The sequence below is a fragment of the Streptomyces gobitricini genome, from assembly GCF_039532985.1.
In the GTDB taxonomy this organism is placed as follows: Bacteria; Actinomycetota; Actinomycetes; order Streptomycetales; family Streptomycetaceae; genus Streptomyces; species Streptomyces gobitricini.
This window is the reverse complement of record NZ_BAAASR010000023.1, coordinates 81,906-138,360: the sequence shown is the minus strand read 5'-3', so window position 1 is coordinate 138,360 and position 56,455 is coordinate 81,906. Positions and strand designations below refer to the sequence as shown.

At 73.5% G+C, this 56,455-nt stretch carries 50 protein-coding genes and 2 pseudogenes (1 of these 52 running past the window's edge); 22 read left to right on the top strand and 30 right to left on the bottom strand.

What is annotated here, in order from left to right; all coding sequences use genetic code 11:
* From ABD347_RS21490 to ABD347_RS21465, 6 genes and pseudogenes are all read right to left on the bottom strand, one after another.
* Positions 1-1,322 carry the 5' portion of a helix-turn-helix domain-containing protein gene (locus ABD347_RS21490; protein ID WP_344363756.1) on the bottom strand. 583 nt of this gene lie to the left of the window's left edge, so only the first 1,322 of its 1,905 coding nucleotides appear in the window; it begins with the start codon at positions 1,320-1,322; the stop codon falls past the left edge of the window.
* Positions 1,323-1,384: 62 nt separating this feature from the next.
* A complete protein-coding gene (locus tag ABD347_RS21485) occupies positions 1,385-2,170 on the bottom strand; it encodes a 3-hydroxybutyrate dehydrogenase (RefSeq protein ID WP_344363753.1) in 786 nt (261 codons plus the stop codon).
* Positions 2,171-2,230: 60 nt separating this feature from the next.
* A complete protein-coding gene (locus ABD347_RS21480; RefSeq protein ID WP_344363750.1) occupies positions 2,231-2,707 on the bottom strand; it encodes an NUDIX hydrolase in 477 nt (158 codons plus the stop codon).
* Positions 2,708-2,717: 10 nt separating this feature from the next.
* Positions 2,718-4,316: an apolipoprotein N-acyltransferase gene (gene lnt / locus ABD347_RS21475; RefSeq protein WP_344363748.1), complete on the bottom strand. Its 1,599-nt coding sequence runs from the start codon at positions 4,314-4,316 to the stop codon at positions 2,718-2,720.
* A gap of 337 nt (positions 4,317-4,653) precedes the next feature.
* Positions 4,654-5,181: pseudogene (locus ABD347_RS21470) on the bottom strand (hypothetical protein); the annotation flags it as partial.
* Between the two features lie 263 nt (positions 5,182-5,444).
* Positions 5,445-6,230: a glutamate racemase gene (locus ABD347_RS21465; RefSeq protein ID WP_344363745.1), complete on the bottom strand. Its 786-nt coding sequence runs from the start codon at positions 6,228-6,230 to the stop codon at positions 5,445-5,447.
* A 57-nt stretch (positions 6,231-6,287) separates the two neighbouring features.
* On the opposite strand from ABD347_RS21465, the gene ABD347_RS21460 reads away from it, so the two are divergent.
* From ABD347_RS21460 to ABD347_RS21440, 5 genes are all read left to right on the top strand, one after another.
* Positions 6,288-7,562, top strand: a complete 1,275-nt coding sequence (locus ABD347_RS21460) for a glycosyltransferase (protein ID WP_344363742.1) — start codon at positions 6,288-6,290, stop codon at positions 7,560-7,562.
* Positions 7,563-7,946: 384 nt separating this feature from the next.
* Positions 7,947-8,432 (top strand): DUF6643 family protein, encoded by a 486-nt coding sequence (locus tag ABD347_RS21455; RefSeq protein WP_344363740.1) that lies wholly within the window; start codon positions 7,947-7,949, stop codon positions 8,430-8,432.
* A 106-nt stretch (positions 8,433-8,538) separates the two neighbouring features.
* Positions 8,539-9,363 (top strand): MOSC domain-containing protein, encoded by an 825-nt coding sequence (locus tag ABD347_RS21450; RefSeq protein WP_344363737.1) that lies wholly within the window; start codon positions 8,539-8,541, stop codon positions 9,361-9,363.
* 93 nt (positions 9,364-9,456) lie between these two features.
* Complete coding sequence (locus tag ABD347_RS21445) at positions 9,457-10,062, top strand: Rv1733c family protein (RefSeq protein ID WP_344363735.1); 606 nt, start codon at positions 9,457-9,459, stop codon at positions 10,060-10,062.
* 114 nt (positions 10,063-10,176) lie between these two features.
* Complete coding sequence (locus tag ABD347_RS21440) at positions 10,177-12,621, top strand: right-handed parallel beta-helix repeat-containing protein (protein ID WP_344363732.1); 2,445 nt, start codon at positions 10,177-10,179, stop codon at positions 12,619-12,621.
* Here the strand turns inward: ABD347_RS21440 and ABD347_RS21435 are convergent.
* Positions 12,591-14,957 carry a hypothetical protein gene (locus tag ABD347_RS21435; protein ID WP_425575728.1) on the bottom strand — a complete coding sequence of 789 codons (2,367 nt, stop codon included), beginning with the start codon at positions 14,955-14,957 and terminating at the stop codon, positions 12,591-12,593. The two genes, ABD347_RS21440 and ABD347_RS21435, sit on opposite strands and share 31 nt — an antisense overlap.
* Before the next feature lie 198 nt (positions 14,958-15,155).
* Between ABD347_RS21435 and ABD347_RS21430 the strand changes: the two genes are divergently transcribed.
* Positions 15,156-15,986: a DeoR/GlpR family DNA-binding transcription regulator gene (locus ABD347_RS21430; protein ID WP_344363730.1), complete on the top strand. Its 831-nt coding sequence runs from the start codon at positions 15,156-15,158 to the stop codon at positions 15,984-15,986.
* A gap of 95 nt (positions 15,987-16,081) precedes the next feature.
* Positions 16,082-16,543, top strand: coding sequence for an SRPBCC family protein (locus ABD347_RS21425; RefSeq protein ID WP_344363728.1), 462 nt, complete (start codon positions 16,082-16,084; stop codon positions 16,541-16,543).
* A gap of 220 nt (positions 16,544-16,763) precedes the next feature.
* Here the strand turns inward: ABD347_RS21425 and ABD347_RS21420 are convergent, their stop codons facing one another.
* Positions 16,764-17,933 (bottom strand): PLP-dependent cysteine synthase family protein, encoded by a 1,170-nt coding sequence (locus tag ABD347_RS21420; protein WP_344363795.1) that lies wholly within the window; start codon positions 17,931-17,933, stop codon positions 16,764-16,766.
* 275 nt (positions 17,934-18,208) lie between these two features.
* Between ABD347_RS21420 and ABD347_RS21415 the strand changes: the two genes are divergently transcribed.
* The 3 genes from ABD347_RS21415 (at position 18,209) to ABD347_RS21405 (ending at position 19,899) form a co-directional block, all read left to right on the top strand.
* A complete protein-coding gene (locus ABD347_RS21415; RefSeq protein ID WP_344363726.1) occupies positions 18,209-18,538 on the top strand; it encodes a hypothetical protein in 330 nt (109 codons plus the stop codon).
* Between the two features lie 201 nt (positions 18,539-18,739).
* Complete coding sequence (locus tag ABD347_RS21410) at positions 18,740-19,279, top strand: ATP-binding protein (protein ID WP_344363724.1); 540 nt, start codon at positions 18,740-18,742, stop codon at positions 19,277-19,279.
* Positions 19,280-19,632: 353 nt separating this feature from the next.
* Positions 19,633-19,899, top strand: a complete 267-nt coding sequence (locus ABD347_RS21405; RefSeq protein WP_344363721.1) for a mycoredoxin — start codon at positions 19,633-19,635, stop codon at positions 19,897-19,899.
* Between the two features lie 139 nt (positions 19,900-20,038).
* On the opposite strand, the gene ABD347_RS21400 is transcribed toward ABD347_RS21405, so the two are convergent.
* The gene (locus ABD347_RS21400) at positions 20,039-21,265 is read right to left on the bottom strand and encodes an ROK family protein (protein WP_344363718.1); all 1,227 of its coding nucleotides are present in this window, start codon (positions 21,263-21,265) and stop codon (positions 20,039-20,041) included.
* Between the two features lie 290 nt (positions 21,266-21,555).
* Between ABD347_RS21400 and ABD347_RS21395 the strand changes: the two genes are divergently transcribed.
* Positions 21,556-22,236, top strand: coding sequence for an HhH-GDP family DNA glycosylase (locus ABD347_RS21395; protein WP_344363715.1), 681 nt, complete (start codon positions 21,556-21,558; stop codon positions 22,234-22,236).
* The gene (locus ABD347_RS21390; protein ID WP_344363713.1) at positions 22,233-22,589 is read left to right on the top strand and encodes a DUF8129 domain-containing protein; all 357 of its coding nucleotides are present in this window, start codon (positions 22,233-22,235) and stop codon (positions 22,587-22,589) included. Before ABD347_RS21395 ends, ABD347_RS21390 begins: the two co-directional genes overlap by 4 nt.
* 214 nt (positions 22,590-22,803) lie before the next feature.
* On the opposite strand, the gene ABD347_RS21385 is transcribed toward ABD347_RS21390, so the two are convergent.
* The 5 genes and pseudogenes from ABD347_RS21385 to ABD347_RS21365 form a co-directional block, all read right to left on the bottom strand.
* Positions 22,804-23,421 carry a hypothetical protein gene (locus ABD347_RS21385; RefSeq protein ID WP_344363711.1) on the bottom strand — a complete coding sequence of 206 codons (618 nt, stop codon included), beginning with the start codon at positions 23,419-23,421 and terminating at the stop codon, positions 22,804-22,806.
* On the bottom strand, positions 23,418-24,983 hold the full coding sequence (locus tag ABD347_RS21380; RefSeq protein ID WP_425575727.1) for an ATP-binding protein: 1,566 nt from the start codon (positions 24,981-24,983) through the stop codon (positions 23,418-23,420). The genes ABD347_RS21385 and ABD347_RS21380 overlap by 4 nt, the downstream gene beginning before the upstream one ends.
* Positions 24,980-25,663 (bottom strand): response regulator, encoded by a 684-nt coding sequence (locus ABD347_RS21375; protein ID WP_344363708.1) that lies wholly within the window; start codon positions 25,661-25,663, stop codon positions 24,980-24,982. Before ABD347_RS21375 ends, ABD347_RS21380 begins: the two co-directional genes overlap by 4 nt.
* Before the next feature lie 646 nt (positions 25,664-26,309).
* A pseudogene (gene murJ, locus ABD347_RS21370) lies at positions 26,310-27,635 on the bottom strand (murein biosynthesis integral membrane protein MurJ); the annotation flags it as partial.
* Between the two features lie 302 nt (positions 27,636-27,937).
* Positions 27,938-29,110: a lipid II:glycine glycyltransferase FemX gene (locus ABD347_RS21365; RefSeq protein WP_425575726.1), complete on the bottom strand. Its 1,173-nt coding sequence runs from the start codon at positions 29,108-29,110 to the stop codon at positions 27,938-27,940.
* A 219-nt stretch (positions 29,111-29,329) separates the two neighbouring features.
* On the opposite strand from ABD347_RS21365, the gene ABD347_RS21360 reads away from it, so the two are divergent.
* The gene (locus ABD347_RS21360) at positions 29,330-30,508 is read left to right on the top strand and encodes a L,D-transpeptidase (protein WP_344363788.1); all 1,179 of its coding nucleotides are present in this window, start codon (positions 29,330-29,332) and stop codon (positions 30,506-30,508) included.
* Between the two features lie 107 nt (positions 30,509-30,615).
* Here ABD347_RS21360 and ABD347_RS21355 read toward each other — a convergent pair whose 3' ends face one another.
* On the bottom strand, positions 30,616-31,467 hold the full coding sequence (locus ABD347_RS21355) for an ROK family protein (protein ID WP_344363706.1): 852 nt from the start codon (positions 31,465-31,467) through the stop codon (positions 30,616-30,618).
* A gap of 238 nt (positions 31,468-31,705) precedes the next feature.
* Here ABD347_RS21355 and ABD347_RS21350 point away from each other — a divergent pair, with 238 nt between their 5' ends.
* On the top strand, positions 31,706-32,455 hold the full coding sequence (locus ABD347_RS21350; protein WP_344363703.1) for a maleylpyruvate isomerase family mycothiol-dependent enzyme: 750 nt from the start codon (positions 31,706-31,708) through the stop codon (positions 32,453-32,455).
* 104 nt (positions 32,456-32,559) lie between these two features.
* Here the strand turns inward: ABD347_RS21350 and ABD347_RS21345 are convergent, their stop codons facing one another.
* The gene (locus tag ABD347_RS21345) at positions 32,560-32,958 is read right to left on the bottom strand and encodes a MarR family winged helix-turn-helix transcriptional regulator (RefSeq protein ID WP_344363700.1); all 399 of its coding nucleotides are present in this window, start codon (positions 32,956-32,958) and stop codon (positions 32,560-32,562) included.
* A gap of 87 nt (positions 32,959-33,045) precedes the next feature.
* Between ABD347_RS21345 and ABD347_RS21340 the strand changes: the two genes are divergently transcribed.
* A complete protein-coding gene (locus ABD347_RS21340) occupies positions 33,046-34,569 on the top strand; it encodes an MFS transporter (RefSeq protein ID WP_344363698.1) in 1,524 nt (507 codons plus the stop codon).
* A gap of 73 nt (positions 34,570-34,642) precedes the next feature.
* Positions 34,643-34,921, top strand: a complete 279-nt coding sequence (locus ABD347_RS21335; RefSeq protein WP_344363696.1) for a DUF6332 family protein — start codon at positions 34,643-34,645, stop codon at positions 34,919-34,921.
* Between the two features lie 66 nt (positions 34,922-34,987).
* Here ABD347_RS21335 and ABD347_RS21330 read toward each other — a convergent pair whose 3' ends face one another.
* The gene (locus ABD347_RS21330; protein WP_344363694.1) at positions 34,988-36,205 is read right to left on the bottom strand and encodes a geranylgeranyl reductase family protein; all 1,218 of its coding nucleotides are present in this window, start codon (positions 36,203-36,205) and stop codon (positions 34,988-34,990) included.
* Between the two features lie 186 nt (positions 36,206-36,391).
* Here ABD347_RS21330 and ABD347_RS21325 point away from each other — a divergent pair, with 186 nt between their 5' ends.
* Together ABD347_RS21325 and ABD347_RS21320 are read left to right on the top strand one after the other, a co-directional pair.
* The gene (locus ABD347_RS21325) at positions 36,392-37,786 is read left to right on the top strand and encodes a dipeptidase (RefSeq protein ID WP_344363693.1); all 1,395 of its coding nucleotides are present in this window, start codon (positions 36,392-36,394) and stop codon (positions 37,784-37,786) included.
* 68 nt (positions 37,787-37,854) lie between these two features.
* Positions 37,855-38,574, top strand: a complete 720-nt coding sequence (locus ABD347_RS21320; protein ID WP_425575725.1) for an MBL fold metallo-hydrolase — start codon at positions 37,855-37,857, stop codon at positions 38,572-38,574.
* Between the two features lie 177 nt (positions 38,575-38,751).
* Here ABD347_RS21320 and ABD347_RS21315 read toward each other — a convergent pair whose 3' ends face one another.
* Positions 38,752-39,792, bottom strand: coding sequence for an NUDIX hydrolase (locus tag ABD347_RS21315; protein ID WP_344363691.1), 1,041 nt, complete (start codon positions 39,790-39,792; stop codon positions 38,752-38,754).
* Positions 39,793-40,021: 229 nt separating this feature from the next.
* Between ABD347_RS21315 and ABD347_RS21310 the strand changes: the two genes are divergently transcribed.
* On the top strand, positions 40,022-40,246 hold the full coding sequence (locus tag ABD347_RS21310; protein WP_344363689.1) for a hypothetical protein: 225 nt from the start codon (positions 40,022-40,024) through the stop codon (positions 40,244-40,246).
* Positions 40,247-40,253: 7 nt separating this feature from the next.
* On the opposite strand, the gene ABD347_RS21305 is transcribed toward ABD347_RS21310, so the two are convergent.
* A complete protein-coding gene (locus tag ABD347_RS21305; RefSeq protein ID WP_344363686.1) occupies positions 40,254-41,207 on the bottom strand; it encodes an ROK family protein in 954 nt (317 codons plus the stop codon).
* A gap of 303 nt (positions 41,208-41,510) precedes the next feature.
* Here ABD347_RS21305 and ABD347_RS21300 point away from each other — a divergent pair, with 303 nt between their 5' ends.
* The gene (locus ABD347_RS21300) at positions 41,511-42,488 is read left to right on the top strand and encodes a LacI family DNA-binding transcriptional regulator (RefSeq protein WP_344363784.1); all 978 of its coding nucleotides are present in this window, start codon (positions 41,511-41,513) and stop codon (positions 42,486-42,488) included.
* 441 nt (positions 42,489-42,929) lie between these two features.
* Here ABD347_RS21300 and ABD347_RS21295 read toward each other — a convergent pair whose 3' ends face one another.
* The 6 genes from ABD347_RS21295 to ABD347_RS21270 form a co-directional block, all read right to left on the bottom strand.
* Positions 42,930-44,711, bottom strand: coding sequence for a serine/threonine-protein kinase (locus tag ABD347_RS21295; RefSeq protein WP_344363684.1), 1,782 nt, complete (start codon positions 44,709-44,711; stop codon positions 42,930-42,932).
* Positions 44,712-44,796: 85 nt separating this feature from the next.
* The gene (locus ABD347_RS21290; protein ID WP_344363682.1) at positions 44,797-46,116 is read right to left on the bottom strand and encodes a DUF6986 family protein; all 1,320 of its coding nucleotides are present in this window, start codon (positions 46,114-46,116) and stop codon (positions 44,797-44,799) included.
* 153 nt (positions 46,117-46,269) lie between these two features.
* Positions 46,270-47,244 carry an electron transfer flavoprotein subunit alpha/FixB family protein gene (locus ABD347_RS21285; RefSeq protein ID WP_344363680.1) on the bottom strand — a complete coding sequence of 325 codons (975 nt, stop codon included), beginning with the start codon at positions 47,242-47,244 and terminating at the stop codon, positions 46,270-46,272.
* A gap of 60 nt (positions 47,245-47,304) precedes the next feature.
* Positions 47,305-48,090: an electron transfer flavoprotein subunit beta/FixA family protein gene (locus ABD347_RS21280; RefSeq protein WP_344363677.1), complete on the bottom strand. Its 786-nt coding sequence runs from the start codon at positions 48,088-48,090 to the stop codon at positions 47,305-47,307.
* Between the two features lie 189 nt (positions 48,091-48,279).
* On the bottom strand, positions 48,280-48,795 hold the full coding sequence (locus ABD347_RS21275; protein ID WP_344363781.1) for a flavin reductase family protein: 516 nt from the start codon (positions 48,793-48,795) through the stop codon (positions 48,280-48,282).
* Between the two features lie 199 nt (positions 48,796-48,994).
* Complete coding sequence (locus tag ABD347_RS21270; RefSeq protein WP_344363675.1) at positions 48,995-49,321, bottom strand: TlpA family protein disulfide reductase; 327 nt, start codon at positions 49,319-49,321, stop codon at positions 48,995-48,997.
* Positions 49,322-49,570: 249 nt separating this feature from the next.
* On the opposite strand from ABD347_RS21270, the gene ABD347_RS21265 reads away from it, so the two are divergent.
* A complete protein-coding gene (locus ABD347_RS21265; RefSeq protein ID WP_344363672.1) occupies positions 49,571-50,293 on the top strand; it encodes a lysophospholipid acyltransferase family protein in 723 nt (240 codons plus the stop codon).
* Between the two features lie 280 nt (positions 50,294-50,573).
* Here ABD347_RS21265 and ABD347_RS21260 read toward each other — a convergent pair whose 3' ends face one another.
* The 5 genes from ABD347_RS21260 to ABD347_RS21240 all read right to left on the bottom strand — a co-directional run bounded on the left by ABD347_RS21260 (position 50,574) and on the right by ABD347_RS21240 (position 55,211).
* Entirely contained in the window at positions 50,574-51,266 is a 693-nt protein-coding gene (locus ABD347_RS21260; RefSeq protein WP_344363669.1) for a B3/B4 domain-containing protein, read from the bottom strand.
* Positions 51,267-51,276: 10 nt separating this feature from the next.
* Positions 51,277-51,873 carry a transglutaminase-like domain-containing protein gene (locus tag ABD347_RS21255; RefSeq protein ID WP_344363667.1) on the bottom strand — a complete coding sequence of 199 codons (597 nt, stop codon included), beginning with the start codon at positions 51,871-51,873 and terminating at the stop codon, positions 51,277-51,279.
* A gap of 70 nt (positions 51,874-51,943) precedes the next feature.
* Entirely contained in the window at positions 51,944-53,041 is a 1,098-nt protein-coding gene (locus tag ABD347_RS21250; protein WP_344363665.1) for a threonine aldolase family protein, read from the bottom strand.
* Positions 53,020-53,784 (bottom strand): SDR family NAD(P)-dependent oxidoreductase, encoded by a 765-nt coding sequence (locus tag ABD347_RS21245; RefSeq protein ID WP_344363777.1) that lies wholly within the window; start codon positions 53,782-53,784, stop codon positions 53,020-53,022. The genes ABD347_RS21250 and ABD347_RS21245 overlap by 22 nt, the downstream gene beginning before the upstream one ends.
* Before the next feature lie 26 nt (positions 53,785-53,810).
* Complete coding sequence (locus ABD347_RS21240) at positions 53,811-55,211, bottom strand: DUF6421 family protein (RefSeq protein ID WP_344363662.1); 1,401 nt, start codon at positions 55,209-55,211, stop codon at positions 53,811-53,813.
* Between the two features lie 490 nt (positions 55,212-55,701).
* Between ABD347_RS21240 and ABD347_RS21235 the strand changes: the two genes are divergently transcribed.
* Complete coding sequence (locus tag ABD347_RS21235; protein ID WP_344363660.1) at positions 55,702-56,385, top strand: glycerophosphodiester phosphodiesterase; 684 nt, start codon at positions 55,702-55,704, stop codon at positions 56,383-56,385.
* Positions 56,386-56,455: the final 70 nt, after the last annotated feature.

The following is a 56,455-nucleotide window of genomic DNA, read 5'->3' as shown; positions in this document are numbered from 1 at the left end:
GCCGCCAGGTGCGAGGCGGCCGACCAGAGGCGCTGCCGGTCGGCGCCGTCCCGGTCGCCGGCGGGTGGATCCGGTCGGTCGACGCGGGCCGTGAGCACCACATGGGGGGCGTCGAAGTCGGTGCGGAGGCGGGCGGCGCGTTCCTTGAGCAACCGCAGGTCGCGCTCGGGCGCGTCGAGCAGGTCGTCCAACAGCTCACCTCGCACCCGCTGTTCCGCCTCACCGGCGGAACGGCGCGCCAGGAGCAGCAGGGAGGTGACCATCGCGGCCCGCTCCAGCGTCCGCTGGTCGACCGGGTCCAGTTCCGGCTGGCCGCGCAGCACGAGGGCGCCCAGTGCCTCGCCGCCGGCCGACACGGCCGCGACCCACTCGTCACCGCGCCGGGTCGCGTGGCCGTCGACGCACTCGGCGGGCAGCGGCGCTTCGGTGAACCGCACCGACCCGTCGAGGACCTCGGAGACGGCCGCCGCCACGTCGTGGACGCCGCCGCCGCGCAGCACCAGCTCGGTCAGCCGGTCGTGCACTTCCGAGGCCCGCTCGATGACGCCGCTGTGGGCGCGGATGATGCCGTTGGCCCGCTCCAGCTCGGCCAGCGCCGACCGGGTCTCGGCCAGCAGGTGGGCGGTGTCGATGGCGACGGCGGCGTGCGCGGCCAGCGAGCCGAGCAGCGCGATCTGCTCGCGTCCGAAGACGCGGGCGCGCCGGTCGGCGGCGAAGAGCACGCCGATCACCTGGCTGCCGAGCGTGAGCGGCACGCCCAGGATCGCCACCAGGCCCTCGTCCCGTACGCCGGAGTCGATGGCCCGGGTGTGCCGGAACCGCTCGTCGTCGAAGTAGCTCTCCGTCACGTACGGCCGGGCGGTCTGGGCGACCAGGCCGCCGAGCCCCTCCCCCATCCCCAGACGGAGCTGCTGGAAGCGTGCCGACACCGAGCCCTCGGTGACCCGCATGTAGGTATCTCCGGCGGCCGGGTCGTTGAGGCTGAGGTAGGCGACCTCGGTGCCCAGCAGGGAGCGCGCGCGCTGCACGATGGCGCGCAGCACCGCGTCGAGGTCGCGCAGCCCGGCGAGGTCGTGGGCGGTCTCGAAGAGCGCGGACAGTTCCGCCTCCCGGCGCCGGCGCCCCTCCAGCTCGGCGCGGACGCGCAGCGCGAGCCGCTTGGCGTTCTCCAGTGCGGCGAGCGCGGCGGGTCCGGCGCCGGTCGCCCGGGCGAGCAGCACGGGCCGGTCGTACGCCTCGGCGGCCGCCCCGCGTGCGAGAAGCCCCAGGTAGGCGGCCGGGTCGGCGCTGGGCTCCGGCTCATGGAGCTGTTCTTCGGACATGGTCACAGGGATACCTGCCGTACGGGTGGTCGCACCAGCCCTGTGGACGGCCGGCGGCACGCTCAGTGGGCGGTCCAGCCCCCGTCGAGGACGAGCGAGGTGCCGGTGATGAACGAGGCGGGCGGGGCGCAGAGGTAGGCGACGGCCTCGGCGACCTCGTGGGGTTCGACGAGCCGTTTGAGTGCCGAGTCCTTCAGCAGGACCTCGGTCACGACGCGTTCGGGCGGGATGCCGTGGGCCGCCGCCTGGTCCGCGATCTGCGCCTCCACCAGGGGGGTGCGTACATAGCCGGGGTTGACGCAGTTGGAGGTGACGCCGTGCGGGGCGCCCTCGAGGGCGGCGGTCTTGGAGAGCCCCTCCAGACCGTGTTTGGCGGCCACATAGGCGGACTTGTAGGCGGAGGCGCGCAGCCCATGTACGGAGGAGATGTTGACGATACGGCCCCATCCCCGCGCGTACATGTGCGGCAACGCCCCCCTGATCAGCCGGAAGGGCGCCTCCAGCATCACGGTGAGGACGGTGCGGAAGACGTCCGGGGGGAAGTCCTGGATGGGGCGGACCAGTTGCAGTCCGGCGTTGTTGACGAGGATGTCGGTGCCCGCGGCCAGGTCCTCCGCCGCGTCGAGGTCGGTCAGGTCCAGTACGTGGGGTTCGACCGCCCCGGCCGTGGCGGGCGCCGCTCCGGCCAGGGCTTCCAGGCCCGGTGCGTCCCGGTCGACGGCCCTGACCCTGGCTCCGGCGGCCGCGAGGCGCAGCGCGCAGGCGCGGCCGATGCCGCTCGCCGCGCCGGTGACCAGCGCGGTGCGGCCGCCGAGGTCGAGGGGGGTGACGGTGTGGGGTGCGGTCATGCCTGGCACCCTATGGACCTCGGGCAGCCCGGCCGATGTGGTCCGCGCCCATACTTCGGCCTAGTCGGCCATGGTGGAGAACCATGTGGGGCCGTCGGTGAGGGCCTGCTTGATCCGGAACAGCTCGGGGGCGCGCAGCGGCGGCAGCGCGTCCAGCGGGAACCATCCCACTTCCAGCGACTCGTCGTCGTTGACGCGCGCGTCGCCGCCCACGGCCCGGCAGCGGAAGCAGGTGTCCACGTACTGGCACTGATCGCCGTTGGGGTACGTGACCGGGGGCAGCGTCTCCACGAGGACCACGCGTTCCACGACGCACTCCACGGCGGTCTCCTCGAAGACCTCGCGCACCACGCTCACGGCCGGCTGCTCCCCCGGCTCCGGGATCCCGCCGATCAGCGACCATCTGCCGTTGTCGGCGCGCCTGGCCAGGAGGACCCGTCCCTCGTCGTCGAGGACGACGGCGGTGACACCCGGCAGGAACAGCAGCTGGTGTCCGGCGGTGGCCCGGACGGCCCGGATGAAGTCAGGAGTTGCCATGCGCCCGACCCTAGGCGGTCGCGGACCGCCGGCGGCGTACGGCTCCGGCCGCCGCCCGGCCGAGCCCCGCGGCGGCGAGGGCGACCAGGGCCGCCTCGGGCAGCGTGCCCATACGGGTCGCGGGCGTCATGGAGGAGCGCAGCGGCACCTCGGCCACCAGGGCGTCCGGGGTGAACATCCGCGACTCCCGCACGACCGTGCCGTCCGGCCGGATGATCGCGCTGACCCCGCTGGTGACCGGCACGACCACGGAGCGGCTGTGCTCGACGGCGCGGACCCTGGACATGGCGAGCTGCTGGTAGGTCATCTCGCTGCGCCCGAAGGTGGCGTTGTTGCTGGGTACGGAGATGAGCCGGGCGCCGTGCGTCACGGTGTCCCGTACCGCCCAGTCGAAGGCCGCCTCGTAACAGGTGGCGAGCCCCACCTTGGTGCCGGCGAGGTCGAAGACTCCGACCTCGGTGCCGGGTCCGAAGTCGCGGCTGACCCGGTCGACGTCCTTGTTGAAGATCCGTACCAAGGACCGCATCGGGATGTACTCGCCGAACGGCTGCACATGCCGCTTGTCGTACGTGGCGACCGGCCCGTCCTGCGGGTCCCACTGGATCAGGGTGTTGCGCAGCGGGCCGGACTCGGGCGTGACCACGGCCCCGACGACGGTCGGTACGCCGATGGCGCCGACCGCCTCGTCGATGACGTGGCGGGCGTCGTCGTTGCGGTAGGGGTCGAGGTCGGAGGAGTTCTCCGGCCACAGTACGAAGTCGGGCTCGGGCGTCTTGCCGGCCGCGACGTCGGCGGCGAGCTGTTCGGTGCGCCGGGCGTGGTTGTCGAGCACGGCACGGCGCTGGTCGTTGAAGTCCAGGCCCAGCCGGGGCACGTTGCCCTGGATCGCGGCCACGGTCGCGGTGCCGTCCTCCGCGGCGTCGGACACCAGCGGCTGGGCGGCCGACGCGGCGACGACCGGTACGAAGAGGGAGAGGGCGGCGGCGGCGAGGGGGCCGCGCGGGAGGCCGCCGGTCGTCCCGTACGTACGGACGAGGCGCACCGCCTCGTACAGGCCGAAGCCGCACAGGGCGACCGCGAAGCCGAGGAGGGGGGTGCCGCCCACGGCCGCGAGCGGCAGGAACACCCCGTCCGCCTGTCCGAACGCGATCTTGCCCCAGGGAAATCCGCCGAAGGGCACCCGGGCGCGCGCCGCCTCGCCGACGATCCACGCGGCGGCGGCGGACACCGGCCAGGCGGGAAGCCGCGACACGGCGGCGACGAGGAGGCAGGCGAGCGCGATGAACAGCGACTCGGCGGCGACGAGCGCCAGCCAGGGCCCCGCTCCCACCTCCTCGCCGGTCCACACCAGGAGCGGCAGCAGGAAGCCGAGTCCGGTGAGGTATCCGAGGCCGAAGCCCGCCCTGAGCCGCCTGCCCCGCAGCGTCCACCCGAGGAGGGCGAAACCGGGCACGGCGAGCCACCACAGGGGCCGGGGCGGGAAACTCAGGAACAGCAGGACGCCGGAGAGCACCGCGGCCACAGGCCGCGCCGTCCACCGCGGCAACCGGCCCCGCCGCTCTTCGGGGGCGGGGGCAGGGACGTCAGCGGTGGTCATGGTGGTGCTCACGTTGCGGAGTCTACGGCGAGCACCTGTGCGAGCCCCAGCGCGGGCGGTCCGGCGGGGGCTCCCGCGGGGCGGTCCGGCGGGGGCTCCCGCGTGCCGGTCCGGCGCCGGCGGGCGGGCGCGGCACCGGGGCGCGGGGACGGGCGGACGGCCGCGTGGGAGGCGGGCGGGGCGGCGTGGGAGGCGGGCGGGGCGGTCAGGGGCGGGGGCCGGTGGCACCCGGGCGGCCGGGCAGGGGGGCGTGGCCGGGGCCGGCGTTCCCGGGCCCCGGATACTCGGGTGCCGCCCCCTCCTGCCCCGGATCGGCGTCATCCTCCACGGCGGCGCGCTTCTGGCCGCCCGGGCGCAGGCGGTGGCGGATGACCCGGACGGCGGCCTCGGCGTCGTCCACGGTGAACGTGAAGCTCCGCCCGTCGTGCAGGGTCAGGACCACGCCCTCGCCTCGGCGCACGACGACCGCCGTGCCCTTCTCCGGCAACCAGCGGTAGCCCCAGCCGCCCCACTGGCACGGCGTGACGGACGGGGCGAAATCCGCGCCCACCACGGTGTCGAGCGGGATCCGCCGGCGCGGCACGCCCATGTGGCCGCAGCGCACTTCGAGGGCGTGCGGGTCCACCGTGATCTCGACGTGGACAAAGGCCAGCGTCCCGAAGAGCACCAGCAGCCCCGCCGCGACACAGCCGGTCACCGCCATCAGCAGGGCGGCGGCCCCGGAGGCCCACGACAACTCGACGGCCAGTCCGACGCCGAGCGCCACGCAGGCCGCTCCGACGGCGGCGAGCGCCCACTGAAAACGGTTGGTGGCCCGCCCGGTCCACACGTCCGGCACCGGGTCCGGTGAAGGTCGCTCGCCCTTGGGGTGGTCCATGCGTAGCAGCGTAATCACGTTCCGCGATCACGGCCCCTCGACCGGGGCGCTCGGAATGGCCCCTGGGCAGCCTGGGCGCGCCGCGCCCCCGGAGCCGCCGCCCGCCCGTACCGCCGGTGGCTTTGCTCTCTCGCCGCCGGGCCCCGCCAGGGCCCACCGGGCTCGCCCGAGCGCCGGGGTACGCCCGACCGAACGGCCCGGGCCGTTCCATTTACGCCGCACCGCCCGGCCGCCCCGGGCCGCCGCAGCGAGGTCCGGGTGCCTCAGTGCGTCGGCGCGGCCGCGGCGAGGAGGCGGCCCTCCGCGTACGTCAGGGCCGCGACCGGGAGCTCCGCCTCGCGGCCGCTGAGCAGCACCGTGAGGTCCGAGCTGGGCGTCGCCGTGGGGTCGGCGTGGGCGCCGGTGCGGCGCAGTGCCTGGGCGGCGACGGCGTCGGCGGAGCCGTGCAGCTGCACGGGCGGGAGGCCGGCGGGCTGCACGGCGGCCCGGATGCGTCCGGCGACCAGTTCGTAGTGGGTGCAGCCGAGGACCACGGCCCTCACGTCGGGCGGGGTGAGCGCGGCAGCCGCGGCGATGGCCCGGTCGACGGCGTCCTCGTCGGCGTGCTGGACCGCGTCGGCGAGGCCGGGGCAGGGCACCTCGGTGACGTCGACGGACCCGGCGAAGTCACGGATGAGCCCGCGCTGGTAGGGGCTGCCCGTGGTGGCGGGGGTGGCCCAGATGGCGACGGGGCCGCCGCCGGCCGCGGCCGGCTTGATGGCGGGGACGGTCCCGATGACCGGGACCGACGGCTCCAGCTCCGCGCGGAGAGCGGGCAAGGTGTGGACGGAGGCGGTGTTGCAGGCGACGATCAGCGCGTCCGGCCGGTGCGACGCGGCCACGCGGGCCACGGCGAGTGCGCGTGTGGTGAGGTCGTCGGGCGTCCGGGGTCCCCAGGGCATGCCGTCGGGGTCGGAGGAGAGGACGAGAGCCGCGTCCGGCCTCAGACGACGCACCGCGGCGGCCGCCGCCAGGAGGCCGATTCCGGAGTCCATGAGCGCGATCTTCACCCGGTCACCCTAGCCGACACCCTTGCGCTCCCGCCGTTGTGGGGCAGACTGCGGCGAATGAGCACCATTGCGTGGATCGCCCTGGCATCGGTGGCCGCCTGGGCGTGGCTGCTGCTGGGGCAGGGCTTCTTCTGGCGTACGGATCAGCGTCTGCCGCGCCGGGCGGCGCCGGCCCGGTGGCCGTCGGTCGCCGTGGTGGTGCCGGCCAGGGACGAGGCGGACGTGCTGCCGCTGAGCCTGCCGTCCCTCCTCGCGCAGGACTATCCGGGCCCGATGGAGATCTTCCTGGTCGACGACGGCAGCGAGGACGGTACGGGGGACGTGGCGCGCGCCCTGGCCGTGCGGCACGGAGGGCCGCCGCTGACGGTGGTGTCGCCCGGCGCGCCGGAACCGGGCTGGACCGGGAAGCTGTGGGCGCTGCGGCACGGGATCGGACTGGCACGCGCGCGTGGAGCGGAAGCAGGCACGGGCGCAGGGGCGGGCGCGGGCGCGGGGACAGGAACGGGGGCGGGGACGGGAGGGGGCGCGGCGGGTGCGGGTGCGGGTGCGGGCGGTCCGGAGTACCTGCTGCTGACGGACGCGGACATCGCGCACGAGCCGGACAGCCTGCGGGAGCTGGTGTCCGCGGCCACCAGCAACGGCCTCGACCTGGTGTCGCAGATGGCGCGCCTGCGGACGGCGACCGCCTGGGAGCGGCTCATCGTGCCCGCGTTCGTCTACTTCTTCGCGAAGCTGTACCCGTTCCGCCGCGTGAACCGGGTGGGGGCCCGGACGGCCGCCGCCGCGGGCGGGTGTGTACTGCTGCGGACGGAGACGGCCGTCCGGGCGCGCGTTCCGGAGTCGATCCGTCAGGCCGTCATCGACGACGTGTCGCTGGCCCGTGCGGTCCAGCGGGCGGGCGGGCGGATCTGGCTGGGTCTGGCCGACCGGGTGGACAGCATCCGCCCGTATCCGCGGCTGGCGGACCTGTGGCGGATGGTGGCGCGCAGCGCGTACGCCCAGCTGTGGCACAACCCGTTCCTGCTCGTCGGGACGGTGGCGGGTCTGGCGGTGGTGTACGTGGCGCCGCCCGCCGCGCTGTGCGCGGGCCTCTTCGCGGGGGACGAGGCGGCCGGTCTGCTGGGTGCGGCGGCGTGGGCGGTGATGACGGGGACGTACGTCCCGGTGCTGCGCTACTACCGGCAGTCGCTGTGGCAGGCCCTCCTGCTGCCGTTCACCGCCTGCCTCTATCTGTGCATGACGGTCGATTCGGCCGTACGGCACCACCAGGGCCGCGGGGCATCATGGAAGGGCCGCACCTATCCGCGCCCCCGGGTCGCGCCGGAGAGGTGACGGGTCATCAGCCACGGCGCCGGGAAAGGGGAAGCAGCGCCGCAGCGCACTTTTTCCGGCACGCGGAGTAACGTCGGCGCAATTCGATGTTGATGCGCCGTGAAGTCTCCGCGCGCGCGGCGGCGCATTGATCAATTTTAAGCATGGACATGCAGAAGCCCGTCGCGCCGATCACGCGGGATTTATGTAGGGGCCACCTTACCGACGGTCTTCGACGCCCCCGACCGACCTGCCGGTAACCCCCCATCAGCCTGGCCTTTACACGGACGGTGACCGATTTTCCCAGGTTCGCTCGTATTGGCGATCCGCCGCCCCTCACACCGCGTAAAAGAACCTGCTTATCGGCCTCCCCAACCAGCACATCGTGGGCTTAACTTATGTGTCATGACCTCCCCCCGTTCCTACGGCGGCGCTTACTACAACGCGCCGTCGTTCCCGGACACCCCGATCTACGACTCTCTCGTCGCGGAACGGGGCACGCCTCAGATCGCACCGATCCGAGTGCCCGCCGCGTACGACACCGGCAGCTCCTACCTGCCGGCGCTCCCCGCGGCCCTTCCCGCCCTCCCAGCGGCTCCCTCCCAGCCCCAGCCCATGCCGTCCTACGGCGGCGGCTCGTACGGCTACCCCCAGCAGGCAGCGCCGCAGCCCGCCCCGCTGCAGCACATGCCGGCGCCGTACATCCCGCAGCAGCAGACCGCCGTCCGCGGTGGCTACGGCTACCCGGGTCAGCAGCCCCAGCAGCAGGCACGGCCGGTCCCGACCGGGTACGAGGCGATGCGCCCGGCGGCGCCGCGCCCCGTTCCGACGCCCGCGCCCTCGCCGTACGACGACCCCTACAACCGCCCCTACCAGGGCGGGGGGTACTGAGCCGGCCGAACCAGGTACCGCTCCGGCCCGCGAGGATTCCGGAGCCGGGCCCGGACGGCACCGGTCCGGCCCCGAGGGATGTCATACGAGCTGGCAGGATGAGGTCATGCCAACTCCTGCCCTGCACTCGCTGCACGTCCGCCCGGTCAAGTCACTCGGCGGGCCGTCACCCGTCGAAGCGGCGGTCGAGCCATGGGGGCTCGCCGGGGACCGCCGCTGGATGCTGATCGACGCCACGGCGACGGTGGTCACCCAACGCCAGCGGCCGCGGCTGGCGTTGGCCTTCGCGGAGCCGGCGCCGGACGGCGGGGTGCGGTTGTCGGCACCCGGCATGGACCCGCTGACCGTCCCCGTACCGGAGCCGTCGGCCACCGTCACGGCGGAGATCTTCCGGAAGAAGGTCGAGGCGGTACCTGCCGGGGCGGCCGCCGACGAGTGGTTCAGGACGTACCTGGACGACGACGTACGGCTGGTGCACCTGGACGACCCGGCCCGCCGCCGCCCCATCAGCCCCGCGTACGCGCTGCCCGGAGAGACCGTCAACTTCGCCGACGGCTACCCGGTGCTCGTCACGGCCCTCTCCTCACTGGACGCCCTCAACTCCCTCATCGCCCAGGGCGACCACCCCGACGAGGGCCCCCTGCCCATGGACCGTTTCCGGCCCACCGTGGTCGTCGACGGCACCGCCCCCTGGGACGAGGACGGCTGGACCCGCCTCGCCATCGGCGAGGTCATCTTCCGCGTCGCCAAGCCGTGCGCCCGCTGTGTGGTGACGACCACCGACCAGCGGACCGCGCGCCGCGGCAGGGAACCCTTGCGCACCCTGGCCCGGCACCGCCTCGTCGACCAGAAGATGATCTTCGGCCAGAATCTGGTCCCCGAACGCACCGGCACCCTCCGCGTCGGCGACCGCGTCGAGATCCTCGGCTAGGACCGGCCCCCGGCCCTCCGCATAGGCCGTGACTTCACGGGCACCCGGGAGCACGGCAGACGCGTCGAGGGACACGAAAGGGGGTGCGGGCCTGTGCGTGCGGTCGTCGGACTCCGGCGCTGGCGGCACAATCCCCTGCGCCGGGCCACCGATCTCACCGAGGCATGGGTGGCGCTCGTCGCCCTGCTGCTGATGTGTGTCGCCGCGCCGGCCACCGGCCTGGTCGTCGGCACACTCACCCACACCTCGCTCCAGCAGTCGGCACGGCTGCAACAGGAGCAGCGCCATCCCGTCACCGCCCGGGTGCTCGAGGACGACCAAGTCCAGGAGGCGGCACGCGACACGGAAACCGCCCCCGAGAACGGGCTGCGCAGGCCGGTGCCGGCCCGATGGACGGGGCCCGACGGCGTGCCCCGCACCGGGTCGTTGATCACGGCGTGGCACGACACCGCCCCGGGCGACGCCATCCGCATCTGGACCGACGACCGGGGCCGGCCGGTCGCCCCGCCCCTGACGGAGGAGAACGCCCGCGACCACGCCGTGCTCGCGGGCGTCGGCACCACGCTCCTGGCGGCCGGACTCGTGGAGGTCGTCAGGCGGATCGTCATGTGGCGGATGGTGCGACGGCGGTACGCGCGGCTGGACCGGGCCTGGGCGCAGGCCTGGCCGGACTGGGGCAGGACGGGCGCGGACAGCTGACCGGTCGCCGTCACCACCGTGGCCGACCGGTCAACCCGCCCCCGTCGCGCGCGCTACGGTGGTGCGATCGTCCGGACAGACGCGCGGCGCACGAGGTGGGGGCAGAGCAGCACCATGGCACAGGGCACGGTCCAGGTGACGCATACCGGCACGTCGCGGTGGCGGCGCCGCACGGGCGAGTACGCCTCCCTCGCCGCGGCCCTGGAGGCCGCCGGTGACGGCGATGTCCTGACCCTCTCCCCCGGCACGTACCGGGAGAACCTCGTCCTCCAGCGCGCCGTCACCCTGCGGGGCTCGGAGGGCGCGGTCGGCTCGGTGCGGATCGCCCCCGCCGACGGGGTACCGCTCACCGTGCGCGCCTCGGCGACCATCCAGGACCTGCACGTGGAGGGCCAGGACACCTCGGCGCCCGCGCTGCTGATCGAGGACGGTACGCCGGAACTGCTGGACCTGCGCATCGTGACCCGGTCGGCGGCCGGTGTGGAGGTGCGCGGCGCGGCGCGGCCCACCGTACGGCGCTGCACGGTCGACAATCCGGCGGGCGTCGGGATCGGTGTCCTGGACGGCGCGGGCGGGGTGTTCGAGGAGTGCGAGGTGGTCTCGGCGGGACAGTCGGGTGTCTCGGTACGCGGTGGCGCGCACCCCCGCCTGGAGCGGTGCCGGATCCACCACGCCTCGGGGGCGGGGCTGTCCGTCACGGGCGAGGGCAGCGGCCTGGAGGCGATCGGCTGCGAGGTGTACGAGATCCAGGGCAGCGGTGTCCGGATCACCGCTCGGGCCGCGGCGCACCTCACCGACTCGTCCGTGCACCGGACGACGGCCGACGGGGTCACTCTCGACACGGACGCCGTGCTGACGCTCTCCGACTGCGACATCCACGACGTGCCGGAGAACGCGGTGGACCTGCGGTCGCGGTCCGTGCTGACGCTGACCCGGTCGACGGTACGGCGGTTCGGGCGCAACGGGCTGTCGGTGTGGGACCCGGGCACGCGCGTGGACGCCAACCAGTGCGAGATCCACGACAGTACGGGGGACTACCCGGCGGTCTGGGTCAGCGACGGCGCGACGGCCGTCCTCGACGCGTGCCGCGTCCACGACGTGCCGGACGCGCTGTTCGTCCTGGACCGCGGGTCGCGCGCCGACGTGGTGGACAGCGACCTGTCGCAGGTGCGGAACACGGCCGTGTCGGTCAGCGACGGCGCCACCGCCCAGCTCGACGACTGCCGGATCCGGGAGGCGTCCACCGGCGCCTGGTTCCGTGACCACGGCAGCGGCGGGACGCTGAACGGGTGCACCATCGACTCCGTGCAGACCGGTGTCATCGTCACCAAGGGCGCCGACCCGGTGATCGAGCGGTGCACGGTCACCTCCCCCGCCGAAGCGGGGTTCTATGTGTCGGCGGAGGGCCGCGGCACGTTCCACGGCTGCCGGGTGACGGGCAGCGGCGGATACGGCTTCCATGTGATGGACGGGTGCCGCACGACGCTCAGGCGGTGCCGTACCGAGCGGTGCGCGCGGGGCGGGTACGAGTTCGGTGAGGAGGGGCCCCTCGTCGAGGACTGCTCCGGCGACGAGAGCGGGGTCCTGGCGCCCGGGGCGGCGAGCACGGTTCCCGCCGCCGCCCGGTCGGTCGGCGGGCTGCTCGGCGCGGTGGCCCCGCACGTCCCCGGCGCACCGGCCCCCGCCGCCACCGTCCGGGTGCCGGCCCAGGCGGCGGCCCCGGCGGAGCCATCCGCCGTACCGCCCGTGCGCGGCTCAGAGGACGTCCTGGGTGAACTGGACGCGCTGGTGGGCCTCGACAGCGTCAAACGCGAGGTCCGCACCCTCACCAACATGATCGAGGTGGGCCGACGGCGCCAGGAGGCCGGCCTCAAGGCCGCGTCCGTCCGCCGCCACCTGGTCTTCACCGGGTCCCCCGGCACCGGCAAGACGACCGTGGCCCGGCTCTACGGCGAGATCCTCGCGTCCCTGGGAGTGCTGGAGCGCGGCCACCTCGTCGAGGTGTCGCGCGTGGACCTGGTCGGCGAGCACATCGGCTCCACCGCCATCCGTACCCAGGAGGCCTTCGACCGGGCGCGCGGCGGGGTGCTGTTCATCGACGAGGCGTACGCGCTGTCCCCGGAGGACTCGGGGCGGGACTTCGGGCGCGAGGCGATCGACACCCTGGTCAAGCTGATGGAGGACCACCGTGACGCGGTCGTGGTGATCGTGGCCGGGTACACGGCCGAGATGGAGCGGTTCCTGACCGTCAACCCGGGGGTGGCGTCCCGCTTCTCACGGACGATCACCTTCAACGACTACGTGCCCGATGAGCTGCTGCGGATCGTGGAGCAGCAGGCCGAGGAGCACGAGTACCGGCTCGCCGCGGGGACGGCCGAGGCGCTCCTGAAGTACTTCACGGAGCTGCCCAAGGGCCCCGCGTTCGGCAACGGCCGGACGGCCCGCCGGACGTTCGAGTCGATGGTCGAGCGGCATGCGGGGCGGGTCGCCGGGCTCACCGAGATGAGCACCGACGACCTGACCCTGCTCTACCCGGAGGACCTGCCCGAGCTGCCCTGAGACTCGTCGCTCCGCTGCTCGGGCAGGGGCGCCGGGGCCGGCAGCGGCAGGGCGGGGGGAAGCCGGTCGAGCAGTACGGTGCGTTCCCTGGCGAACACCGGGGCGGCCTGGTAGTCGCTGTGGCCCAGGATCGGTTCGGGCAGCGGGTGCTCATGGGTGCGGCCGTAGACCACCGGGTCGCGCAGCGCCCTGTGGTCGACCTCCGGCTTGCCCCCTTCGGCCGGCAGGTTCACCGGGCCGCCTATCGGATCGGTGCGGCGCCACAGGTTGCGCCAGCAGTGCAGCTCCCGGTGGAGGGCTCCGAGGGGCCCGGGCCCGAAGTAGGCGGGGAACCAGCGCCCGTACAACCGTTCCAGGGGCGAGCCGTACGTGAGCAGCGCGACCCGGCGGCGGGTGCCTGCCGAGAGCTGCCAGACGGCGGCGGCGGCCAGCACGCTGCCCTGCGAGTGGCCGGAGATGACCAGGCGCCCGCCCGTGCGGCCGGTCCAGGACGCCATGCGCCAGGTCAGGTCCGGCACGGCCCGCTCGGCGTAGCAGGGCGGGGCGAACGGGTGGGCGGCGCGCGGCCAGAAGGTGCCGACGTCCCACAGGATGCCGACGGTGCGGCGGGCGGAGGCGTCCCGGTAGGCACGGCGGCCCCAGGTGACGAACAGTATGAAGCCCAGGCCGATCAGCCAGGATCCGAGCGCCTGCGCCGCCTCGGCCGCGCTCTCCACGAACGGGTGGCCGCCCGTGAAGGCCCTGCCCGGCACCGTTTCGCTCACCCACGCCCCGACGAGCGCTCCGGCGCCCAGCAGGAGGGTGGCGCCGGAGACGATGCCGACGATCACGGGTGCCGCGTCGGTGAGAGCGGCACAGGCGCGGGTGCCGGCGATGCGCCGGGTACGGACGGCGTCGGGCTGCTCGCCCTCGTACTCGGCCTCCACGACGGGCGCGAGCCGGCGGGCGGCGAGCGCGGTACGGACGGCGAGGACGGCGGCGGGGACGAGCAGCAGGAGAAGCAGGACCGGGATGGCGGAGGCCTGCCAGCTGAGCAGCACGGGCGGCCCGATGGGGTCATGGCCGGCGCCCGGCGTGGCCGGGCCGTCGAGCCAGTCGGCGACGCGCTGCGCGACGCCCCCGCTCATGACGCCGCCGAGCGCGCAGGCGAGCATCGCGACGGCGGGGCCGCCGAGCCCGTACAGGACGGTTCGGCTGTGGGGGGCGCGCCGGTGCAACCGCGTCGACACGACGGCGAGGGACAGCACGAGGACGCCCTGACCGAGGGTGATCACGCTGAACGTCGGGTCCCCGGGGAGGGTGCCCGTGGAGCGCCAGCCCGGCCGGGGCAGGCCCGCGTAGAGCACCGCCAGGACGAGCAGCGCGAGGGAGGCACCGGGCAGCCAGTTTACGGCGGCGCGGTCGACCCGGTTGTCGAGCCGCCTCTCACTGCGGCCCCGGCGGCACACCACCCAGGTCACGGCCAGCGCTCCGAGGAACAGCGCGCCCTCCAGGGTCCAGCCGAGCACCTCACGGCCCGCACCGGTGGCGTTCCGGTCGTAGCGGGCCGCCGCGCCGCCGACCGCCGCCGCCACGGTGAGGAACCCGGCGGCGGTGTGCGCGGCGCGCAGCCGGGCCACGAGGCGGCGGCCGTACCAGAAGCCGGGCCTGCCGAGCGCGGGCCGCAGCCGCCCGTCGGGCGTGGCGTCGGCGTCCCCGTCGCCCCGGGGCGGGCGCTGGGCCTCGTACGCGCTCCAGGTGCGGTTGGACAGGTACCACAACAGCCCGACCAGGGCGGTGGGCACGAGAGCGGCGAGAGCGAGCCGGCGGCCGGGCTGGGACCACCAGCCGCCCTGGGCGGCGGACATGAAGCCGAGCCAGGAGCGTTCCTCCGCGCAGCGGGCGGACCCGGCGCACTGCCAGGCGGTCAGGTCCAGGGCGACTTCGCAGGCGGCGGCCGTGAGCAGCACGGTCAGGCTCAGGGCGACGAGGCGCACCAGGACGCCGTAGAGCCGGACGGCGGCGGTCTGCCGGTCGGCGGGCGGGCGCATCCAGTGGGCGAGGTTGGCCACCATGAACGGCAGGAGCAGCAGCCATAAGGCACGGGATCCGTTGCCGGAGGTCAGGTTGCACCAGCAGTACGCCTCGGGGACCGGCCGGCCGTCGGCGAACCGCTCCGGTTCGGCCTCGGCGTGCTGGTCGGCGGTGCGCCGGTACATCGCCGCCGTCTCGTCTCCGGTGACCCGTACGGTTCGGGGATCGTCGAGCATCTGCTCCGGGGTGGTGCCGCCGACGCCGTGGACCAGCAGTTCCAGCGCGGCGCCGGGGGGCGAGGGCTCCGGAGGGGCAGGGGGCACGGGGGTCCCTCCCAGGTGGGGGTTCGGATGGTGGAGTGGCGTGTGACCGGACGTGTACGGACGGGACAAGGATCGTCCAGCGGGGCGGCCGGCGGCAGCGTTCTCACGGAATCTCCCCCGGTCCGTCGCCACCTGGCCCATGGCAGGATGATGTGTCTTGGCCAGCGGTGGTGACGACGGGAAGGACCGGCCTCAGCGGTGAGCGACAACCAGAACCTGCTCGCGGAACAGCGACGCGCCTTGATCCTGGACGAGGTGAGGCGACGCGGCGGGGTACGGGTCAATGAGCTCACCCGCAGGCTCAGCGTCTCGGACATGACGGTCCGCCGGGACCTGGACGCGCTGGCGCGGCAGGGCGTCATCGAGAAGGTGCACGGCGGCGCGGTGCCTCTCGCCGAGGCGAGCACCCACGAGCCCGGGTTCGAGGCGAAGTCGTCGCTGGAGCAGGGCGCGAAGGAGGACATCGCGCGGGCGGCGGCGGCGATGGCGGCGCCCGGCAGCGCCATCGCCCTGTCGGGCGGTACGACGACGTACGCGCTGGCCCGGCACCTGCTGGACGTGCCGGATCTGACGGTGGTGACCAACTCGGTGCGGGTCGCCGACGTGTTCCACACGGCGCAGGGCACCGGTACGGGCGGTGCGCCCCGCCCGGGTGCCGCGACCGTGGTGCTGACGGGAGGTGTGCGGACGCCTTCGGACTCGTTGGTGGGGCCGGTGGCGGACCAGGCGATCCGCTCGCTCCACTTCGACGTCCTGTTCCTGGGGGTGCACGGGATCTCGGTCGAGGCGGGCCTGTCCACGCCGAACATCGCGGAGGCGGAGACCAACCGGCGGCTCGTCCGCTCGGCACGGCGTGTGGTGGTCGTGGCGGACCACACCAAGTGGGGAACGGTGGGCTTGAGTTCCTTCGCCCGGCTGGACGAGATCGCGATCCTGGTGACGGACGGCGGCCTGACGGACGAGGTACGGGCCGAGATGACGGAGCACCTGCCGGGGCTGGTCGTGGCGGGCGAGGAGGACGCGGCCTGACGGTCCCGGCGGGAGACGGAGAGGCACGGGAGGACCCGGCCCGACGGTCCCGGTGGGAGACGGCCGCGCGGGGGTGGGGCGCATACGATCGGGGCATGGCCCTGTTCCGGATCGTCCGTGGTGCCCCGCTGTCCGCCGGAGAGGCGTGGCGGCGGCTCACCGACTGGCCGGCGCATGCGGCGCTGGTGCCGCTGACCCGTGCGACGGCGGTGTCCGAGGGTCCGGTGCGGGTGGGGAGCCGGTTCACGATGCGCACCGGGATCGGGCCGGCCGGGTTCGACGATCCGATGGAGGTCGTCCGGTGCGAGCCGCCGGAGCCGGGCGGCGGGGCGGGTGGCGCCCCCGGCGCGGGTGTGTGCCGACTGGAGAAGCGGGGCCGGGTGATCACGGGCTGGGCCGAGATCGAGGTGCGGGAGACCGCGCCCGGGGCGGTCCGGGTGACGTGGACCGAGGAGGCGAGCGTACGCGGCCTGCCCCGGGTGTGCGACGCGCTGGTCGCGCGTGCGGGCCGATGGCTCTTCGGCCGGGCCCTGCGCGGTCTGCTGGCGGACCACTGACGGGGCGCCGGCGCACCGGGCTCCGGGCCCGCCGCCCCACGGGCGCACACCCGCCGGTGGCGCCGGCCCGGCCCGAGCGGACGCGCCGCCTCACTGACGCCGCCTGGCGCACCCTGTCCTTCGCGTCCCGCGAGGTACGGCCCACCGGCTCGCGTCCGGGGACGTGACGCGCCGCCCCGGCCGCAACGGGCGTCGCCCCCCCCGGCGTCGTAACGTTCCCTCAGGCGGCGGTGCCGGTCCTGGGCGGCCGGTCCGGCCAGACGCCGCTGCCGAGGAACTCGTCGATGGCCGCGCTGTACGGGGCGATGTCCAGGCCCTGTTCGGCGAGCCACGCGTCGGAGTAGTACTTGTCGAGGTAGCGGTCGCCGGGGTCGCAGATCAGGGTGACGACGCTGCCGGTGCGGCCCTCCGCCACCATCTCGGCGACGATCTTCAGCGCGCTCCACAGGCCGGTCCCCGTCGAACCGCCCGCCTTGCGCCCGATGGCGGTCTCCAGTGCGCGAACGGCGGCCACGCTCGCCGCGTCGGGCACCTTCATCATCCGGTCGATGGCACCCGGCACGAAGCTGGGCTCCATCCGGGGCCGCCCGATGCCCTCGATGCGGGAGCCGCAATCGCTGGCGGCGTCCGCGTTCCCGGTGGTCCAGCCCTCGAAGAAGCAGGAGTTCTCCGGGTCCGGGACGCAGATCCGGGTGTCGTACATCATGTAGTGGACGTAGCGGGCGATGGTCGCGGACGTGCCGCCCGTGCCGGCCGTGGCGACGATCCAGGCGGGTTCCGGATAGCGCTCCAGGCGCAGCTGCTGGTAGATCGATTCGGCGATGTTGTTGTTCCCCCGCCAGTCGGTGGCGCGTTCCGCGTAGGTGAACTGGTCCATGTAGTGGCCGCCGGTGGCGGCGGCCAGGGCGGCGGACTCCTCGTACATCTTGCGTGAGTCGTCGACGAAGTGGCACTGGCCGCCGTGGAATTCGATGAGCCGGATCTTCTCCGGGCTGGTGGTGCGCGGCATGACGGCGATGAACGGCACACCGATGAGGCTCGCGAAGTACGCCTCGGAGACGGCGGTCGAGCCGCTGGACGCCTCGATGACGGGCTTTCCGGGGCGGATCCAGCCGTTGCACAGCCCGTAGAGGAACAGGGAACGCGCCAGGCGGTGCTTGAGGCTGCCGGTCGGGTGGGTCGACTCGTCCTTGAGGTAGAGGTCGATGCCCCACCGCTCGGGCAGCGGGAAGAGCAGCAGGTGCGTGTCGGCGGACCGGTTGGCGTCGGCCTGGACCTTGCGTACGGCTTCCTTGAGCCACTCCCGGTACGCGGGATCGCTGCGGTCCGCGTCCATGGTCGTGACGGGCCCGGTCGCCCCTGCCAGTCCTGTCAGTCCTGCTCGTTCCATGGTGCTCACGCGCCGCTCCTCGTTCCTCTCCCCCTGCTGCCCTTCCTCGAACATACCCCCCTCACCTGCACAAACGATGGCTTTGGTACCCCATAGGGAACGCTTGCAGGGGCGCCGGGCCGGCCGCGGGGCCGAGTCGCGGCACGGCGCACGGGGCGCACCGTCCAGCGCTGTACGCGATACAGGGGGCGCATCCGTCCACGCGCCCTGGCATTGTGACGGGCACTTGGGCAGACTGACCGGCATAAACCTGCGCGAAGGGGGCTGGGTACGTCATGGCCGAGGCCGATTTCAGCGCCACAGGCGTACGGATCGAACGGTGGCCGCGTTCGCTGACCCGGGCGGGCGAGGTCCTGATCAAGGATGGCCGGCTGGCGCTCCTCACCAGCTACGGACGGGTGATCGACGCTGCTCCGGTACGGGCGGTCAGGGCGAGCAGGCCCTGGTTCGCGGGGCGCGAGGACGCCATGGTGGCGACCCTCAACGGCACGCGGTACCGGCTGACCATGGGACAGCGTGACCGAGGGCCCGGCGGGGCGGCCGAGTCGGCGCTCGTCGGCCGCCTGTTGGAGACGGTCCGCCGCGCGGGCGGCGGCCGGGACTGAAGCAGAAGTGACGGCGGGGACCTCCCGGTAACCGGTTGCCGCGAGTTGCGCGGCGGTCACCCGTGGTCCACGCTGGACTGACATCACTACCCAGGGTGCACCGGCGGTGACGCTGCGATCCAGCCCGCCGGGTCAACAGCCAGCCAACTACTGGATCCGATCTCCGTCTTCTTCCGGACCTCATTTCGGGGAGTCGCAGCCGTGATCAGCCAGGCAAGCAGGCAGTGCACGGTAGAGCTCCAAGCCCTGCCGTCGCGGATCGGTCAGGTCCGCAGAATCGTTTCGGCGCAATTGCGCTACTGGAATCTCGATTGTCTGATCGAGAAGGCCGAGCTCGGTGTCACCGAGCTCCTGACGAATGTCCACCAGCACGCCCAGCCGGACAAGGTATGCACCGTCGAGATCGAGTTCATGCTCGGCCGGCTGACGGTCTCGGTCCACGACCACGATCCCCGCCTACCGGCGGCCAACGCGCCGGATCCGCTGGCCACTTCGGGACGGGGTCTGGCCCTGATAGAGGCGTTCAGCGAAAGCTGGGGCGCCAGTCCGCGGGGCGATGCGGGGAAGGTCGTGTGGTTCACCCTCCCGGCGCCGTCGACGACGCCCCTGCCCATCCCGCCCCTTCCTGTGTACGGGGCCGCCACCAGCGGTCCTTTCGGCGCGGTGCCCTTCGGGGACACGTCCGACGCGGCGGACGCCGTCCGGGAACGGGCCGTCGCCCGGCCGGCCGTGGCGGGCTGACCGGGAGGGCACCCACCGGGCCGGGAGCGCCGGATGATCGGTGCCCCGCCGGGCCGGGACCGCCGTACGGACGTCCTGCCGGCTCACTGCTTGTCCGGGGCGGTACGGGGGGAACCACTCCCCCGGGACGCGTACCGGCGCGCGGCACCGGGCCGTCCGTCCTCGTCACTCCCACCGGGGCACCCCGCCGGTCGATGCTCGATGACCGCCGCTCGACGCTCGATCGCCGCCGGCCGATGGCCGATGGCCGATGGTACGGAGCGTCGGCATGGCGGCGGCGCGGGGATGTCCTCGTCGACATACGCGCGGCGTACAACCCGAGGGATAGGCTCGCCGATGACGAAGGGGGAGTCATGGGCGAGGACCGCGACACCGTGATCGTGTACTGGCGGCCGGGCTGCCCGTACTGCATGAAGCTCCGTCTCCAACTGCGCTTCACCGGGCTGCGGTACACCGAGGTGAACATCTGGAAGGACCCCGAGGCGGCGGCTCACGTCCGCTCGGTGGCCGACGGCAACGAGACGGTGCCGACCGTGAGCGTGGCGGGCAGGGCGCTGGTCAACCCGTCGCTGCGGCGGTTGCTGGCGGCCGTGAGGGAACACGCCCCGCACGCGTTGTGAGTGGCGGGGGCGTCTGTCGTGAGGGCGCCGCCGCTCGACGTGCTCGCCGCCGGTGGCCACCGGCGGGGGTGAGCGGGCGCCGGGCGCCCGCCCTCGTCCGGACGCCCGGGCGCGCACACCGCTGCCCCGATCGTCGCGGTTACGCGGCCGGGCGGCCCAGGGCGGTGAGGGGGTCGTCCAGCACCGGCTGCCAGGCCAGTTCGGCGGCGCCCGCGAGGCTGTTGTGGTCCAGGGTGCAGCCCAGGATCGGTACGCCGCCACTGCGGCCCCACAGGCTGCGGTCGGCCACCACGGCGCGGAGCCGCTCCGGGTCGGCCGCGAGCAGTTCGCGGTGCAGACCGCCGAGGATGATGCGGTCGGGGTTGAGGATGTTGACCAGACCCGCCAGCCCCAGCCCGAGCCGGTCGATGAGCTCTTCGGTGGCCGCCCGTACGCCCGGGTCGGTGGCGTGGTCGCGGAGCAGGTCGCGGCTCTGCTGGAGCAGGGAGACCTCGGGCCCGGGCTCGCGGCCGGCGGCCGTGAGGAAGGCGAGCGGGTCGGCCTCGACGTCGAGGCAGCCGCGGCTGCCGCAGTAGCACGGGCGGCCCTCGGGATTCACGGTGAGGTGGCCGACCTCGAGGGCGAGGCCGGAGCTGCCGGTGTGCAGGCGTCCGTCGAGGACGAGGGCGCCGCCGACACCGCGGTGCCCGGTGGCGACGCACAGCAGGTGCTGGGCGCCGCGTCCGGCGCCGTGCCGGTGCTCGGCCAGGGCGGCGAGGTTCACGTCGTTGCCGGTGAAGGCGGGGCCGTCGATGCCGGCCGCCCGTACCAGCCCGGCGAAGATGTCGCGGACGGGCGCTCCGGCCGGCCAGGCGAGGTGGAGCGGGTTGAGGGCGGTGCCCTCCGGCTCGGCGACGGCGGAGGGCACGGCGAGGCCGGCGCCCACGCAGCGGCGGCCGCTGTCGCGCAGCAGTCCGGCGCCCGACTCGACGACGGCCCTGAGGACCTGCGCCGGGTCGGCGGAGACGGTCATGCAGCCGGGCGCCGTGGCGACGACGCGGCCGCCGAGACCGACCAGGGCGGCGCGGAACCCGTCGGCGTGGACCTGGGCGGCGAGCGCGACCGGACCCTTCTCGTCGACGGTGAGCCGGTGCGAGGGCCTGCCCTGGGATCCGGCGGCGGCGCCCGGGCGGGAGTCCACGCGGATGAGGCCGAGGGCCTCCAGTTCGGCGGCGACGGCACCGGCGGTGGCGCGGGTGACTCCGAGCTCGGCGGTGAGGACGGCGCGGGTGGGGGCGCGTCCGGTGTGCACCAGCTCCAGCGCGGGGCCGAGCGCGCTGCGGCCTCTGTCCAGCCGTGATCGGGTCGTGGTCGCCTTGCCGTTCATGGGGGCGAGTCTCCCATGATCCCGTGGCCCGGCCGCCCGGCGGTGCTGTTTCGCCCGCTCGTGGACGGGTACTGCGGGCGGCAGAGTCGCCGGGGCCGGACAAGGGGCCGCGACCGGGCGGAGAAGGCCTCGACGGAGGGAGGTGGCGGACGGTCGCCGGAAGTCGTCGAGGGACGTCGGAGGTCGTCGGAGGTCGGAGGTCGTCGAAGGACGTCGTCGGAGGTCGTCGGAGGTCGGAGGTCGTCGAGGGACGTCGGAGGATCCGTCGCGTGAGGTTCCGGGAGGTTGGCATGGCACGCCCCGACAGCGAGAGCGGAGCGACGGTGCGGGCCCTGCTCGACGCCGAGGGCCGTACGTACGCGGAGGAGGCGGGGATCCGCCTGAAGGACGCCCCTCAGCCGCTGTACCAGCTCCTGGTACTCGCCCATCTGCTGAGCGCCCGCATCCGGGCCGACACGGCGGTGTCGGCGGCACGCGCCCTGTTCGACGCGGGGCTGCGGGACGCCCGGCGCATGGGCGACGCCACCTGGCAGCAACGGGTCGACGCGCTGGGGAAGGGCGGCTACCGGCGCTACGACGAGCGGACGTCCACCCAGCTCGGCCAGGTCGCGGAGCTGGTGCTCGACGCGTACGGCGGCGATCTCCGCCGCTTGCGCGACAAGGCCGGCGGTGACGTGGAGGAGCTCCGCACCCTCCTTCAGGAGGCCCCGGGGATCGGCCCGGCCGGGGTGGACATCTTCCTGCGCGAGGTCCAGGGCGTCTGGCCAGAGCTGTCGCCGTACCTCGACGCCAAGACGCTGGAAGGAGCCGGCCGGCTGGGTCTGCCGGCCGACCCGGAGGCACTCGCCCGTCTGGTCGGGAAGGAGGAGCTGCCCGCGCTGGCCGCCGCGTTGGTGCGCGCCGCGCTGGACAAGCACGTCGTCGACCACGTGCACGAGACAGTCAACGAGACACAGGGAGGATCCGGATGACCACCGAACACGGCGGACTTCCGCTGCCCGACTACGACCAGCTGCCCGTCGGCACGCTGGAGCACCGCATCCGGGCGCTGAGCGTGCCGGAGCTCGACCAGTTGCTGCACTACGAGCATGGGCACGCCGACCGCGCCATGGTCGTCCAGATCCTGACGGCCCGGAAGCGGCAGCTGGACGCCGGAGCCCCCCTGTCCGGCGGCAATCCGGCCGCCTTCAAGCCGGAGACCGCCGGTCACGGGCGCGGCGGCTCTCCGGTCTCGCCCGCCACGTCGCCGGAGCCTTCGAGCCCGCCGCCGCACGGCACGCCGGACCAGCGCGGCAAGCCGAAGGCCAACCGCACCGGCGGCTGACCGCACGGCCGCAGGCTGCCTGGCGCGGGCCGCCAAACGCGGCCGGGCGCAGGCCGTCGGGCGCGGCCCCCAAGCGCAGGCCACCGGGCGCCCGGCCTCGGCCGGGCCCGGCGGTCCGGGCCCGGCCGGGGGCAGGCGCCGTCGTCCGTCCGGCCGGGGCCCGGTGCCGCGACGGACGAGGTGAGCAGGACGTCCCCCGGAGCCGCGCGGCCGGTCAGCGCCCTTCGTCGGGGACAGTTCCGGGGGCAGGCCGGTCCTCCGGCGGGCCGCCGGTGCCCCGGACGGCTGCGGGTCTCGGAAGGCGGTCGTGGCCGATGTGCGCGTCGCAGAAGGTGGGCTCCAGCGCAGTGTCCGCCCCTCGCAGACGCACCGGAGTGCGGCCCCCGTCGTCCTCGGTGAACGCGATCGTGCACACGAGTTGCCGTATCGCCAGGTCGTCGAGGGCGTTGAGGTCGATCGGGACCATCACCTCCACCCCGCCGTCCGGGTGCGGCGCCGCGCGGACGGGCGTCTCCGGCAGGTCGGGCAGACCGTCGGTGAGCCCGACCCGCCGTTCGTTCTCCAGCGGCCCGGCGAAGAGTTCCGAGACCGTCCTGGCGGTCCCCACCCCCGGTGAATCCGGTGTTTCGGGAGCGTCGTCCAGGAAGCGGGTCACGGGCATCAACCGCCCGTCGGGCGACCGGAAGAAGAGGAACAGACTGGTGGACGGGTACGGGACGATCTGGACGGTGGCCGGGCCGCCCGCTGCGACGACGTCCGTCTCCGGGATACCGCAGCCGGCGAGCAGCAGCGCGGCCGGAGCGGAGAGCGCCACGGCCTGGCGTCGTCTCATGCCGAAACCTCCCCCGTGTGCAGGGGCATATCGACGGTGAAGACGGCTCCGGTTCCGCCGGGGCCGTTCGCGGCGCGGACGGTACCGCCGTGCAGCCGGACGTTCTCCAGCGTGATGGCCAGGCCCAGGCCGCTGCCGGACGAGCGGGTGCGGGCCGCGTCGGCCTTGTAGAAGCGGTCGAAGATGTGCGGCAGGACGTCGGGCCGGATACCGGGCCCCCGGTCGGAGACCTCGGTGACCAGCCGTCCCGTCCCGTCAGCGCCGACGGCGGTACGCAGCCGTACGGTGACGGGTGCTCCGCCGTGCCGGATCGCGTTGCCGACCAGGTTGGCGACGACGATGTCGAAGCGGCGGGGGTCGAGCCGGGCGCGGATGCCGTCCGGCAGGTCCGCGGTGACCAGGTCGGTCCAGCGCCGCTGCGCCAGGGTCTTGCGTACGGCCTCCGCGGCGTCGACCTCGTCGGTGTTGAGTGCGACGACGCGGGCGTCGAAGCGGGAGATCTCCATCAGGTCCTCCACGAGCACCGCGAGCTTTCCGGTCTCCGCGCTGATCAGCCGGACCGCGCGCGCGGTGTCGGGGTCGAGGCGGTCCGCGTCCTCGTCGAGGACCCCGGTGACGGCGAGCATCCCCGCGAGCGGGGTGCGCAGTTCGTGCGAGACGTCGGAGGCGAAGCGGCGGGCACGCGCCTCCGCCTGCCGCAACCCGTACACGGAGCGGCCCAGTTCGCCCGCGGACTCGTTGAACGTCCGCGCCAGGTCGGCGAGCTCGTCGCTGCCCCTGACCTCGATACGGGTGTCGAGGCGGCCACTGCCCATGGAGTGGGCGGCCTCGCGCAGCTCGCGCACCGGGCGCAGCACACTGCGCGCGGCGATCAGCGCGGGCACCAGGGCGATGGCGAGGCCGGGCAGCGCGCCGTCCCGCGCGGCGACGACCAGCGCCTCCACGTTCGCCTGCTCCTCGGACATCGGCATCACCGCGAACAGGACGAGCCCGGACGGCACGACCCCGTTCGCCCCGACCTTGAACACGACCGGCATACCGATGGCCAGGTACGGCACCCCGTCCTTGACGACCCGCTCGAAGCTGCCGTGCGGATCGGCGTGGGCCCTGCGGCGCAGTTCGGGCGTGATCACCGTGGAGGTGGGGCTGTCCCCGGAGGAGGCGCGGACCGAACCGTACTCGGCGTAGACGTACCAGGTGTGCGGCTTGCCGTTGCGGGCGATGGCACGCAGCCTGCCCACCAGGCCGGTCGTGTCCACGGGCAGGCGGAAGTCGAGGTCGCGCACCTGGTCGCGGAATGAGGCGACCGCGGTGTCCTGTGCCGTCCCCAGGACCGCGTTGCGCGCCTCGCGGAAGGTGAGCGCGGCGGTCGTACCGGCGCTGACGGCGGCCACCAGCAGGAAGGCGAGGACGAGGCGGGTCCGCAGGCCGAAGGGACGGCGCCGTCCACCGGTGGTCCCCCGCTGCCTGGACGGTCTGCGGAGCCGGGACGGTCTGCGGAGCCGGGACGGTCTGCGGAGCCGGGACGGTCTGCGGAGCCGGGACGGCTCGGGGAGGCTCACAGCGGTCCGAAGCGGTAGCCGAAGCCCCGCAGGGTCTGTATGTAGCGGGGGCTCCCCGGGACGTCCTCGATCTTGTTGCGCAGCCGCCGCACGCAGGCGTCCACGAGCCGGGCGTCGCCGTGGTAGCTGTGCTCCCAGACGTGTTCCAGCAACTGCTGGCGGCTGAAGACCTGTTCGGGCGCGGCGGACAGATGCAGGAGCAGTTTCATCTCGGACGGCGCCAGGGCGAGGCGTGCGCCGTTCTTGGCGACGGTGAGCCCGGTCCGGTCGATGGCCAGTTCACCGTGGGACTCGACGGCGGACCGCCCGCCGCCGGGGTCCTCGATCCTGCGCAGCACGGCGCGGATACGGGCCTCGATGACCTCGGTGCGGGCGGGTTTGACGATGTAGTCGTCGGCACCGGCCTCGAGGCCGACGACGACGTCGAAGTCGTCGCCGCGGGCGGTGAGCATGATGATCGGAAGCTGGCTGTCCTCGCGCACCGTGCGGCACACCTGCACTCCGTTCATTCCGGGCAGCATCAGGTCGAGCAGCAGCAGGTCGGGCCGGAACTCGCGAAGCGCGGCAAGCCCGGCCTCGCCGGTGGCGGCGGTCCGCACCTCGTGGCCGCGACGGCACAGTCCGAGTTCCACGCCCTCGCGCACGGAGGGGTCGTCTTCGATGAGGAGCACACGAGGCATACGCGCAGTATTCCTGAAGGTGGGAAGTGGTTCGGGGGTCGGTTCAGGACCGGCGGCGGCGCAACCGCGCGACAGCCCCGGTGACGAGGGCGTCCACCTCGGTGAGCCGCAGCGGCCGGGCGAGGAGGACGAACACGCCCGCGATCGCCGCCGCTCCGGCACCGACGGCCGCCGGTGCCCCGGCCGGCCCGGCCCCATGGGCGACGCCGTATCCGAGCGCCGTCGCCGGCACGGCGGCGACCAGCAGCCGGGCCTGCGCGGCGAGGGCGTGCGCGGGTGTGCGACGGGGCCGCCGCACGCCCGGGCGCACGGCCCTGCCGGCCTTCGCGGGCAGCGGCGCGGGGAGCGCCCCCGGCCCGGACAGGCCCCGCCCGGACAGGCTCCGCCCGGATCCGTCCCGCCCGGCTCTCTCCGGGGAGACGCCGACCGTCGGGGTGGCGGCCGTCGGGGTGGCGGCGCCATCGGTGGCCCCGGCCGTATCCGGAAGGGGCCCGGCGGGCGACCGGCGGAATCCGGCTGGTTCTCCTCCGCCGCCGGGCCGTGGGCGAGGTACGTCCGGGGGCGTCCGGGAGCTGTCGGCTGACGGCTCGGCCGACGGACCGCCAGCACCCCGGGACGGCACGCCCTCCTCCCCCGGCTCGGCCCGCGCCCCGAGACGGCGGTGGAGGACGAGGGCCGTGACGGCCCAGCCGGCCCACAGCGCCAGCGAGTACGCCCCGGCCATGCCGGTCACCGCCCAGCGGGCCGGCAACAGCACGTACGCCGACACCGACAGGCTCGCCTGGAGGCCCGCGATCACCAGGTTGAGGAGGAACGGCGTGCGGGTGTCGGACAGCGCGTAGAAGGCGCGGGACAGGACGTACTGCCCACTGAAGGCGATCAGTCCGGGAGCGAACGCCATCAGCGTGCCCGCCATGACGGCGACGGCCGCCGCGTCCGTCTCGCCGTACTGGAAGACCAGCGCCATCACCGGCTGCGCGAGGGCGAACAGCGCGCACGCCGCCGGGACGACGGCCGCCGCGCTGTGGCGCAGCGCGTACGACACGTCGCGCCGCACCGCGGCGGTGTCCGCGTCGGCGGCCGCCGCGCTCATCCGGGGCATCAGCGCGGTCATCAGCGACACGGTGATGATGCCGTGCGGCACGGCCCACAGCACATAGGCGTTGTTGTACGCGCTGAACCCGGCGCCGCCGTCGACCCCGGCCGCCTCGGCGTGCAGGCCCGCCGCCGTGGCCAGCCGGGTCGTCACCCAGTACGCGGCCTGGTTGGTGAGCACCAGCAGCACCAGCCAGCCGGCCTTGCGCAGCGGTACGGTGAGCCCGCTGCCGCCCCAGTCGAAGCGGGGCCGGTACCGGAAACCGGCGGCGCGCAGCGACGGCAGCAGGGCGAGGGCCTGGACGACGATGCCCGCGGTGGTGCCCCAGCCGAGCAGCGCGGTCTCGGCGGCGCTGAGCGAACCGCCGTCACCGGTCGCCAGATAGAGGCCGAAGACGGCGATGACGACGAGGTTGTTGAGGACCGGCGTCCACATCATGGCACCGAACCGGCCACGGGCGTTCAGCACTTGACCGAGCAGTGTGAACAGCCCGAGGAAGAGGATCTGCGGCAGGCAGTAGCGGGCGAAGGCGACCGTCATGGCGGTCCGGTCGGGCGGGTAGTCGGTGTACACGTCGATGATCGCGGGAGCCGCCCAGACCGCGCCCGCGGTGAACGCCAGCAGAGCGAGCACGCAGACGGTGAGCAGCCGGTCGGTGTACGCGGCGCCGCCGTCCTCGTGCTCCTTGGCGGCCTTGACGAGTTCGGGCACGAAGACGGCGTTGAGCGCGCCGCCGATCAGGAGCATGTAGACGATGGTGGGCAGCGAGTTGCCGACGGCGTACCCGTCGGCGACCGTCCCGACGCCGATCGCGGCGGCGACGACGGCGGACCGCGCGAACCCGGTCGCCCGTGACACCACCGACCCCGCGGCCATGATCGCGCCGCTGCGCAGCACGGACGGGCCCCGCCCGGCGGAAGCCACGGCCGCCCCGGCGCCCCCGGCGTCCCCGGGGCCCTCGGCGGATCCGGCACCCCCGGCACCCCCGGCGCACCCGGCGAATCCACCGCCCCCGGCGTCCTCGGCGGACCCGCAGCCCTCGGCGGGCGGCACCTCGCCGGCGCCGGGAGCGGGGCGGACGCCGCCCGGGGCGCCCTCGGCACCGGGCCGCGCGGCGGGGCGGACCGGGGGCGTGACGGAGTCCGTGGCCGCGCCGGCGGGCCCCGGGCGTCCCGCCGTCACCGGCGCGCCAGATAGGCCTGGAACGCCCGGTACAGCGCGTGGTTGGCCGTGCCGTCCAACGGTCTCTCCCATTCCCCCAGGGTCTCGACCACGTCTCCTCCGGTGCCGAGCTTCCAGCGCAGGAGCCCGTACGCCCGGTCGTCGGGGTCGAGAGTGGAGGGTACCCCGCGCATGTCGTACACCTCGGCGCCGAGGGCGTGGGCGTCGAGCAGCATCCGCCACTGCAGGAGATTCGAGGGGCGGACCTCGCGGCGGTGGTCGGCCGAGGCGCCCGTCTGGTACCAGACACGGCTGCCCACGCGAATCATGGTGTGGGCGGCGAGGGTCTCGCCGCCGTGCCGGGCGAGGTAGAGCTTCATCCGGCCCGGTTCCTCCGCGTTGAGGGCCGCGTACTGCCGCACGTAGTACGCGAGCGGCCGGCCGAGCCGGAAGCCGTCCCGTTCCTCCGTGATCCGCAGCAGCCGGTAGAACTCCGGCAGGTCGGCCGCGCTGCCGGCGACCACCTCCACGCCGGACTTCCGCGCGCGGCGCACATTGCGCCGCCACTCCTGATTGAGCCCGGCCCACAGGTCGTCCGGGGTGCGGCCGGTGAGCGGTATCCGGAAGACGTACCGCGGCTGCGCGTCGCCGTCCTCCTCGCCGCCGCACCGCTGCCAGCCGCGCGCCCGCAGCCGGTCGGCGACCGCCGTGCCCAGCGGGTCGGCCTCGCTCGCGAGGACGTCCGTCAGCCGTCGCCCCGGCCCGGTCGCCGCTTTGAGCCGGTCCGCGGTCCAGCGGCGGTACGCGGGCGAGGGCCCGATCCGTACGGCGAACGCGCCCGCCGCGCGCAGATGCCGCAGCAGCGGACCGAGCCAGTCGTCGATGCGGGGATCGGCCCAGTCGGCGACCGGCCCCTCCGGCAGGTACGCGAAGTACTTGTGTGTTCCGGGCAGTTGGCGCAGCAGCACCAGCGCCACGCCGGACAGCCGCCCGGACGCCGGGTCCGGCCCCCAGCCGACGAGCTGGGCCCGCCACCCGTCCTTGACGTCGGCCCAGGACGGGCACTGCAGAAACCCGGCGTCCAGTGCCGCCCCCTCACCGGAGGTAAGGAACCGGCGGTACGCGGCGGCGGTGATAGGGACCAGCGGTGTTTCCTGGTCGCGGCCGGCCGTCACGAGCAGCACTGACACGGTGTGAGCCTCTCTGTGGGGAACGCCCGGATCTCCTGGGACGCCGAGGATGCTCACCGTCCATGACCGCTCCGCGCGGCGTGTGTGACCGGACGACGACCGTTCCCCTCCAGTCGCCGTCACATGGCCGCAGCACCGTTCACCTGCGCTTTTCCGCTCCTATAGTCACCGGTACACCACCACCACTCGTGACGGGGGAGTCCGTTGGGACACATACGTATGCGCGGAGCGGCGGTCGCGGTGCTGCTGCTCGTACCGCTCGCCGCCTGTTCGTCGTCCGGATCCGGCGCGCCCGCCACCGACGGCGAGGCCGGCGGACCGGCGGCGGATGAGGGCCGTCCGGCGACCGTGACGGTGACGCCTCGCGGCCGGGACGTCCGGGCCGGTGTGCCCGTCAGGGTCACGGCGGCGGGCGGCACGCTGGCCTCGGTCACCGTCACTGACGCGGACGGCCGCTCCCTCGGCGGCGCACTGGCCGCGGACGGCTCCGGCTGGACCTCGCGACGCAAGATCGTCCCCGGCGCCTCGTACACGGTCACCACCGTGACGGCCACCGGGGCCGGCCGGAAGAACACCGTGAAGTCCGCGTTCACCACCGCCGGGACCGACGAGGTCAACAAGGTCGACTGGCGGCCCGGGGCGAACACCACCGTCGGCGTCGCCCAGCCGGTCTCCCTGGTGTTCGACAACCCGGTCACCGACAAGGCGGCCGTCGAACGGGAGTTGAAGCTCACCACGTCGAACGGCACCCGGGGCTCCTGGGCCTGGCTGGAGGACCACTCCGGCCGCGACCGGATCGACTGGCGGCCCAAGGAGTACTGGAAGCCCGGCACCAAGGTCACGCTCACCGCCGAGCTGAACGGCACGGACTCCGGCGACGGCGGCTGGTTCGTCCGCGACTACTCGACCAGCTTCACCATCGGCGCGAGCCGGATCGTCGAGGTCGACCTCGACCGCAAGCAGCTCACCCTGGTGCGGGACGGGCGGAAGGTCCGTACGATCCCGGTCTCCGGCGGCACCCCCGGCGGTGACAAGCGCTCCTGGCGCGGCACGGCCGTGCTGATGGCCAAGGAGGGCACCATCAACATGAACTCCGAGACCGTCGGCCTCGGCGACGCCTACGACAAGATGGTCGACCACTCGATGCGGCTGACCTGGTCGGGCATGTACGCGCACGCCGCACCTTGGAACGACAAGTGGATGGGCAGGGCCAACAGGAGCTCCGGCTGCATCGGTATGAGCGCTGCGGACGCCGCGTGGTTCTACGCCCAGGTCCGCCCGGGCGACCCGTTCGAGATCAGGGGCAGGGACACCAAGGGCGTCGTCGCACCGGGCAACGGCTTCGGTGCCTGGAACGTGTCCTGGCCGGACTGGCAGGCGCGCAGCGCTCTGCGCTGAACCGGGGCGCGGGCGGCCGCCGGGCACTGCGGTGCCGCCGGGCCGGGCGTCGTACGCCACCGGACCCGCTCCGGCGGGGCCGCGGCCGCCGAAGCTCGCGCGGCGACCTATACGTACTGTCGGGCCCAGGCTCGACCGTCGGCCATGGCCGTGGCCAGCCGGGTGGCGCCGCGGGCAACGACCAGTTCCGGGTCTTCGATCCGGGTGATCGTGCAGGCGTGCCACAGCTCGGGCAGCGTGTGCTGTTGAGCGGTTGTCAGCGCGGTGTTCCAGTAACCCTGGTAGCCGAGGGTGCCACCCGCGACGCGGACGGCGTCGGGGTTGAGGACGTTGACCAGTGAGGCGAGCCCCAGCCCGAAGGCCTCGCCCGCCGCGTGCACGACGTCCTGTACGCGGCGGTCTCCCCCGGCGAGCGCGGCGTGGATCAGCTCGGGTGGCATCCGGGCCGCGCGTACGACGGCGCCGCCGCCCGCCAGTTCATCGAGGCGGCGTACTCCCTGTGGTGTGGTCATGGGCAGGCTACCGATCTCGCCGGCCCAACCGCGTGCCCCGCGGATGACCCGCCCCTCGGACAGGTACGCCGACCCTACGGCGGTCCCGCACACGACCACGGCGGCCGTGGCGGACCGTGAAAGGGTGGCGGCCTCCTGCGCGAGCGCTCCTCTGATGTCGTTGACCAGGAGCGAGGGGGCAGCTCGGCCGCTCCAGCCGCTCCATCCCGCGAGCTGCGGCAGTACGTCGGAGACCCTGACCCGGCCGTTCCCCACCAGCCCCGGGACCGCCACTCCCAGGGCGATCGGCTCCAGCCCGTGGTCCGCGAGGAACTCCTCGACGGCCCTCTCGAGATCACCGGGAGTGGTCCCGGGCCCGGTGCCGACCCGCCGGGTGACCTCACCACCGCTCGGCTCCCGGCTCCGAGCAAGCATCAGCATCTTCGTCCCACCGACATCGACACCCACCGCCGCGCGCCGCAATGTCCCGCCCTCCCGCCTCACTGATCGGAGTCCCACACCAGGCAGACATCGCGCGAGAGTAGCGGACGTGCCCTTCCGTTCATGTGCCTGTGTGGATGTTGCCCGTCGCCGCGCCAAGGGCGCCGTTCGGGGATGAGTCGCCCCGGGCGGCTCTCGGCCGGTCCGGGGGCGTTGGCCGCCGCCGACCGTACCGGACCGGGGCCCGCGCTGGCAGAATCGCGAGATGGAGATCACCGAGCACATCAAGTACCTCGCTTACGAATGCCAGTTGCTTGCCGACGCGGCCGAACGGTCGGGTCCCGCCGCGCCGGTCCCGACCTGTCCCGAGTGGGCGGTGCGGGACCTGCTGCGGCACACGGGGGCGGTGCACCGGTGGGCCACCGCCTTCGTGACGGAACGACACGCCTCCTACCGCCCGTTCCCGGCCGAACCCGGCCTCGACGGCGCGGAGTTGCTCGACTGGTTCCGCGAGGGACACGGCCGGCTGGTCACCGCGCTGACCGAGGCCTCGGGCGCCTTGGAGTGCTGGACGTTCCTGCCCTCTCCCTCACCCCGCGCGTTCTGGGCCCGGCGCCAGGCGCACGAGACCGCCGTGCACCGGGTGGACGCGCAGGCGGCACTGGGCGCGGAGGTGGCGGAGCCGGCACCGGCGTTCGCCGCCGACGGGATCGACGAGCTGCTGTGCGGCTTCCACGCTCGGGAGAAGAGCCGGGTGCGCACGTCCGAGCCGGGTGTCCTGCGCGTGAGGGCGACGGACACCGGCGATGTGTGGACCGTACGGCTCTCGGATCAGGTGCCGCGTACGGAGCGGACGGCCGAGGGCCCCGCGGACTGCGAGCTGAGCGGTCCGGCCGCGCAGCTGTACCTGCACCTGTGGAACCGGCCGCCCGCCGCCGGCGGGGCCACGGCCGTCACCACCTCGGGGGACCAGCGGCTGGCGCGGCTGTGGCGGGAGACGTCGGCCATCGGCTAGGCGGTGCCCTGTCGCCTGCGGTTCACGCGGTTTCCCGCGGTTCACGCCCGACTTCGGCGCCGGGGCGTCCCGGCCGTGGTCCCGGGACGGGCGACGGGGCCCGGTCAGGCCCGGTCGGGGAACATCCGGCCGAGCACGGCACGCTGGAGGGGCTGCGCCTCCGCGTGCCGGGCCCGGCCCGCGTCCGTCAGGGCCACGCGCACACCGCGCCGGTCCTCGCTGCACATACCGCGGGACACGAGCCCGTCCTTCTCCAGCCGGGCGATCAGCCGGGACAGGGCGCTCTGGCTGAGGTGCACGCGGGAGGCCAGCTCCTGGACGCGATAGGCGCACCCGCCGTCCTCCGCCGCCCCTTCGGCCAGTACGTCGAGGACCTCGAAGTCGCTGGCGCCCAGCCCGTACTGGTGCAGCGCGCGGTCGAGTTCACACATCGTACGGGCGTGCACGGAGAGCACGCCGCGCCACTGTTCCACGAGCGCTCGTTCGGACTTCGTCACCGCCATGCGACCACGTTAGCAGGGAAGACACCTTTTGTTGCACCGGCATTAAATGCACTTGCATTCAATGCATGCGCATGTACTGTGCTGCGCATGACCTCTCCGCTCAACGTCCCCTCCCCCGCCGTGGGTTCGGCCACGGAAGACCGCTGGAGCCCCCGCCTGTGGGGCACCCTGCTGGTGCTGTGCGCGGCCATGTTCCTCGACGCCCTCGACGTCTCGATGGTCGGCGTCGCCCTGCCGTCCATCGCCACCGACCTGGGCCTGTCCACCGCGACCCTGCAGTGGATCGTCAGCGGCTACATCCTCGGCTACGGCGGTCTCCTCCTGCTCGGCGGCCGCGCGGCCGACCTCCTCGGCCGCCGCCGCGTCTTCCTGATCGCCCTCGCCGTGTTCGCGCTGGCGTCCCTGCTCGGCGGACTCGTCGACTCCGGGCCGCTGCTGATCGCGAGCCGCTTCATCAAGGGCTTGAGCGCCGCCTTCACCGCACCCGCCGGCCTGTCGATCATCACCACCACGTTCAAGGAGGGCACGCAGCGCAACCGGGCCCTGTCGATCTACACCACCTGCGCCGCCACCGGCTTCTCCATGGGCCTGGTGCTGTCCGGGGTGCTCACCGAGCTGAGCTGGCGCTGGACCATGCTGCTGCCCGCGCCCATAGCGCTCGTCGCGCTGGTCGCCGGAGTGAGACTGATCCCGCACAGCGACCGTGATGACACCCGCGCCGGCTACGACGTCCCCGGCGCCGTCACCGGGACCGGCGCCATGCTGCTGCTGGTCTTCACCGTGGTCCAGGCACCCGAGGCCGGCTGGACCTCCGCCCGTACGCTGCTGTCGTTCCTGGCCACCGCCATCCTGCTCGCCGCCTTCGTCACCATCGAACGGCGCAGCACCGCCCCGCTGTTGCGACTCGGCGTGCTCCGCTCCGGCACGCAGCTGCGCGCCCAGCTCGGCGCCGCCGCGTTCTTCGGCTCGTACGTCGCCTTCCAGTTCATCGCGACGCAGTACATGCAGTCGCTGCTGGGCTGGAGCGCCCTCCAGACCGCGCTCGCCTTCCTGCCGGCCGGTGTGCTGGTGGCGCTCTCCTCCACCAGAATCGGCGACGTGGTGGACCGGTTCGGCACACCCCGGGTGATCGCGACGGGCTTCACACTCCTGGTCGTCGCGTACGCGATCTTCCTCCAGGTCGATCTCACCCCGCGCTACGCGGCCGTCGTCCTCCCCTCGATGCTGTTCCTCGGCGCGGCCTGCGCCCTGACCTTCCCCTCCCTCAACATCCAGGCCACGAACGGTGTGGACGACGACGAGCAGGGCATGGTGTCCGGGCTGCTCAACACCTCCATCCAGGTGGGCGGCGCGATCTTCCTCGCCGTCGTCACCGCGGTGATCACGGCGGGCGGCCACGAGGGCGCCTCCGCCGCCTCCGAGCAGGCGGTGCTGGACAGCTTCCGGCCCGGTCTCGTCGTCGTGACCGCCATCGCGCTCGCCGGGCTGTTGATCACCCTCACCGGCCTGCGCGGCGACCGCCGCGCGCGGGCGCCGCAGCCGTCGGTCGTGGTCGCGAAGTCGTCCGGTACGCGGACGGAGACGGCCGAGCCCGTCGGCGTACGGGACTGACCGTCCAGGGTGCGGCGCGCGGCCGGCGGGTGATGTCCTTGCCCGTCGGCCGCGGGCTTGTGAGACTCGGCCCATGGGGAATCGAACGCAGGCCCAACGGGACGCCGTGACCGTCGAGATCGGGTACGCCTTGGTGACGGGGATGTTCCTCGCGGCCGGGCTGTTCGTCCTGTGCGCGGCGCCCGTGCTCGTGCTGGGTCTGGTGGGCGGCGCGGCACGGGGCGTGCTGGTGGTGGCCGCGACGGTGGCCGGTCTGGGGTTCGTGACGCGCGTGGTGCGGGTGCTGTGGCGCTTCGGGGGCGGCCCGCGCGTGCTGCCGGGCCGGCCGGGGCGCAACGGACCCGGCGCATAGGCCCGGCCACGGCCCGGCCACCGGTGCCACGGCCCGGCCACCGGTGCCACGGCCGGGCCGACAGGGCTACCGCCGGTGGTTCAGGGCGTCGAGGGCTCGGCGCGCGACGGCCGAGTCGCGGACGATGTCCGCCACTGTGGTGGCGCCCCGGGTGATGTCGGCGAACGCCCGCCACGCCGGGCGGAAGCCGGTGACCATCGCGTGGAGCAGGCCCGGCCGCTTCTCGAACAGGGCGAGCATCCGGCGCCCTACCGCCATCTCGACGCCGAGTCCGGCCTTGATGGCGAAGGCGTAGTTGAGCGCCTGGCGCCGGGCGTCCACCGCGTCGTTCGCCTCGGCGATCCGCACCGCCCACTCCCCCGCCAGCCGCCCGGACCGCAGCGCGAAGGAGATGCCCTCGCGGGTCCACGGCTCCAGCAGCCCCGCCGCGTCGCCGCAGACCAGCACCCGCCCCCGCGACAGCGGGGAGTCGTCGCTCCGGCAGCGCGTGAGGTGCCCGGACGAGATCGCGGGCTCGAACCCGGCGAGCCCGAGCCGGGCGATGAAGTCCTCCAGGTACCGCTTGGTGGCCGACCCCTCGCCCCGGGCCGAGATCACGCCCACGGTCAGCGTGTCGCCCTTGGGGAACACCCAGCCGTAGCTGCCGGGCATCGGCCCCCAGTCGAGGAGCACCCGCCCCGCCCAGTCCTCCGCGACCGTCTGCGGAACCGGGATCTCCGCCTCCAGGCCGAGGTCGACCTGGTCCAGCTTCACCCCGACGTGCGCGCCTATCCGGCTGGCACTGCCGTCCGCGCCGACGACCGCCCGCGCGAGCACGACCTCCCCGTCGGCCAGCACGACCGCGACCGTCCGCCGGTCCGGCACCGTCGTGCCGTGCTGCTCGACACGGGACACCGTCGCGCCCGTACGCAGCTCGGCGCCCGCCTTCTGCGCCTGCTCGACCAGGCCCGCGTCGAACTCGGGCCGGTCGATCAGCCCGAACAGCATCCGCTTCGAGCGCCGCGTCCTGGCGAAACGGCCGTTCAGCGAGAACGTGACCGCGTGCACCCGGTCACGCAGGGGCAGCTCGAACCCGGGGGGCAGAGCGTCGCGCGACGGGCCGATGATGCCCCCGCCGCACGTCTTGTAGCGCGGCAGTTCCGCCTTCTCCAGGAGGAGCACCCGGCGGCCCGCGACGGCCGCCGCGTACGCCGCGGACGCTCCGGCCGGCCCGGCGCCGACCACGACGACATCCCACACCGGCGCGGAGTATGCGTTACCGGCGTCTGCGTTCTCGCTGCTCACGATGTGCTTCTGCTCCTGATCCCGACTGATCCCGTGATCCCGACTGATCCCGGCCGATGGCCCGTGCCTGTGATCGCATCCTACGGCGCGGGCCCTCACCCCTCGCTGTGGGAGGATCGGACGCGCGTTCGCCGTGCAACGACACGCGACGCCCGTCTCAACGTCGCACCCACCAGGAGCGTGCCCATGACCGCCCAGCCGAGCCGGCCGATCCCGCCGATCCCGCCGATCGCCGAGACCGTCGCCTCCTTGATGCCCCGCGCCAAGGCGGAGCTCACGGAACTGGTGGCGTTCCGGTCGGTGGCGGACCCGGCGCAGTTCCCGCCGAGCGAGTGCCGGGCCGCGGCGGACTGGGTGGCGGACGCGCTGCGGGCGGAGGACTTCCAGGACGTGTCGGTGTTCGACACCCCGGACGGTTCACCGTCGGTGTACGGCTACCTGCCCGGCCCCGAGGGCGCGCCGACGGTGCTGCTGTACGCCCACTACGACGTGCAGCCGCCGCTCGACCCGGCCGGCTGGGACACCCCGCCGTTCGAGCTGACCGAGCGGGAGGACGGGCGCTGGTACGGACGCGGGGCCGCCGACTGCAAGGGCGGCTTCATCATGCACCTGCTGGCCCTGCGTGCCCTGAAGGCGAACGGCGGGATCCCGGTCGGCGTCAAGGTCGTCGCCGAGGGCTCCGAGGAGCAGGGCACGGGCGGCCTGGAGCGGTACGCCGAGGCGCACCCCGAGTTGCTGGCGGCGGACGCCATCGTGATCGGCGACGCCGGGAACTTCCGGGCGGGGCTGCCGACCGTCACGGCGACCCTGCGCGGGATGACGATGGTGCGCGTCACGGTGGACACCCTGCGGGGCAACCTGCACTCGGGACTGTTCGGCGGGGCCGCGCCGGACGCGCTGGCCGCGCTCATCCGCGTACTGGACTCCCTGCGGGCGGAGGACGGTTCGACGACGGTCGACGGTCTGGACGCCGAGGGCGTGTGGGAGGGCCTGCGGTACCCGGAGGAGGACTTCCGCGAGGACGCCAGGGTCCTCGACGGTGTGGAGCTGATAGGTCACGGTTCGGTCGGCGACCGGCTGTGGGCACGGCCCGCCGTCACCGTCATGGGCATCGACTGCCCGCCGGTCGTGGGCGCCACCCCGTCGGTGCACTCCACCGCGCGCGCCCAGATCAGCCTGCGGGTGCCGCCCGGCCAGGACGCCGCCGAGGCGACGAAGCTGCTGACCGCGCACCTGGAGGCGCACACGCCGTGGGGCGCGCGGGTGTCGGTGGAGCAGGTCGGGCAGGGCCAGCCGTTCCGCGCGGACGTCACCAGCCCGGCGTACACCTCGATGGCCGACGCGCTGGGAGCCGCGTACCCGGGGCAGGAGATGCAGATCGCGGGCATGGGCGGGTCGATCCCGCTGTGCAACACGCTGGCGGCGCTCTACCCGGACGCCGAGATCCTGCTGATCGGGCTGAGTGAGCCGGAGGCGCAGATCCACGCGGTGAACGAGAGCGTGTCGCCGGACGAGCTGGAGCGGATGTCGGTCGCGGAGGCGCTGTTCCTGGTGAACTACGCCGCCTTCGGGCGGGGTTGAGCCGACAGCGGATCTGCGCACAGCAGATCGGGCGGCGGCGGGCGGGCGCGGCCGCGTACGTTCGCCGCATGACCATGGACGTGGATGTCATCGAGGTACGGCCCCGTCTGCTCATGCTGCGCTTCCCGATCGGGCAGGCGTATCTGTGGGTGGACGGGGACGACGATCTGACGCTGATCGACGCGGGCTGGGCGGGCGCGGCGCCGCGGCTCCAGGAGGCGGTACGGAGCCGGGGCCTCCGGCCGGAGGGCCTGCGCCGGATCGTGCTCACCCACTGCCACCGCGACCACGTGGGCGCGGCGGGCGAGCTGGCCGCGCGGTACGGCGCCGAGGTGGTGGCGCACGCCCTGGACGCGCCGGTCGTCCGGGGCGAGGCTCCGCTCCCGGAGCCGGTCCTGCTCGACTGGGAGGTACCGCTCCACGAGCACGGACTGACGGTTCCGGTGGCGCCGCCGACACGGGTGGACCGGGAGGTCGCGGACGGGGACGAGCTGGCGTTCGGGGGCGGGGCGCGGGTGGTGTACACACCGGGCCACACGGAGGGTTCGATCGCGGTGCACCTCCCGCGGCACGGCGTGCTGTTCACGGGCGACACGGTGGCGTCCGTGGGGCGGGTGGCGTTGGGCGTGTTCCATGTGGACCGCGAACGCGCCAAGGCGTCCATGCGGCGGCTGGCCGGGCTGGCGCCGGAGACGGTGTGCTGCGGGCACGGTGACCCGCTGACGGACGGCGCGGCGGCCGCGTTGCGTGCCGCGGCCGACCGCGATGCCGCCGCCCCGCAGCCGTAGAGCGGCGACCGGTGGCGGGCGACCGGTGGCGGGGCGGCCCGTGGCGGGGGCGCCGGATGGTGGAGCGCTCGGAGCCGGGGCCGTCGGCGGCAGGGCGACCCGGGGCCGGACGACCCGGGGCGACCGGAGCCGGGCGACCGGTACCGCCCGCTCCGCCCGGCGTGGCGGGCCGTGCGGTCAGCCGACCGGGATGCCGGCCTCCAGGTTCAGTACGGTGCCGCGTTCGCGGGCGCGCAGCGCCCAGCGGAGCCGCTCGTAGCGAGCCGGGGGAAGCATCCCGGAGGCCTCACCCTCGGTGACGAACCGCCAGCCGCGCAGTTCGGCGCCCGGAAGCAGGACGTTCCGGACCTGGGTGGCGGTGAGCCGCCCGCCGTCGAAGAGGAGCCGGAGGCCACCGTGGCCGGGCGGCCGCGGCGGCTCCCAGTCGACGAGCAGAAGCCTGGGCACGACGTCCAGTTCGAGCCCTATCTCCTCGGCGACCTCGCGTATGCCGGCGCGGGCCGGCGGCTCCCCGCGTTCGACGACTCCGCCGGGGAACTCCCAGCCGGGCTTGTAGGTGGGGTCGACGAGCAGCACACGGTCCTGTTCGTCGAAGAGGAGAACCCCCGCGGCGAGGGTCTCACCGGTGGGCTCCGGCGTCTGGACGATCCCGCACGCGCCGGCCGCCCCGGTGCGTACCGCCTCGGCTATGCTCCGCGCGGTCTCCGCCGGGGTGAGGCGGCTGTTGTCGACGGCGTGGGCGTCGGTGGACAGCCAGCCGCCGAGCGCCGCGCGGTACGGCTCGATGTGCTCGTACGCCCACTGCCGGATCCGCTCGTCGCCCTCCGGGTCGCCCCCGAGCTCCTCGCGACCACCGATACGGCTGCGCAGTATCGTTTCGTCCGGAGTGAGCACCACATGGTGGACGGCGATGCGGCGGGCGGCGAGCCCGCCGAAGATCTCATCGCGGTACTCCTGGCGCAGCAGCGTCATCGGCACCACCAGTACGCCGCCCACCTCGGCGAGCATCGCGGCGGCCGCGTCCACGACCATGCGCCGCCACATCGGAAGGTCCTGGTAGTCGGTCACTTCGGCGAGCCGCTTCTGCGGCAGCAGGTACCGCAGCGCTCCGCCGATGATCTCGGGGTCGTAGACGGTGCTGTTAGGGATCAGGTCGATCAGCTCGCGCGCGGCACTGGTCTTGCCGGCACCGAACGCACCGTTGATCCAGACGATCACGGTTCCCCCTCCTCCGTAGCCCCCAGTGGCTTGCCCGCAACACCCTGCCACGGAAACCCGCCCGGGCACGCGGGTGTCCGATCGAGCACACAACTGTGGCCGGGCTGTTGCGCTTCCGTCGCGTCCGACGGGGAACCAGAAATGTCTCACGGTACGAAGAGATGCCCGCTCGGGCCGTAACACCCGGGGGCGGGTGTCGTTGGAGCAGGTGAGGGACAGGGGGTCCGCAATGGCACGCATGGTGTTGGAGAGGTTCCCGGCGGGAGGCCCGCGGGGCTCGTGGCCGGCTGAGGAGTTCGCCCAGGCCCGTCGCGAGGAGGGCCTGGCGGCGGAGGTCGTCATGGACATCGAGGCGGACGCGTTCCTGGTGGTCCTGCCGCAGCCGCGCGCGACGCAACCGCGCGCGACGCGGTCCGGCACGCCACGGCCCCGCGTCGAGGCCGCGGCGGCCTGACGGCGGGTCAGCCGGTCAGGGTGACGGCGCCGCGCCGGTCCGGGGCCGCGGCCGCCGCCGCGCCGAGGACGCCCGCGTCCCCGCCGGTCAGCGCCGGGGCGACCGTCAGGCGCTGGACGAAGGAGAGCGTGGCGTAGTCGCGCAGGGACCGGCGCAGCGGGTCGAACAGGACGGCACCGGCGCCCGCCACTCCCCCGCCGATCACGGCGATGTCGATCTCGACCAGCGCCGCCGTGGCGGCGATCCCCGCCGCCAGCGCCCGGGCGGCGCGCTCGAAGGACGCGGTGGCCACCGGGTCACCGGCGCGGGCCGACGCCGCCACGGCGGCGGCCGTGGTGTCGCCGTCGGGTCCGGGACGCCAGCCGTTCTCCCGTGCGCGGCGGGCGATGTTGGGCCCGCTGGCTATCCGCTCGACGCAGCCGCGTGCGCCGCAGGGGCAGGGGTCGCCGTCCAGGTCGACGCTGATGTGGCCGATGTGGCCGGCGTTGCCGGTCGGGCCGGTGTGCAGTCGGCCGCCCAGCACCAGCCCGCCACCGACGCCGGTGGAGACCACCATGCACAGAGCGTTGTGGTGGCCGCGGGCGGCGCCCAGCCAGTGCTCGGCCGCCGTCATCGCCACTCCGTCGCCGACCAGTTCCACCGGCAGGCCACCGGTCGCCCGGCGTACCCGCTCGACGAGGGGGAAGTCGCGCCAGCCGGGTACGTTGACGGGGCTGACCGTGCCCGCCGAGGCGTCCACGGGGCCCGCGCTGCCGATGCCCACGGCGCCGACACCCGGCCACAGTGCCGAGGCCGCGAGTTCGGCGAGGACCGCTTCGACGGCTCCCATCACCGTCTCGGCGTCCTCACGCGCCGGGGTGGGTCGCCGCGCCCTCAGCAGCACGCCGCCGTCGCCGTCCACCAGGGCGCCGGCGATCTTGGTACCGCCGATGTCCAGGGCGGCGACGAGGTCGGAATGCATGGGTGTCGGTCCCCCGTAAGTGCGTGCGTGAGCATGCCGGGCATCGTGGCGCGGAGCCGTACGGCGCGGCAACAACCGGACGGACCTGCGCTTTTCGGGCAACGTTCCCGAGCGGTCGCAGAACGGCCCGCCTCAGTCTCTCGCGCGCTGACAACGTTGTCCAGGGCCTATGCTCGACGCCACAGCCTCCCACACCCGCCCACCCGCACGCCGGACGACGAACGACGAACGACGAACGACAGGACAGCACCCGTGGCCGAGCCCACCCGCAGCCCCGCCCACCGCTACGGCAACCGGCCCACCATGAAGGACGTGGCCGCCCGCGCGGGCGTGGGGCTCAAGACCGTCTCGCGCGTGGTCAACGGCGAGGCGGGCGTCACGCCCGACACCGAACGGCGCGTCCAGGAGGCCATCGAGGCGCTCGGCTTCCGCCGCAACGACAGCGCGCGGGTCCTCCGCAAGGGCCGCACCGCATCCGTCGGCCTGGTCCTCGAAGACCTCGCCGACCCGTTCTACGGCCCGCTCAGCCGCGCCGTGGAGGAGGTCGCCCGGGCACACGGCGCGCTGCTGATCAACGGCTCCAGCGCCGAGGACCCGGACCGGGAGCAGGAGCTGGCGCTGGCGTTGTGCGCCCGCCGCGTGGACGGACTGATCGTCATCCCGGCGGGCACCGACCACCGCTACCTCGAACCGGAGATGCGGGCGGGCATCGCGACCGTCTTCGTGGACCGCCCCGCGGGCCGGATCGACGCGGACGTGGTGCTGTCCGACAGCTTCGGCGGCGCTCGCGCCGGTGTCGCGCACCTGATCGCGCACGGCCACCGCCGGATCGGGTTCATCGGCGACCAGCCCCGCATCCACACCGCCGTTGAGCGGCTGAGGGGCTACCGCGCGGCGATGGAGGACGCGGAACTGGCGGTGGACGACGCGTGGGTGTCACTGGGCTCGACGGAACCGGAGCGGGTGCGGCAGGCGACGGCCGCGATGCTCTCCGGCCCGGATCCGGTGACGGCCGTCTTCGCGGGTAACAACCGGGTGACGGTGACCGCCGTACGGGAACTGTCCGGGCGCGCGCGGCCGGTGGCGTTCGTCGGCTTCGACGACATCGAGCTCGCCGACCTCCTGGGCATCACGGTCATCGCGCAGGACGCCGCCGCGCTGGGGCGCACGGCGGCGGAGCGGTTGTTCCGACGGCTGGACGGGGTCGACGACGCCCCGGCGCGGACCGTCCTCGACACGGTGCTGATCCCCCGCGGCTCGGGCGAGATCCCGCCGGCCTGACCCCGCCCGTCCGGGCGCCCCCCGCCGACCGGTCATGCCCCCACCGGCCGGGCGCGCCCCCGCCCGGCGGGGACCTGAGCACGGACGGGGGTCTGACAGGGACCGACGGGGACCCGAACCTCTCCGGGGCGAGCAGCCCCACCCCGGAGGCACCTCGCACGTCACGACGGCGTACGACGACCACGGCGGGGCCCGACGACCACGGCCGGGGGCCACAGCGCGTACAGGAACCGCGTACAGCAGCCGCGTTCGCTCGCGGCGAGCGGAGCGGTGGCAGCGTCAGCGGGGTGCGGGCACGGGTCAGCACGAGCCCCGCGCTGTGCCGTGCCGCGCCGGAGTCGTACGTGACAAGGCTCCTCACCGGGCATCATCGCCTACGGGTCGGAGCTCGTCACACCGCCGTGCCGAGCGGGGCTCGAGCGGTGCGCGGACGCGTGAACGTCAGCAGACCGGCAGCCCCGGCACCGGCTGGTCGTTGTCACCGCCCTGGATGTAGACGTCGCTGACGTACACACCGGTGTTGCCGCTGTCGTCGTCCGTCCTGGCCCACCACACGTTGGTCCACTCGCCGTGGGTCTCGCGGCGGCCCAGGTTCGCCTGGCAGTAGAAGTAGTTGGTGCCCGCGTTGAGGGTGCCCGCCTCGCTGCCGTCGGCCCGGTAGGACTTCGCCGTGCGCCACACCTGGCAGTTGTACTTCCCGCCGCCTATGGAGTGGCAGGCGGGCGCGGGCTCGGGGTCCGTGCCGCCGCCGGTGGCCGACGCGGAGCCGCCGCCCGTGGTCGTCGTCGAGCCGCTGCCCGTGGAGCCCTGCCCGGAGCCGGCTCCACCGCCGGTCGTTGCCGGCCCGCCGCCGGTGGACCCGCCGCCGTCGGTGCCGCCGTCCGTGCCGTCGCCGGTCGTCGCCGCCGCGGAGGTGGAGGCCCGAGGCTTGTCGGCCGTGGCGGACTTGGTGGCCGTCGGCTCGGAGGCGGACGGCTCGGCGCCCGGCGTTCCGTCGGACGCGGACGGGGCGGCGCCGGGGTCGAGCGGGCGGCCGGGGTCGGCCGTTCCGCCGCTGTCGGTCCGCCCGTCGGCGAGCTCCTGCCCGGCGGGCGAGGTCCCGGTGTCGCCCATGAAGGCGTACGTCACGCCTCCGCCGGCCAGCAGGACGGCGGCGGCGGTCGCCGCGACGAGGATCCTGCCCCTGCCCTTGCCCTTGCGGGCCGCCGGAGCGGCAGAAGCGGCGGTGGCCGGCACCGGTGCGGACGCCGGCACGGGCGCCGCCGGAGGGACGGGGCCGGTTACCGGCGGCACCACCGGCGCCGGGCCGAAGCCCTGCGGCTGCTGCGGCAGGACGGTCCGCTCGGTCGGGACGTACGCCGGGGCCGCGCCGGCGGGCCCGGGCTCCTGCCCCGCCGCGACCGCCGCCAGCAGCTGCGCCGCGGCCGCCGCGTCCGGCCGCCGCGCCGGGTCCTTGTCCATCAGCTGCCGCAGTACGGGGCCGAGCGGGCCCGCCCGCTGCGGCTCGGGCAGCGGTTCGACGACGATCGCGGTGAGCGTCGACCACGTCGACGTACGCCGGAAGGGTGAGGCGCCCTCGACCGCCGCGTACAGGGTGGCGCCGAGCGCCCAGATGTCGGACGCGGGACCCGGCTCCTGGCCCTGCGCGCGCTCCGGGGCGAGGTAGTCGAGTGAGCCGACGATCTCGCCGCTGCGCGTCAGGTGGGTGGTGGAGCCGTCGCCCGGGTCCTCCATGGCGGCGATGCCGAAGTCGGTGAGGACGACCCGGCCGCCGCGGTCCAGCAGGACGTTGCCGGGCTTGACGTCACGGTGGAGCACTCCGACCGCGTGCGCGGCGTGGAGCGCCTCCAGCACCTTGGCACCGATCGCGGCGGCCTCGCGCGGCTCCATGACGCCGCGCTCGCCCAGGACGTCGTCGAGGGACGGCCCGTCGATGAACTCCATGACGATGACCGGACGGCCCTCGTGGTCCGCGACGTCGTGGACGGAGATCACCCCGGGATGGCGCACGCGCGCGGCGGCCCGCGCCTCGCGCTGCATCCGCAGCCGCAGGTCGGCCAGCTCGGGGCCGGAGGAGTCGTTGTACGTGCGGAGCTCCTTGACCGCGACCTCGCGGCCCAGGACCTCGTCGACGGCGCGCCAGACGACGCCCATGCCGCCGCGCCCGAGCTGCCGGACCACCCGGTAGCGCCCGGCGATCAGTTCGTTCTCCCCCGAAGACACCGCTGCCCCGTTCCTCTGTACACGTCATGTCGATGAACGCCTACAGAGTACGGGGCCGCTGTGACAGTGCCGACGGCGCCGGGAGCTACTGGGCGGTGGCCGTCAGGTCGCCTCGGCGCGGGGCGGAGAAGCCGTCGAGGTCCGCGCGGGTCAGTCCGGTGAGGCGGGCCACCTCGTCGGTGTCGAGGGCGCCGCAGTCGATGCCGCGCAGCAGGTAGGAGCTGAGGGCCTTCGCGGTGGCGGGCTCGTCCATGACGTCGCCGCCGGCGTGGTTGGCGTACGCGGACAGGCGGGCGGCGGCCTGCTCGAAGCCCTCGCGGTAGAAGGCGAAGACGGCGGCGTACCGGGTCGGCAGGTGACCGGGGTGCATGTCCCAGCCCTGGTAGTAGGCGCGGGCAAGGGCACGGCGGGTGAGGCCGTAGTGCAGGCGCCAGGCGTCGTGGACCTTCTGGGTGGGGCCGACCGGGAGGACGTTGGTGGAGCCGTCGGAGACGCGTACGCCGGTGCCGGCGGCGGCGACCTGCATGATCGCCTTGGCGTGGTCGGCGGCCGGGTGGTCGCTGGCCTGGTAGGCGGCGGAGACGCCGAGGCAGGCGCTGTAGTCGAAGGTGCCGTAGTGCAGCCCGGTGGCGCGGCCCTCGGCCGCGTCTATCATGCGGGCGACGGTGGCGGTGCCGTCGGCGGCGAGGATGGCCTGGCTGGTCTCGATCTGGATCTCGAAGCCGAGGCGGCCGGCGTCGAGGCCGTGGGCCTTCTCGAACGCCTCGAGGAGCCGTACGAAGGCGCTGACCTGCTCGGGGTAGGTGACCTTCGGAAGGGTGAGGACGAGGCCCTCGGGGAGGCCTCCGTGCTCCATGAGGCCGCTGAGGAAGACGTCCGTGGTGCGGATGCCCCGGTCGCGTACGGCGGCCTCCATGCACTTCATGCGGATGCCCATGTACGGGGCGGCCGTGCCTCCCTGGGGCCCTGCGGCCCCGGGGGTTCCTCCGGCGTACGCCTCGGAGATCAGGCGGGCGGCGCGGGCGGCGTCGCTGTCCTCGTCCTCACCGCCGTAGCCGTCCTCGAAGTCGACCCGGAGGTCCTCGACGGGTTCGCGCTCCAGCTTGGCCCGCACGCGCGCGTGGACGTCGTCGGCGAGCGCCTCCGGCAGGCCGAGGACGGCGGCGAGGGAGGCCGCGTCGGGGGCGTGCTCGTCGAGCATGGCGAGGGCCTGGTCGCCCCAGGAACGGATGGTCCCGGCGTCGAAGACCTCGCCGGGCACGTAGACGGTGTGGACCGGCTGGCGGGTGCCGGGGTCGCCCGGGTAGCGGCGGGCGAGCTCCTCGTCGACCGAGACGAGAGAGGCGCTGATGCCCTCGCTGACCGCGCCGGCGAGGCTCGTTGCCACCTTCTCCTGCTGACCCATTCCCACACCCTCCAAATTTCCGCTACACGGAATCAACAATCCGTATGGTGAAGTTAATGGGTGCCGATGACATGCGTCAATGGTCCCCCCGACGACGCGGGGCCGCGCGGTGAAGTCCACCGCGCGGCCCCGGAGCCGGAGAGATGCCGCAGGTCAGCCCTTGCGGGAGGTGATCTCCTCGGTCAGCTGGGGGACGACCTGGAAGAGGTCGCCGACCACGCCGTAGTCGACCAGGTCGAAGATCGGGGCCTCGGCGTCCTTATTGATGGCCACGATGGTCTTCGAGGTCTGCATGCCCGCGCGGTGCTGGATCGCGCCCGAGATGCCGGAGGCGATGTACAGCTGCGGGGAGACCGACTTGCCGGTCTGGCCGACCTGGTTGGTGTGCGGGTACCAGCCGGCGTCGACGGCGGCGCGGGAGGCGCCGACGGCGGCACCGAGCGAGTCGGCGAGCGCCTCGATGATCGAGAAGTTCTCGGCGCCGTTGACACCGCGGCCGCCGGAGACCACGATCGCGGCCTCGGTCAGCTCGGGGCGGCCGGTCGACTCGCGCGGGGTGCGGGAGACGACCTTGGTGCCGGTGGCCTTCTCGGAGAACGAGACGGACAGGGCCTCGACGGTGCCCGCGGCCGGGGCGGCCTCCACAGCGGCCGAGTTCGGCTTGACCGTGATGACCGGGGTGCCCCTGGAGACGCGGGACTTGGTGGTGAAGGAGGCCGCGAACGCGGACTGCGTGGCCACCGGGCCCTCGTCGCCGGCCTCGAGGTCGACGGCGTCGGTGATGATGCCGGAGCCGATGCGGACCGCGAGGCGGGCGGCGATCTCCTTGCCCTCGGTGGAGGACGGGACGAGCACGGCGGCCAGGGAGCCACCGGCGGACACGGCCTCGTGTGCGGCCTGGAGCGCGTCCACCTTCGGTACGACGAGGTAGTCGGCGAACTCGGGCGCGTCGGCGGTGAGGACCTTGACCGCGCCGTGCTCGGCGAGCGTGGCGGCGGTGGCCTCGGCGCCGGAGCCGAGGGCCACGGCGACCGGCTCGCCGATGCGGCGGGCCAGCGTCAGCAGTTCCAGGGTGGGCTTGCGGACGGCGCCGTCCACGTGGTCGACGTAGACGAGAACTTCAGCCATGGGACTTCAATCTCCTGCGATGCGAAGAGTCTGGGGGCGGTGAGTGGCTCGCGCGAGCCCTTAGATGAACTTCTGGCTCGCGAGGAACTCGGCCAGCTGCTTGCCGCCCTCGCCCTCGTCCTTGACGATCGTGCCGGCCGTGCGGGCCGGACGCTCCGCCGCCGAGTCGACCTTGGTCCAGGAGCCCTCGAGGCCGACCTCGTCGGCGTCGATGTCCAGGTCGTCCAGGTCCAGCGACTCCACCGGCTTCTTCTTGGCGGCCATGATGCCCTTGAAGGACGGGTAGCGGGCCTCACCCGACTGGTCCGTCACCGACACGACGGCCGGCAGGGACGCCTCCAGCTGCTCGGACGCGGTGTCGCCGTCGCGGCGGCCCTTGACGGTGCCGTCCTCGACCGAGACCTCGGAGAGCAGGGTGACCTGCGGGACGCCCAGGCGCTCGGCGAGGATCGCCGGCAGCACGCCCATGGTGCCGTCGGTGGACGCCATGCCGCAGATGACCAGGTCGTAACCGGTCTTCTCGACGGCCTTGGCGAGCACCAGCGAGGTGGCCATGACGTCGGAGCCGTGCAGGTCGTCGTCCTCGACGTGGACCGCCTTGTCGGCGCCCATGGAGAGCGCCTTGCGCAGCGCGTCCTTGGCGTCCTCGGGGCCGACGGTCAGCACGGTGATCTCCGCGTCGTCCGCCTCCTCGGCGATCTGAAGCGCCTGCTCGACCGCGTACTCGTCCAGCTCCGACAGCAGGCCGTCGACGTCGTCGCGGTCGACGGTCAGGTCATCGGCGAAGTGCCGGTCGCCGGTGGCGTCGGGCACGTACTTCACACAGACAACGATCCTCAAGCTCACGCCGGCTCTCCTACACATCGTCATAACTGGGCTGCCTTGTTGCACGCAGCATAGGCGCCTGATGGGACGGTTTCCGCTCGGGGCGGTGGACGCCCCTCCCGAAATATTACTCGTCAGTACACCGATTGCTTTCCCGGTGAGCAAGCGCTTTGAACTGTGACCTTGCCAACGCTCCGTAACCGGGATTTCTCAGTCCCGCAGAGCGTTGAAGCGCCCCTCGTGGTAGAGCAGCGGACGCCCCGCGCCGTCCGGATCGCCGGCGACCGCCTCGGCCACCACCAGGCGGTGGTCACCGGCCGGGACCCGGGCGACGACCCGGCACACCAGCCACGCCAGCACGCCGTCGAGCACCGGCACTCCCTCGGGTCCCGTGCGCCAGCGGGTCGGCGCGCCGAAACGGTCGGCGCCGCTGCGCGCGAAGGTGGCGGCCAAGTCCCGCTGGTGCTCCCCCAGAACGTGGACGCCGATGTGTTCGGCCTCCGCCAGGACGGGCCAGCTGGAGGAGGAGGTCCCTACGCCGAACGAGATCATCGGGGGCTCGGCGGAGACCGAGGTGAGGGAGGTGGCGGTGAAGCCGACGGGCCGCTCCCCCCGGGCGGTGATCACCGCGACTCCCGCCGCGTGCCGCCGGAAGACGGAGCGGAGCAGCTCGGGCGTGGCGTGCCGGGGAGGCCGGAGGGCGGCGAGGTCGGGCGAGACCGTCATGGCGGGGTCCTTCTGCGGGTGGCGCGGGGTGGTGGGCCGTGGCTGCTCAGACACCCGGACAGCGCGCGCTCGCGCTGCGGGCCAGGTCGACGTGGGCCCGCCCGTGAAGAAGGAGTTCCTGGGGCACGGCGTCAGCCTGACGATGGATGGCATGCACAGTCAAGTGCGTCCCGGCATGTGCGACGTGCGTCACGGCGCGTCACACGACCCGGCCGAGCGCGGCGATGACGTCGGCCTTGCGGGGTTGTCCGGTCGCCTGGCGGACGATCCGGCCCTCGCCGTCGAGCACCAGCACCGTGGGCGTACTGACGATGTCGAGTTCGCGTACGAGGCCGAGGTGCCGTTCGGCGTCGATCTCCACATGGGCGACGCCGCCGACCATCGCGGCCACCTCGGCCAGCGTGCGGCGGGTCGCGCGGCACGGCTGGCAGAAGGCGCTGGAGAACTGCACCAGCGTCGCGCGCTCCCCCAGTTCCGCACCGAGCTCACCCACCCCGAGCACCCGGCCCGTCCCGTACTCCCGCACCTTCGGTCTCCTGTCCGTCCTGTGGTGGCACCGTCCGGTGCAGCGCGCGCGGGGCTCCCGGGATTCCCGACGCAGGCATGGAATCCTCCTCAGCGGATATGACGTGACGAGAATCTCGCTGTACGGAGCCGTCGGGACTGGCCTGTACGGCGCACATGGTGCACGATCGGCCCAATGCCGGGTACCTACGGCTGCGTAACTTCCGCCGGGAGAATCCTCCCCAGGAACTGAAGAAGGGGTCCTCTCCAGATGGCAGAACTCGTCTATCGGCCGGTCATCGGCGCCGCTCTCACGATGTTCAAGGCGCTCGACCTGAAGATCGACACCCAGGGTTCGGAGAACATCCCGCGTACCGGCGGGGCCGTGCTGGTGAGCAACCACATCAGCTATCTGGACTTCATCTTCTCCGGTCTGGCGGCCCTGCCGCAGAAGCGCGTGGTGCGCTTCATGGCCAAGGACTCGGTCTTCCGGCACAAGGTCTCCGGTCCGCTGATGCGGGGCATGAAGCACATCCCGGTCGACCGCGACCGGGGTGAGGCGGCCTACCACCACGCCCTGGAGTCGCTGCGCTCCGGCGAGATCATCGGGGTGTTCCCCGAGGCCACCATCTCCCCGTCGTTCACGCTCAAGTCCTTCAAGTCGGGCGCGGCGCGGCTGGCCCAGGAGGCCGGCGTACCGCTGATCCCGATGGCCCTGTGGGGCACGCAGCGGCTGTGGACCAAGGGGCGGCCGCGCAACTTCAGGAGGAGCCACATCCCGGTGACGATCCGGGTGGGCGAGCCGGTGGAGGCGCCGACCGACCAGTACGCGGGCGCGATCACCCGGCGGCTGCGCGAGCGGGTGCAGGAGCTGCTGGAAGCGGCGCAGCGTTCGTACCCCGTGCGCCCCAAGGACGCGAGCGACACCTGGTGGATCCCCGCCCATCTCGGAGGCACGGCTCCGACCCCGGCCGAGGTCCGCGAGGCCGGCTGAACCGGCCATCGTGCGGGCGCCACGGTGACCACGGCAGTCACGGCGCCGTGCGAGGCGTGCCTGACGCCTTGCGCCCGGTACGCGCCCGAGGCCGGGCGAGAGCGCGGCGGAGCCGCCGTACCCCGGCGCAAGCCGTACCGACGCAAAACCGTACCGGCGCACGCCGCGGGGGCGAGCCGTGCCAGCGAGCCGTGTCACCGCAGCGACCGAGCACGCCGGGCCGGGCGGGCCGGGCGGGCCGCCCGCGTACGGCCCCCGGACCTCGCCACGCCGCGTGGCGTCACACGGGGCGGCCCACCCTGACACGGGCGCCCGGGCTCAGTTTCTCCAGCGACTCGGCCAGTTCTGCACCCGCGGCCTCCAGGGCCTCGGTCGGCATGGGGGCGAGGCTCTCCAGGAGGAACAGCGCGTTCTCGGACGTCTCGGTGAGGCGCGTCCGGACGCCTTGGCGCCAGTTCCAGCGGCGGCAGGTGACGCCCTCGTCGTCGCACCAGACCACTTCGCCCGGTTCCGGGTGCTCGACGACCTCCTCGCCGCCGGCGACCGTGAGGAACGGCTCGCCGCCGGTGGCGCGGACGAGCCGCATTCGGCCGCGGATCCGGTCGGCGTCCTCGCCGCCGACCGGGACGAGATGGGCGACGCTGACGGCGTTGTAGGCGTCGACCAGCAGGTTGACGCGCGGCAGGCCGCCGTCGGCGAGGGCGCGCCGGGCCAGCGCCTCGGCGGAGTTGCGCGTACGGGACGGCTTGGCGCCGAAGGCGGTGTAGGCCTCGCGCCAGGCGGTGACGTGCGGATCGTCGTGCGGGGCACGTCCGTCGAGGCGCTCGGCGAGGCGGCGGGCGGCGTCGTCCAGGAGAGCGGAACCGGCGGCGTCGCTGGGGCCGTTGACCAACCCTCGAGCCTCGATGGCGAGATGGGTGAAGCCGGGGACGAGGGTGCGCACCTCGTCGGCGACGGTGAGTGTCAGGGGCATGGTCCGCCGTTCAGGCTGTGTCGGTGGCCGGCAGGGCCGTGGGGAGTGTCCTGTCCAGGTGCGGCCGGTCCCGGGCGGCCCGCAAGGCACTCAGGATCACCGGATGCGGTGCAGCATACAGGACTGGATAGTCCATTTCATTGAACGCCGGTCGCACCCGGAACGCCAGCTGCTCGCGGTCGGCCCGGAACCGCGCGTCCACGCCCCGGCCATTGCCGCGCGGATCCTGGCGCACCCAGCCCGCACCGCCGGGCAGCTTCACGGCGACCAGGCCGTGCACCACTTCGAGGCGCTGGTAACACAGCGCGGCCGGGATGGACCGGGCGCGCAGGAGCGCCACGAGCGCGTGCGACTTCGCGTAACAGATCCCGGTGCCCTGCTCCAGCACGTCCGAGGCGCGCCAGGTGACGCGCGGATCATCGGCGTCCATCGAGTGCGACACGGTGTCGCGTACGTACTCGAAGGCCGCTTCGGCGTATGAGTATGCGTCGGTATGGTCGACGGCGAGACGACGCACGACCGCACGCACCTGCGGATGCTCATGGTCGACAGCCTCGTCGGCGGCCAAGTAGGCAGAAATATCGGCGACTTGCTGGAACATCTCCATGACGGCAGACCATAGGAAAGCGGCCGACCGGAGTCAATCAATTTCCGATCGGCCGCATATCCATGCGGAGCTATCCGTGTGTCATCTCTTCTTTCAGCGCCAGGACGAACGCGTCGACGTCGTCCTCGGTGGTGTCGAACGAGCACATCCACCGCACATCACCGGCGGCCTCGTCCCAGAAGTAGAAGCGGAAACGTTCCTGGAGCCGCCTGGTGACCTGGTGCGGCAGCCGCGCGAACACCGCGTTCGCCTGCACGGGATGGAGGATCTCCACCCCGTCCACGGCCCGTACGCCCTCCGCGAGGCGCTGCGCCATCGCGTTGGAGTGCCGGGCGTTGCGCAGCCACAGGTCCTTCGCGAGCAGCGCCTCGAACTGCACCGAGACGAAACGCATCTTGGAGGCGAGCTGCATCGACATCTTGCGCAGGTGCTTCATGTGGCTGACGGCGTCCGGGTTGAGGACGACCACGCACTCGCCCGCCAGCATGCCGTTCTTCGTCCCGCCGAACGACAGGACGTCCACACCGGCCGCGTTGGTGAACGCCCGCATCGGGACGTCCAGCGAGGCGGCCGCGTTGGCTATCCGGGCGCCGTCGAGGTGCACCTTCATGCCCAGGCCGTGGGCGTGCTCGACGATCGCGCGGATCTCGTCCACCGTGTAGACGGTGCCCAGTTCGGTGTTCTGGGTGATCGAGACGACCTGCGGCATGGCGCGGTGCTCGTCGTCCCAGCCGAACGCCTGCCGGTCGATGAGCTCGGGCGTCAGCTTGCCGTCCGGCGTAGGGACGGTCAGCAGCTTCAGCCCGGCCATGCGCTCGGGCGCACCGCCCTCGTCCACGTTGATGTGCGCGGACTCGGCGCAGATCACCGCGCCCCACCGGTCGGTCAGCGACTGGAGGGCGGTGACGTTGGCGCCGGTGCCGTTGAACACCGGGAAGGCCTCGGCGGTGGGGCCGAAGTGGCTGTGCATCACCCGCTGGAGGTGCTCGGTGTACACGTCCTCGCCGTAGGCGACCTGGTGGCCACCGTTGGCGAGGGCGAGCGCCGCGAGGATCTCGGGGTGGACACCGGCGTAGTTGTCGCTGGCGAAGCCCCGTACGGTCGGGTCGTGACGCCGCCGGGCATCGGTCCTGGCGGTGCCGGGGGTCACGGCTTGGGGGTCAGCCACAGGCGCTGTCCATTCACTTCCTGAGCGGGCCTGTCCCAGACGGCGGCGATCTCGTCGCCCAGATCCTTGACGTCCGTGAAGCCCGCGAACTTCGCGTTCGGGCGCTCGGCGCGCATGGCGTCGTGCACCAGAGCCTTGACGATCAGGATCGTAGCGGCGGCCTTCGGACCCTCTTCGCCGCCCGCCTTGCGGAAGGCGTCGCCGAGGGCGAGCGTCCACGCCTCGGCCGCCGCCTTGGAGGCGGCGTAGGCGGCGTTCCCCGCGGTCGGCTTGCTCGCCCCGGCGGCGCTGACCAGGACGTACCGGCCGCGGTCGCTGCGCAGCAGCCCGTCGTGGAAGGCGAGGGAAGTGTGCTGGACCGTGCGGATCAGCAGCTTCTCCAGCAGCGCCCAGTCGGCGAGGTCCGTCTCGGCGAACGTCGCGCTGCCGCGCCAGCCGCCGACCAGGTGGACCAGGCCGTCCACCCGCCCGAACTCCTTCTCGGTCTTGTCGGCCCACTCCCGGGTCGCGCCCGGGTCGAGCAGGTCCACGGTGTCACCGACGACGGTCGCACCACCGTGCGCGTAGCGGGCGGCGTCCACCGCCTCGGCGAGCCGCGCGGGATCGGCGTCGGAGGCGACCACGGTCGCACCGGCCTCCGCGAGGCGCAGCAGGGCGGCACGGCCGGCCGCTCCGGCCGCTCCGGCCACCGCGACGACCGCGCCCTCGAGCGGGCCGCCGTCTCCGTTGCCCTTGCCGTTCATGGTCGTCGTCTCCTCCGTACGAGAGTTCACGCGGCGACCCTCTCGGTGGCCTTCTCGGCGGTGATGCCCTTGGTGGAGGCGATCACGTTCTTCAGCTTCTTGGAGAGGGCCTCATAGAACATGCTCAGCGGAAACTCGTCGGCCAGCACCTCGTCGACGAGCTTGCGCGGCGGCAGGCTCAGGTCGAGGGCGTCGGGGCCCTTGGCCCAGCGGGAACCGGGGTGCGGGGCGAGGTACGACGAGACCAGGTCGTACGCGGCGAACCAGTGGACCAGCTTCGGGCGGTCGATGCCGTCGCGGTACAGCTGCTCTATCTCGCCGCAGAGCTGGTTGGTGACCTCCGGGGCGCGCTCCCAGTCGATCTTCAGCGTGTTGTCGGTCCAGCGCAGCACGTCGTGCTTGTGGAGGTACGCGAAGAGCAGCTGGCCGCCCAGGCCGTCGTAGTTGCGGTTGCGGTCACCCGTGACCGGGAAGCGGAACATCCGGTCGAACAGCACGGCGTACTGGACGTCGCGTCCGTGCGGGTGGCCCTCCGCGTCCAGCTTCACGGCCTCCTTGAAGGCGGTGAGGTCGCAGCGCAGCTCCTCCAGCCCGTACATCCAGAACGGCTGGCGCTGCTTGATCATGAAGGGGTCGAACGGCAGGTCCCCGTGGCTGTGGGTGCGGTCATGGACCATGTCCCAGAGCACGAAGGCCTTCTCGCAGCGCTCCTGGTCGCCGAGCATCTCGCGGATGTCGTCGGGCAGGTCGAGGCCGAGGATGTCCACGGCCGCCTCGGTGACGCGGCGGAAGCGGGCGGCCTCGCGGTCGCAGAAGATGCCGCCCCAGCTGAACCGCTCGGGAGCCTCGCGCACGGCGATGGTCTCCGGGAAGAGCACGGCCGAGTTGGTGTCGTAGCCCGAGGTGAAGTCCTCGAACGTGATGCCGCAGAAGAGCGGGTTGTCGTAGCGGGTGGCCTCCAGCTCGGCGAGCCACTCCGGCCAGACCATGCGCAGCACGACGGCTTCCAGGTTGCGGTCCGGGTTGCCGTTCTGCGTGTACATCGGGAACAGCGCCAGGTGCTGGAGTCCGTCGACCCGGTCGGCGGCCGGCTGGAAGGCCAGCAGCGAGTCCAGGAAGTCCGGCACGGCGAAACCGCTGTCCGCCCACTTGCGAAGGTCGGCGGTGAGCGCCTGGTGGTACGCGGCATCGTGCGGGAGCAGCGGGGAGAGCTGCTCGACGGCGGCGACGACCCGGTCGAGGGTGGTGTCGACGATCGCACGGGAGGGCGCGCCCTCGGCCGCGAAGTCGATGGAGCCGTCCGCGGACTGCCAGGTGCGGATCTCTTCCACGGCATTCTTGAGCTCGGGCCACGCCGGGTGCTCGATCACCCTGGCGTCGGCGGATACATCCCCGCCCGCAACATCCTGCACAAGAATTTCCGTCATCACACTTCCTCCACGGGAGAACCTCGCGTCAAGGCACCGTATCCATGGGTGCTTCTCCGCCACAAGGGGAGCAGGAAGAAAATATCCTGTCCTCCCCCCATCGCGACCGCCGTTTTTCCTGTCCAGGGCGGGTGATGCAGCGGCATCCACGGCGTTCCGGCGGGAATGCCCAGCCGGCGCACGGCGTGCCGTCGGACCCTCAACAACGCGCCCACGTACGGGTGAAGAGGATCGCGGCCTACGTGCGTGACCGGCGGGACGGACGGGTTGCTCCTGCTCCTCCCCGGGGCGCCCTACGCCATGGGCGTCCGCGCCGTTCGGGTCTCCGCCCAGCCGGCCGGTTTCGTCCTGGACACCGGCGCACCGGGGCGGATCGCTCCGCTTCCCCGCGCGGGACGGGTTCCGTCGCGGGTGCGGATCGTTAGGCTGCGACGGTGCCGCGGGTGGCACGGCACCGCGCGGCACCGCCGTCGACGGAAGCGAGAAGATCTTGAGTTTCCTCACCATCGGTCATCGCGGAGTCATGGGTGTCGAACCGGAGAACACCCTGCGGTCCTTCGTCCGCGCCGAACACGCGGGCATGGACGTCATCGAACTGGACCTGCATCTGAGCAAGGACGGCGCCCTGGTCGTCATGCACGACGCCGAGGTGGACAGGACGACCGACGGCACCGGGGCCGTCGCCGACAAGACCCTGGCCGAGCTGCGGGAGCTCGACGCCGGGCTCGGCGAGCGGATCCCGGTGTTCGAGGAGGTCGTGGACGCCGTCCGCACACCGCTCCAGGCGGAGATCAAGGACGTGGCGGCGGCCCGGGTGCTGGCCGAGGTGATGCACCGGCGCGGCCTGGCCGGGCGGGTGGAGGTCTCGTCGTTCCACGACGAGGCGGTCGCCGAGATCGCCCGCCTCGTGCCGGGCGTCCGGACGGTGCTCATCGCGAGCCACTGGGGCGACGACATCGTGGCGCGGGCGCGCGCCGTGGGCGCCGGCACGCTCGCGCTGAACATCCGCCGCCTCACCCTGGAGACCACGGAACGGGCGCGCGCGGCGGGGCTGGGCGTGATCGGCTGGGTGGTCAACACGCCGCAACACCTGCGGCTCGTGCGCGCCCTGGAGCTCGACGGCGCGACCACCGACCACCCCGAGATCCGCCGCACCGGCCGCTTCACGGCCTGACGGACCCGGTTCCGCTCCCCGGCCCGGCTCCGCTCCCCGGCCCGGCTCCGCCCGGCACCCCGCCGGACGG

Excerpts from the sequence above, each read along its gene's own strand:
- ABD347_RS21300 (WP_344363784.1), top strand. The coding sequence starts at position 41,511 with ATGAAGGACGTGGCCGCCCGCGCGGGCGTGGGGCTCAAGACCGTCTCG.
- ABD347_RS21390 (WP_344363713.1), top strand. The coding sequence starts at position 22,233 with ATGACCACCGAACACGGCGGACTTCCGCTGCCCGACTACGACCAGCTG.
- ABD347_RS21260 (WP_344363669.1), bottom strand. The coding sequence starts at position 51,266 with ATGCCCCTGACACTCACCGTCGCCGACGAGGTGCGCACCCTCGTCCCC.
- ABD347_RS21480 (WP_344363750.1), bottom strand. The coding sequence starts at position 2,707 with ATGGCAACTCCTGACTTCATCCGGGCCGTCCGGGCCACCGCCGGACAC.
- ABD347_RS21325 (WP_344363693.1), top strand. The coding sequence starts at position 36,392 with ATGACCGCCCAGCCGAGCCGGCCGATCCCGCCGATCCCGCCGATCGCC.
- ABD347_RS21395 (WP_344363715.1), top strand. The coding sequence starts at position 21,556 with ATGGCACGCCCCGACAGCGAGAGCGGAGCGACGGTGCGGGCCCTGCTC.
- ABD347_RS21360 (WP_344363788.1), top strand. The coding sequence starts at position 29,330 with ATGCGCGGAGCGGCGGTCGCGGTGCTGCTGCTCGTACCGCTCGCCGCC.
- ABD347_RS21420 (WP_344363795.1), bottom strand. The coding sequence starts at position 17,933 with ATGGAACGAGCAGGACTGACAGGACTGGCAGGGGCGACCGGGCCCGTC.
- ABD347_RS21485 (WP_344363753.1), bottom strand. The coding sequence starts at position 2,170 with ATGACCGCACCCCACACCGTCACCCCCCTCGACCTCGGCGGCCGCACC.
- ABD347_RS21310 (WP_344363689.1), top strand. The coding sequence starts at position 40,022 with ATGGCACGCATGGTGTTGGAGAGGTTCCCGGCGGGAGGCCCGCGGGGC.
- ABD347_RS21450 (WP_344363737.1), top strand. The coding sequence starts at position 8,539 with ATGCCAACTCCTGCCCTGCACTCGCTGCACGTCCGCCCGGTCAAGTCA.
- ABD347_RS21350 (WP_344363703.1), top strand. The coding sequence starts at position 31,706 with ATGGAGATCACCGAGCACATCAAGTACCTCGCTTACGAATGCCAGTTG.
- ABD347_RS21320 (WP_425575725.1), top strand. The coding sequence starts at position 37,855 with ATGACCATGGACGTGGATGTCATCGAGGTACGGCCCCGTCTGCTCATG.
- ABD347_RS21335 (WP_344363696.1), top strand. The coding sequence starts at position 34,643 with ATGGGGAATCGAACGCAGGCCCAACGGGACGCCGTGACCGTCGAGATC.
- ABD347_RS21245 (WP_344363777.1), bottom strand. The coding sequence starts at position 53,784 with ATGAACGGCAAGGGCAACGGAGACGGCGGCCCGCTCGAGGGCGCGGTC.
- ABD347_RS21255 (WP_344363667.1), bottom strand. The coding sequence starts at position 51,873 with ATGGAGATGTTCCAGCAAGTCGCCGATATTTCTGCCTACTTGGCCGCC.
- ABD347_RS21460 (WP_344363742.1), top strand. The coding sequence starts at position 6,288 with ATGAGCACCATTGCGTGGATCGCCCTGGCATCGGTGGCCGCCTGGGCG.
- ABD347_RS21405 (WP_344363721.1), top strand. The coding sequence starts at position 19,633 with ATGGGCGAGGACCGCGACACCGTGATCGTGTACTGGCGGCCGGGCTGC.
- ABD347_RS21440 (WP_344363732.1), top strand. The coding sequence starts at position 10,177 with ATGGCACAGGGCACGGTCCAGGTGACGCATACCGGCACGTCGCGGTGG.
- ABD347_RS21290 (WP_344363682.1), bottom strand. The coding sequence starts at position 46,116 with ATGGGTCAGCAGGAGAAGGTGGCAACGAGCCTCGCCGGCGCGGTCAGC.
- ABD347_RS21375 (WP_344363708.1), bottom strand. The coding sequence starts at position 25,663 with ATGCCTCGTGTGCTCCTCATCGAAGACGACCCCTCCGTGCGCGAGGGC.
- ABD347_RS21415 (WP_344363726.1), top strand. The coding sequence starts at position 18,209 with ATGGCCGAGGCCGATTTCAGCGCCACAGGCGTACGGATCGAACGGTGG.
- ABD347_RS21265 (WP_344363672.1), top strand. The coding sequence starts at position 49,571 with ATGGCAGAACTCGTCTATCGGCCGGTCATCGGCGCCGCTCTCACGATG.
- ABD347_RS21385 (WP_344363711.1), bottom strand. The coding sequence starts at position 23,421 with ATGAGACGACGCCAGGCCGTGGCGCTCTCCGCTCCGGCCGCGCTGCTG.
- ABD347_RS21305 (WP_344363686.1), bottom strand. The coding sequence starts at position 41,207 with ATGCATTCCGACCTCGTCGCCGCCCTGGACATCGGCGGTACCAAGATC.
- ABD347_RS21425 (WP_344363728.1), top strand. The coding sequence starts at position 16,082 with ATGGCCCTGTTCCGGATCGTCCGTGGTGCCCCGCTGTCCGCCGGAGAG.
- ABD347_RS21345 (WP_344363700.1), bottom strand. The coding sequence starts at position 32,958 with ATGGCGGTGACGAAGTCCGAACGAGCGCTCGTGGAACAGTGGCGCGGC.
- ABD347_RS21400 (WP_344363718.1), bottom strand. The coding sequence starts at position 21,265 with ATGAACGGCAAGGCGACCACGACCCGATCACGGCTGGACAGAGGCCGC.
- ABD347_RS21240 (WP_344363662.1), bottom strand. The coding sequence starts at position 55,211 with ATGACGGAAATTCTTGTGCAGGATGTTGCGGGCGGGGATGTATCCGCC.
- ABD347_RS21285 (WP_344363680.1), bottom strand. The coding sequence starts at position 47,244 with ATGGCTGAAGTTCTCGTCTACGTCGACCACGTGGACGGCGCCGTCCGC.
- ABD347_RS21275 (WP_344363781.1), bottom strand. The coding sequence starts at position 48,795 with ATGACGGTCTCGCCCGACCTCGCCGCCCTCCGGCCTCCCCGGCACGCC.
- ABD347_RS21455 (WP_344363740.1), top strand. The coding sequence starts at position 7,947 with ATGACCTCCCCCCGTTCCTACGGCGGCGCTTACTACAACGCGCCGTCG.
- ABD347_RS21340 (WP_344363698.1), top strand. The coding sequence starts at position 33,046 with ATGACCTCTCCGCTCAACGTCCCCTCCCCCGCCGTGGGTTCGGCCACG.